Source organism: Amycolatopsis sp. NPDC051071 (genome assembly GCF_040682875.1).
GTDB lineage: Bacteria > Actinomycetota > Actinomycetes > Mycobacteriales > Pseudonocardiaceae > Amycolatopsis.
This window is the reverse complement of record NZ_JBFBBY010000006.1, coordinates 1-57,671: the sequence shown is the minus strand read 5'-3', so window position 1 is coordinate 57,671 and position 57,671 is coordinate 1. Positions and strand designations below refer to the sequence as shown.

The following is a 57,671-nucleotide window of genomic DNA, read 5'->3' as shown; positions in this document are numbered from 1 at the left end:
AGTCCGGCCCGAAATACACGCAGTTCGCCGACTTCCCCGGTCAGGCCCTCGTCTCCACGGAACCGGGCCTGGACCTGGCGATACAGGTCAAGGCTGTCGACGTCGTCTGGACGCCCGAACTGGCCGGCGTGTCGGCGAAGGCGGGAAAGCACTACGTCGCCGTGTATGTGGCTGCGACCGGAGAACTTGCCGATCGTGGCGTGCAGCGAGCCAAGATCAAGTATCTGCAGCTCCGTCACCGCAACACGGCCGGGAAAACGTGCGACCCGTATCAGCCGAAAGAAGTCCCTCAGTACTGCTTCACCGAGGCATATCCCGCCAGCGACCTCAAAACCAAAGTCGCGGACAAGACGTGGCGCGACGCCAGTTGGTCGGCAGACTCCCTGATGGGCAGGAACATCGACCGGGGTGAAACCGCGATCGGCGTGGTCGGTTTCAGCCTGGAGGACGGCGCGGACACCGAAGGCCTCCAGCTCTGCGGGCCGACCAAGGAGACGACGGTCGACACCGATCGTTTCCCGTGTGTCCCGATCCCGAAGCCGGAAAGCGTGTGAAGCCGACCAAGCCGAGGCGGCCAGAACGGACCACCTTTCCAGTATCGTGAGCACACTCGCAGGTCGTTTGCCATAGAACAGAATCCCCCCGCTCGGGGCGCTAGGGCCCGCGCAGCGGAAGGCGCCGAGCGCGAACGGTTGTGGTGGCTGATGGTCAGGTTGGCCTCGGCGATATAGTCCTTCAGCTGGCTGGACGAGTACCGATACGGCCACGTTCTTGGCTTCACCGATGCTGTGGCCGTCCAAAAGTCCGGGATTCGGTTCCTGCCAACAGAGGCGTAGAAGTGAGCGGTGGTGGGCGGCTGGCCGCGAGGCGTGGCGCGGCAGCCCGAGGGCGTGTTTACGGCCTTCCATGTCCACGCCGATGGCCAGGTAGGCGACCTTGGAGGTGACCACGCCCTTGTCCTGGATCCGCAGCCGCAGGCCGTCGACATAGAGAATCAGGTACATCTCGTCCAAAGGCCGGGATTGCCATAACGCGATCTCGTCGGTCACCACTTCGGTGACGTTGGAGATCAATTCCCGTGACACGTTCACGCCATATACTTCACGCAAATGAGATTCGATATCCCGGGTGGTCATGCCGCGCGAGTACAGTGACAGGGTCGCCTCGTCGATATTACCCAGCCTGCGTGCGCGTTTCGGCACGATCGCCGGCTCGAACGAGCCGTTCCGGTCGCGCGGCACCGCGAGTTCGACCGGACCGTTCGAGGTGGACACCGTTTTCGGGGGACTTGCCGTTCCGGGAGTTCCCGGAACCGTTCCCGGCGGGTCTCCTTTCTCATACCCGAGATGATGGATCATTTCGGCGTCCAGGGCCCGCTCGAGCACCGCCTTGGTCATCTGATTCAGTAATTCTTGCGCGCCCAGCGCCCGCCATTCGCATACGCGTCTTTTACCAGCGCGTCGAGCATGTCCGGCGGCAACGCACGAGCGAACGCTTCGCCGGCCGCGGAACCAGCATCCCGGTCAGGTATGTCCTCGGTCACAGATGGAGCCTTTCTGGGTCGCCGTCAGCGACCCGATCTTGGTCCATCCGCGGCTTACGCGGTTGTCATGACACGGCCCGGCAGCGGCGTGTGCGGCCCTGACGGGTGCGGCGGCGATCCATTCGTAGAACCCGGGTCGTCGCACACTTAGGACCCGGCACGGCAGCGCGACACCGGAGGTTGCGCGGTGTTCGGAAATGAACCGGTAGCTGCAGGTCAACGACGACCCATCTCCTTCGCGAAAGGCGGCCGCTTTCCGCAAAATCTCCTTCTTCACCTCCAGTTCCGTCACTCGCTTACGTAGCGTCCGCAACTCGTCCTGATCGGCATCGCCCGACGCGGCGGACGGCTGCCCGGACTGCTTCTCAGCGGTCTTGACCCAGTTACGCAAGGTCTCGTGGTTCACACCCAGCTCGCGGGCGACCTGACGCAACGGACAGTCAGAGGTGCGGATCAACTCCACCGCATCAGCGCGGAACTGCTCGGGAGACTTGGACGAACGTGACACCAGAACATCCTTCCCCAGAAAAAACTGTCTGGGCTCAAATGTCCGGCCCGAAGGGGAACCTCAGCGTTCGGCACGCACAGCTTCAGCCGAGGGGCTGTCCGTCCCATCGCGAGCGACTGAGCAAGCCACTCGCGATCTTGCGGAGCCTGCCGCTTCTTTCCGATTGTTGCGGTGTGTCTGGAACGCCCGGTAGTGCTGTTTGGTGACGCACAGGATGACGGCGTGCATGAACCTTTCGCGGTCTGGCACTTGCACCGCCCAGCGTTCGTCGGTGCGCGTGTTCCACAGCACGCCTGTCTGGTGGCCGCTCATGACGAGGTAGAGCGCCAGTTGGAGGAACATGGCACGGTCGAGTTCGGAGACGAACTTGAGTTCGAAGACCTGGCCGTCGTGCACGGCGTCGGCGACACCCACGAACGTGATCGGTGTCGCCGCCGGTGAGGCGACAGCCGTGCCTGAAAGGTCCATCGGCACCTGTGCCGCGCAGTCGCGGGGGAGCTGTGTCGCCAGTCGTCTGGTCAGTGCGTCGCGAACCTCGCCGCTGACTTTTCGGGTGACCTGTTCTGCGTAGCGCATCTGGTCTGTGTCGATGGCGGTCAGCAGCAGTGAGTCGTGCCAGGGGTCGTCGGTCAGCTTGTCGCGCAGCTGCTTCGCGATCGGTTTGGGGTTCAGTATCACCTCAAGGGTGGGGTTGTACCTGTCGAAGAACACTGCTTCCTGGTAGTGCCCCACGACTGGAGAGAGATCGATCAGCCCGTCGACGCGGTCGATGGTGATTTCCTCGCCCGTGCCGTCGTCGAGGCGTCGCCTGTCGAGCAGGTCGACACAGGCCTGGAGGTTCTCCGCGTAGGTGAAGTCGAAGCAGTCCGATGCCAGCATCGGTTTGTCATATTCGGGTTGTTCGTCGGCCGCTAGTTGCGTGAACCGCTGCACGGGGATGAAGCCGATGCTCTTGGGTTGCCGCTGAGCATGTTTTGACCGCACGAAGACGACCTCGTGCTTTCCGCGGGAGGCCGCGACCAGGAACACGTTGCGCATGACGGTGGTGTCCACGTTCGGAAAGCTGCAGCGCATGTCCCACATGTCCTCGTCGTAATCGAACACTACGCTCGCTGGTCGTTCCAGTCCCTTGCTGGAGTCGAACGTCGTGAACACCGCGGTGTCGTCGTTGTAGGTCACCGCGGTGTCGCTGTCGCGGATGGAGGCGTAGACGGTTTCCTTGTTGAAGACCTCACCATGATCGCGTTCCAGGTGATTCAACGCCTCGGCCATCTGGCCGTTGCGCCTACCCAGACACAGCAGGTCGCCGGGTTTCTTCGCTCTCATGAAGTCGAGTGCCTCGTTGTAGGAGACATACCGGATCGTCTGCGCGGGGTTGACGCCCACCACTGGCTTGTTCCATGCCTCGCTGAGCAGTGTGCCGAGTTCCCGGCCGGCCCGGAAGGACTGCGTGAACGGCATCAGCTCGGCTTGCCGGGTGATTTCTCTGGTGAACCGTTGGACGTCCAAGGTCGTGTTCGAGTGCACTTTCTGAGCCAAATCGCCGACCAGCACGGTCTGCATGGACGGGTTCAGTGACTTGATGTTGCGCAGCAACTGCGCGTATTCCTCGTTGATGTCCTGGTACTCGTCGACCACGAGCAGGTCAAACCTGGGGAACTGTGCCGAGAGGCTGGTGAACGCCGCGTTGAACCGTCGGATGGATTCATCAAGACCGCACTTGATTCCCGCCTTGAGCAGCGAGGGATACACGATGCCGTGGTAGTTCTGCACTTTCGCGTGTCTCACCCGGCGTTGCGCATCGGCTTTCAACAGTTTGCTGTAGGTCAGATACAGCACCTGCCGGTCTCGCCCCACTTCGGTGCACAGCGCCTGAATCGCCGTGGTCTTACCCGATCCCACCGTCGCATCGACGATCACGTCGTGCCCCGACCGCACCGCGTCGATCATCCGCCGCTGTTCGCCGCTCAACGACACAGGTGACACCGTGGCGTTGCGGACATGACTCCCGCGGCGGCCCGATGTTCGGCTCGGGCCCGTGGCGACGGCGAAATGCGGGTCGGCCGCCAGTTGCCGGCGCAACACCGCCTCGGCATCGGCGCGCAAGGTCGGGCGCAGTTGCGGCGGCAGCAGGACCTGACACCGTGCCTGCAGTGCACCGGGCGTGCGCTGCAATGTCCCCGCCAGTGCTTCCAGCCCCACACCGCGCCGGAGTCCGTCCAGCAGCGTTGCAGTGTCCTTCGCAGACCAAGCTGCGCCCGCACGGCGCGGTGCGGATCCCGCACCGTCGCTCCGGCTCTCAGTAGTCACGCCGTCACACTATCGACAACCAGTGACAAAATTTCCCGGTTCCGCGAACTGCGGGCCATGGGGCCGCGCGAAAAGCGGCAATGAGTCCTGCACGAAGCAGGTGGCCAGAGGAGGGCGAGTATGTCTGCGTCTTGGAACAGTGTTTCGTGCAGCATGCCCACTCGTGGTTCTCGTCGTGTTCTGACAGATCTGTGTAGTGTCCGGTGAGGCTGGCCCAGTCGTCGAGGTAGCTCGGTCGAGCTGGGCGGTCCTGCTGGCGGCAAAAAGGATGCTGCCGAATGGACGCATGCCGTCTCCGATTGGGCTCCGTTGCAGACGTAGAGCCCGATACGGGCCGACACACAGCGGTACTCGGCCCGGGCTCAAACTGGCGTTGACCTGTACAAACCGGCAGAATTTGGCATCCGGCGACACTGGCTGACATGCCGGAGCTGCGGTCTCATAGTCCCTTGGCCGTCGGTTCGAGCCCGACCCGGCCCACTACATCAACATTGCTGCTGACCTGAGGGGATGTTGGTCATTCGGCGGCAATTTCGCCTTGGCTTTGATCGTGGCTTGGCTCCGTTTCGTCTCCGTTTGCTCCGGTGTGTCGATAGTAGGAGAAATGCTCTGCGGAGCCGGTTGGTGGCGTAACGGCCTTTCTGCTTCCTCGTCACAACCGCTGCGGTCGGGACTTCAGCAGGTCTGGAGTTTTGCTTCCACAGCTGGGCAACTGGGTGTGGTCGCAGATCGGCTGGGCGTGATCCGTGATCTCGAGCAGAAGACCAGTGACGTCCACGGTTTCACCCTCGCGCTGCGCATCAACCGAGCCAGCGGGGCGACCCGGGACGTGGTGCGAACGGAGCCGAGGATGCCCACGCGGATCGACCGGTATCTTTCCGCCGTCATCGCACCGCCGTTTCACCGGAATGCGGCCCGTTACCGGTCTAGCCGTGCTTGTCACCGGTCTGCTGTATCACCGTGGTCAGGCCGAGAAGGGTTGGCTCCCGGCGCACGACGTTGGAGGAGTGCAGTATCAAGCGGTGTCTGCGGTTCCCTGGAACATAGTGAACCAGGGCGGAGCCTGCTTTGACGGTGACGCGGTCCAGGCGAACAACCGGCGTGCTGCCAATAGCGTCGATCACCGAAGGCGGGACGCCGCTCATTTTTAAGTCCTCCGCTGGTCTTCGATGACCGTCATGCCTGCTCGGCCGATACCTGTAGATGTTTCTCGAACCACCAAGCTATTCGGGAGCACATATCGATCTGGGCGCGCGGTTCCCGCACACCGTGTCCCTCCCGTGCGTAGATGACGATCTCGCTCTCTTTGGGCGTTCCGTGCTTCGTGATGGCGTTATGAAATTCGAGAGCTTGGCTCGATGGGCAACATCGATCTTCACCGCCGGCGATCTGCAGAACCGCCGCACGCACTGAGTGCGCGTAGGTAACCGGGCTTCGCGCAATGTGCTTTTCCGTTGTCTCGGTGAGGTCGCTTTGCAGGAAGAGCTGGTCGAAATCCGGGATATTCGAGGTGTGATGGAAGCTGATGAAGTCAGTGTGCGGGAACAGGGGGACCGCCGCGGCGAATCTGTCGGACTGCGTTACCAGCCAGGCGGACAGATTGCCTCCGTAGCTACCGCCCACCACGCCGATCCGGGCAGGGTCGGCGAGTCCCCTCTTGATCATCGCGTCGACGCCGGAGGTGATGTCAAGCGCGTCCTTTCCATTCATGTCACCGACTACCCGCCGCGCGTAATCCTGGCCACGACCGGAGGAGCCACGCGGGTTGGGATGCAGAACCGCGAAACCGCGGGACACGAGGAACGGAACAAACGGATTTCTCATCATCCACTGGTTGCGCCAAGAAGTGACGGGACCACCGTGCAGGTGCACGATCATCGGGGGTGGCTCGGAAGCCCGGTTACCCGGAGAGACCAGCAGTCCCGCTATTTTCAGTCCGTCCTGCGCGGTCCAGAATACTTCACTGATGGTTCCTGCTGCGAGGATTTCGTCGTGGTTCATCTTTTTCGCCGGCGCGTAGAGCGTATCAATCACGCCGTCCTGGTTCACGCGGATGATTTCGTAACATTTCGAATAGCCATCGCGGATTCCGATCAATGAACCATCGTCCGCCCGCGAGAACTCGGGAGCTCGTTTGCTGCCGGTTGACAGGTCGGTCGACCACAGGATTTTTACCACACCGCTGTTCGGATCGATTTCGCCGATCAGCGATTCGATACCACGCTGTCCGGTGAACAGTAGATGTTCGTCGTCGATCCACGTGGCTTCGGAGACGTCGATTCCGATTTCGCGCCGGACGGCCGAACCGCCGGATTCGATGATGACAATGTCGCCAAGGACCATGCCTCGATCGCTGCTGACGGCCTCAATGACGCTTCGCCGCCGGCCCGAGGGCGAGCAGGAAGGCACACCGATCTGATCTCCCGGTTCGTAGACGAGGGTCGCAGCCGGTTGTGGATCACCGGCGTCGGGATTGAACTCGATAAGATAGGCGGCCGCGTGGTACCACCCGCCCTCGTCCGCTCGCGGTGATGCGATCGCCAGCACGGCGGCGTCGCCGCACCAGGAGGCTTCCCAGATATTGAGGCCGGGCAGAAAGAGCGGAGTAACGGACATCGTGATGACATCGACGATTTTGAGGCCTCGGCGGCCGGCTTCAGGATCGTGCCGGACCACCATCGGATCGGGCTCCGGCTGCCTTGACCCGACCAGGCCGGAACCGGCGGAGCTGGCGGCGTCGGCGCTTGGGTCCGCGACGCCGATCAACAGTTTCGAGCCATCAGAAGACCAGCTCAGGTACTCCACGACACCCGTGCCGTCCACCGCCACAACCTGGGGGGAGGACGATTCGCGTTCACTTTCGATGGCGTCGATCGACGACAAACACAGTCGGCCACATCCGGGTTCAGCAGAATCTGAAATGAACGCGAGATGAGATCCGGTGGGCGACCACCGTGGTTGCTCATCGCGACTGCCGGTACTCACTGTAACAACGCGGGAGTCCGCCAGGCCCAAGACGCATACCTGGTGCCGGGGACGCTCCAACGGGTCGTCGGAAATGGCGCCAGTGAAGGTGATGTAGCGACCGTCCGGCGACTCGCGACAGTCGCTGACAGGTAGTGGAACTCCGGCTCGGCGCGAATCGAGTGCGCGAAACCACTCGTCGGCAGAGCGGCGGATCTCGGAAAGCGCTGGGTCTTCAAACTCGTCCATCAGCTGGCTTCGTCCCCTTCGCGTATCGCGTCGTCAGATCCGGTGAACGCAGTTACCCACGGTGACCGGATCGCACACCGGCACCGGCGGGCGATCCAGTCCGTCCCCACTGGGCAGCCTAGGTCGCGGACCGCCTGTCCTGTCACCTGCAAATCAGTGGAAGCCGACGGGGCTGCTCTTTACGACCGTCAAAACCCGCGCGTCGTGCCGACGTACTCTGGGGATGACCTCGGAACTCCATCAGCTGGTCGACAGCCTCGGCGGATGGCTGAACCGCTCGGTCACGATCGACGATCCAGATCTCCGTCTGCTGGTGCACACCGCTCATCCGGGTGAGGTGGACCCCGCTCGCGTCGAAGCGCTGCTGAGGCGTGCGTTCCCTCCAACGCTCGCAGATCACGTACACGGCCAGTACGTCGACGGCACCGATGACCCTCTTCGTCGTACCCTGCCGCCCCGAACTCGGTCTGACCATCTCGCGGATTGAAATGCCGATCCGACGGGCAGGCGAGCTGCTCGGATTCATCTGGCTCCTGGACTCCGAGGGGCCACTCACCAAGCCCGAGAGTCACGCGGTACGGCAAGCGGCTGACTCCGCTGCGGTAGCGCCCTGCTCACCCGAGGCCCGACCGCGGCACTGGTGGTCACGCTGACCCGGAACGAGGAGAAGAAGCCTGGCCCATTCCTCGTCGAGGTGGTCTCGCTTTATCAGGCTGGCAGGGCGATCACAGGACGAGCATGAGTTTGCCTCCGGGTCGGCGGGATTGGCTGAGGTTGGCCGCTTCCTGGATCTGGTCGAGGGTGTAGGTGCGGGCGACCGGTACGACCAGGGTGCCTTCGCCGGCGAGCCTGGCGAACTCATTCATCTGGTCGTAGCGGATCTCGGTGGTGATCCGGACGCCCAGTTCGGCCGCGGCGGCGAAGTCCGAGACGGTGACGACACGGTCGGGATCCCCGGTCAGCTCGATCAAGGTCGGTAGTGAGCCGCCGGCCGGACTGGGCTGGTCGGCGCGGTCGATCCGGCCCCCGGTCGGCGCCGTGTCCAGGGCGCGGTCCACGGGGCCTCCGGCCAGTGCGCTGACGCGTTCGGCCATCCCCTCGCCGTAGGCGGTTACCTGGGCGCCGATCTCTTCCAGGGCGGCGGCCCGGGTCTGCCCGGCGGTGGCGATCACCCGAATACCCCGGTGCAGCGCGAAGCGCACCGCAGCCTCGCCCACGGTGGTGCCCGCGCCATGGACGAGCAGCAGCTCACCTGGCTGGACGCCGAGGTCGTCGAGCGCGCGCCACGCCGTCTCGGCCGCCATCGGCAGCGCGGCGGCCTGCTCGGCGGTTACGCCCTCGGGAATGCGTGCCCAGGCCGGCATCAGCGCGTACTCGGCGGCGCCGGCCGTCGGGCCGTCGAAGGTGGCCGGGCCGAACACGCGTTCGCCGATCTGGACGCCGTCGACGCCCTCGCCGAGCGCGTCGACGGTGCCCGCGACCTCGAGGCCGAGCCCGCGCGGCAGCGGCGGCAGATGGTCGGCGAGGAGACCGTCGACGAGATGCCAGTCGGCCGGTGTCAGGCCGCACGCCCGCACGGCGATGCGGATCCGGCCGGGTCCCGGCTCCGGCTGTGGGACGTCGCGGAGCACGATCACGTCCGGGGAACCGAACCGGTCGAATTGCAGAGCCTTCATGACGATCTCCTGTCTGATAACAGCATCTGTTGTCATTGACCGTACCAGCTAATAACAGCTTCTGTTGTCGTACGCTGGTGGGTATGCCGAGATGGGAATCCGACGCACAGGGCCGGCTCGAACGCGCGGCGCTCGAGCTGTTCGAGACGCAGGGGTTCGAGCGCACCTCGGTCGCGCAGATCGCGGGCGCCGCCGGCCTGAAGGAGCGCTCCTTCTATCGCTACTTTCCCGACAAGCGGGAAGTTCTCTTCGCCGGCAACGAACTCGAGGCCCACCTCGTCGCCCAGGTCGAGGCGGCCGACCCGGGCCTCACCCCGATCGAGGCGCTGCTGACCGCGCTGGGAACCGCCGAGGAGATCTTTCGCCCACGCGAATTCCTGCTGCGCCGGGGAAGAGTGATCGCCGCCAACCCGGCACTGGCCGAGCGCGATCTGATCAAGCTCGCCGACATCGCCGACGCGCTGGCACCGGCGCTCGAGCGCCGCGGCGTCGAGCCCGGCAAAGCACGCTTCATCATCGACGTGGTGCTGGCGATCCACCGGCGCGCCATGCCCCGCTGGCTAGCCGAGCCGGACACCACCCTCGCTCAGCTCATGGCCCAGGCCGCCGCCGAGCTGCGTGAGGCGGTCACACTGCCAGCTCCGACAGTCCGCTGAGGCGACTGTTGCCCGCAGGGTTGGCTCGTCGCGCCCGTGTAAGGCTTCAGGTACCTACCGGATAATGGGCCATTATCCGGTAGGTCGACCGAATCGAGGGCGACGATGGCGGCGACCGTGACCCAGCTCGGCACTCGGCGGACCGCACCCGGTAAGACCGGCGGGCCGGCCGTCCGCGCCGCCATCGATGCCTTCCTCGACTCCCCGAAGATCAGGACGAACCCGAACACCCTGCGCGCCTACACGAACATGCTCGATTGGGCTGCCGAGACGCTCGGCCCGGGCCGAGCGCTCGCCGACGTCGCCGAGGAGATCGCCGTGGCGCTCACCGCGCTCTGGGGCACCGCGAAGCCGGCGACCTGGAACCGCAACCGCGCCGCCGTCGGCTCCTGGCTCACCTGGTGCGCTGCCCAGCAGCACTGGACCGCACCCATCCTGCCGGATTCGGCCGAGCGCCGCGTACACAGTGGACGCCGACGGCAGCGACGTGTTGGTCATGGTCGGCTCCCGGTGGTTCGGTCGAGGTAGGCGTGCAGCCGTGGCGGCAGGGCTGGGCGATACCGGCCCGACGTCGCCGCCCTGCGCGCGACCTTCCTCAAGCTGGGCTCGGTGTCGGCCATTACCGGGCCTCGGCCGCGCCCCGCATCGTCGAGGCACTCGCCGCCCAGACCTCAGCCACGATGGTGGAGGTCCCCGGTGACCACACCGGATACCTGTGGCGCCCACGAGAGTTCGCCGACACGCTCCGCACGGTCCTGGACTTGCCGTGGCCGATACGCGACGCATGTGTACAGCATAGACAAAGGCGTGTACGGTGTAGACATGGTGGAGATGGGGACCGCGGAGCGGATCGCGTCGGCGGCGTTGGCGATTCTTCTCGAGGAGGGCGCCCAGGCGGTAACCATGCGTCGGGTGGCGGCGGCTGCGGGCGTTACGGCGATGGCGACCTATCGGCACTATCCGAATCGTGAAGCCCTGTTGCACACGGTGGTTGATGCCGCTTATGCGGATCTGGCCAAGGACTGGGGAAAGCGTTGCGAGGTTCTCGATTTCGAGGGCGGGCTTGACGGTGCGATGGACGACTATCTGGATTTCGCACTGGGTAAGCCGAACCTGTACACGTTCTTGATCACCGAGCGGCGTCAGGATTCGCGACGGTTTCCAGAGGACTTTCGCGAGGGCGGCTCGCCCGCGTTCACGCCTGTGTTCAAGGTCGTCGAGCAGGGTATGCGGGAGGGAGTGCTGCGGTCCGACGACTGCCTGGAGGCCACACTCGCGATCACGATGCCGGTCATGGGCCTGGTGCAGCTGTATCTCGGCGACCGCATCAGCCTGTCCGAGCATGACTTTCGCGCGCTGTGCAAGCGAACGATCGAGAGAGTCCTCAATGGACTTCGATAGTGGACAGCCAGGACGAATACGTTCGCTTTCGGACAATGTTTCCCCATAGTGGGGGCTATCCGCGCTACGTCTTCGGCATGCCGGCCTTTCAGGTGCCGATCTTATCCACAACGTTCCGCCGGATCACAAATCAGACAAGAGGATTGTGCAATGCAAGCAAGGACAACTCGGCGGTTGGTCGCCGGTTCGCTGGCGCTGACACTTGGTACCGGCTGCCTCACCGCCGGAACGGCCACCGCGCAGCCACGCGACGGGCACAATCGCACCCAGGCGATCGTGGACGGCTTCACCGCGCACGGAGCGCCCGGCGCAATGGTCTTCGCCGAGGACGGCCACCGGAGTTGGACGGTCACCAGCGGAACCGGAGAACTGGGTGCCGACAAGCCGATACGTCCGTGGGAAAAGGTGCGGGTATACAGCAACACCAAGATGTTCGTCGCCGCGGTGGTGTTGCAGCTGGTCGGCGAGGGCAAGGTGCGGCTGGACGCGCCGATCGAGCAGTACCTGCCGGGTGTGGTGCAGGGCAACGGATATGACGGCAACAAGATCACCGTGCGGCAGTTGCTGCAGCACACCAGCGGGATGGCCGACTATATCCCGGACGTGCTGGCCGACCCGGACGTGAACAACCACCCGTGGCGGCCGGAGGAACTGGTGCGCATCGGGCTGAGCCACCCGCCGCTGTTCCCACCGGGTACCCGGTGGGCGTACTCCAACGCCGGGTACATCGTGCTCGGGATGCTGGTGGGAAGCGTGAGCGGTCACGATATCGGCACGGAGATCACCGATCGGCTCATCCGGCCGGAGCGCCTGTGGCGGACTAGCTATCCGAGGCCAGGTCAGAAGCAGATCCAGGGCCCGCATGCGCACGGCTACTACGCGTTCCCCGGTAAACCGGTCGCCGACGTGACCGAACTCGAGCCCACTGTCCCAGGAGCAGCGGCGGCGATGGTGTCCACCGGCCCGGACCTGACCCGCTTCGTGCGCGCGCTGCTGGCAGGCAAGGTGCTACGCCCGGACCTACTCGCGGAGATGCGGAAGACCGTGCCCGCGCAAGGACCTGACTACGGTCTCGGGATCCGGGAGATTCCCCTTCCCTGTGGTGGCGTGGCCTGGGGACACGCCGGCAACGGGCCCGGCTTCGACTCCTTCACCGCCGCCACCGAGGACGGGCGATCAGTGTTCAGCGTGGTCAACGGGCACCTCAAGGATGGCAGTGCGGCCGACGTACGCGGCGCGGCCGTGTCAGCGCTGTGCTGAACGGCGCACTCATTGACTGGCACCCAGTTCATCGGCTGTCTCGCGACAGGCGCAGCCAGCTCCAGCGATGCAACGATCCGTTCGAACGCGCTGCCGTGCGGCTGGTCGGAAGTCCATCGCGACGGGTGGGTAGGCCGCTGATCGGGAGCTATTCGTCCCGCTGTGGCTTGCTGTGTTCGGCGGTTCGTGCGGCGAGGTAGTCGGTCCAGTCTCGGCGGGCGTAGGTGACCCAGCGGACGGCGGTGTTGACATGGAGGCCGAGGAGGTCGGCGAGGATCGCGGCGGGCAGGTCGGCGGCGAGTGCTGCGAGTGCTCGGTTGCGGGCGGGCCGTGCGCTGATGCCGTGCCGGTTGAGCAGGTTGGTGAGGCTATGCCCGTCGATGGGTTGTCCGGGAACGCGGCCGGGGAACAGCCAGCGGGGCACGTTCGGTCCGTGAGGGATCATCAGCGGGGTCGGTGGCTGGGAGGCAAGGTCCTGCAGCAGGGCGCCGAGGCGTGGCGGCAGCAGCATCGGGTGACGGCCGGCGGCTAGGAGTGGTTCCCTGGGCATCGATCCAGGTCAGAAAGTCCAAGGCGACCAGTATCCGGCGGCGTAGGTCGCGACCGTCGGTGGTCGGATAGGCACGTGTGCTTGCGGGCTCGGCGAAGCAGCAACCAGTGGAGGAACGGGCGGACGAGGCGCGCGTGTTCCTGCGGTCAGCGGGCGCCCGGCTGCGCCGTGGGTCTGGATGATCGTGTTGAACATCGCCTGCACCTGAGCCGTTGGTCGGCTCCCAGCAAACGGTCGTCTAGGTACGGGATCAGATACCCGCGGATGTGCTGGCGGTAGCTGTGCAGCGTCGACGCGGCGAATCTGTCGCCTCCGCCCGTCCGGCCGCGGCGGCATCTCCACCCGGAAGTACCAGCTCCCGTGCCCCCGCACCGTCAACCCTCGACACCGGCTGCCCAGGAACCGCCCCGCACTGTCCCGGCAACCACACCGCTTGTACACGCCAGCGACCTTCATGGCACACCGCTCACTCCTTCCACGACGTGCTCAGCGTGCGCCGCGGCGTGCTGTCGAGGGACCCCGCGATAAGGGACGTTGCAAAGACGGCCCGACAACGGTGATCGAGCCGACGCGCTCGTTGGTCTCCGGGGTGTGCGTGCGCGCACTGGACGGCTGACGGGCATACGTCGCGACGCTAGACAGGCGAACGAACAGATGCGATCGCCTTGAGGCGCGACGGCGGCATCGATAACCGGGCAACAGATTCAACGTCAAGTCAGAAAAGTGCCAACCGGTTGTTTGTTGAACCTGGGCAATTGGCGTGTCTCGAGGGGCTGACACAGAATGACTGGTTCGCCCATGATCATTCACTCTGTTGGAGTCTTCCTTCACTCGATAGTGATCGTGGAGAGTCATGGTGACTTTGTGGGTCGCGTGGCGTCGGGGACGCGCGTTTGGCCGTCCTGAGGGGATCTTTTTCAATGGTGCGTCCGTCAGTGGCGCGTGGCTTCAGGCTGCGCACGTTACCCATGATCTTCCTGATATTGGCCGGTGTCGTCGTGGTGACGGCGAGTTCGCCGAAGAGTTCATTGCCTGCGGCGGTCGTCCCTGTGGCGGAGGCGCCGGATGCCGCTAGTGCCTTCGCTGCGGCGCGGTTGCAGGGCACTCCGGTCGGGGTGGCGAACCAGACCGCCGAAGCGAAGAAGGTGCTGGCCAATCCTGATGGGACGTTGACGGCGCAGCTGTCGCCGCAGCCTGTGCGGGTCCGCAAGGGCGAGGGGTGGGTGCCTGTCGATACGGCGCTGGCGTCCGTGCCGGATGGCACCGTGAGGCCGAAGGCCGCTGTGGCTGACGTGGCGTTTTCGGCTGGCGGAACAGAGGGGCCGCTGGTGCGGTTTTCGCGTGACGGTAAGCGTCTCGCGTTGCGCTGGCCAGGTGCTTTGCCGAAGCCTGAGCTTGACGGCAGCACGGCCAGGTACCGAGAGGTGCTGCCCGGGGTCGACTTGGAAATGCAGGCCGAGGCCGAAGGCTATAGCCAGCGTTTCGTGGTCAAGACGCCGGAAGCGGGACGTAACCCCGCGCTGGTGTCGATCAAGCTTGCACTCGAGACAGAGGGCGTCCGGCTCACGTCGGATGGACCCGGTCGCGTTCAGGCCGTCGACGGCGATGGGCAGAAAGTTTTCGTGGCCCCTGCGGCGGTCATGTGGGATGCCAGGGGGCGGGAGAGCACGAGCACGCCGGTCGAGGTCGCGATCGATCACTCCTCGATGACGTTGCGGCCGAACGCCGCGATGCTGGCGGATCCGGGCACGCGCTACCCCGTGGTGGTCGATCCGGACATGCGGTCGCCGGGGCAGAGTATGTGGGCGAAGGTGTTCCGCGGCTATCCCGACGGCTCCTACGTCAATGGCACGGGTGACGGGGACGCCTGGGCGAAGGTCGGTAAATGTACCTGGAGTGAATGCGGAAGCATCGACCTCGCTCGTACCTACTTCCAGTTCGACACGGCTTTCCTTGCCGGGAAGAACATCATGAAGGTCGATCTCAACACCGCTGTGGTGCACGGTCCGAACTGTGACCCGAAGGAACATGAGCTCTTCATCGCGAAAGACAACATCTGGTGGGGAACGACCTGGAACAACGCGCCCGGTGGGGATCTTGTTTCCACCGTCTGGGTTCCCAGTAACTGGAACTCCTGCTCGGGGAACAAACCGGTCGGATTCCCGGTCGGCCTCTACATCAACCCGAACGGTTCTTCGACCTACTTCCTGAAGGCGAAGTCCGAAACGGATTCCGACGCTTGGCGCAAGTACGACGTGCCCAGCACGATCCTGCAGATCACCTACAACACACGGCCGAATCCGCCGTACGACATGAAGACCGATCCGCCGTTGCCCGCGCCGTGTCGCTGGTGTGACGGTGTGCCGTATGTCGGGGACCCGTCCATCCGGCTGTTGAGCAGGTTGTCCGACCCGGACGCCAACGACCAGCTCCGCCCGGTCTGGGACATCTATGGCGGCGCTCCGGACCAGCGTGCTCCGGCGATCTACCAGGCATCGGGCGCCTATCACAGTACTGATGTCGATCTGACGAAGCGGAATGGGCAACGTGTCACGTGGACGGTGTGGGGGCACGATTCCGCTGATGGTGGTGATTGGCGGAATGGGCCAGGTCCGTTCATCGTCGATCAGACGGGTATCGGCAACAAGCCGACGGTGACAGCGTCGCTCTACAAGGCGGACAACGCTTGGCACGGTGGTGTCGGCGTGCCGGACGTGTTCGAGTTCGATGCGAGCGACGCGACCACCAAGGTCACTGACGTCGACCACTACCTGTACGGCTGGACGGATCCACCGACGACGCCGATCGACGCCATCGCGCTCGGCGGTAAGGCTTACGCGAAGCTGACCCCGCCTGGTGACGGGCCACGGGACCTGTATGTGCAGAGTGTCGACCGGGCCGGGCACCGCAGTCCGACGCAGACGCACCACTTCTACGTGCGAGCGGGTAACGGCCCGTTGGCGCAGTGGTCGTTGGAGGGCAACACGAAGGACACCGCCACGCTCGGGTTCCGCGACGCGACGTTGCACGGCGGGCCGGTCTACGTGCCGGGAAGTACCGGTTCTGGTCTAAGGCTGGACGGTGTCGACGACTATGTGACGGCTCCGATTTCGGCGAGTACCTATCCCAGTTTCACCTTCTCGGGCTGGGTCAATCTCGCGGAGAAGAAGCCGGGCTGGTCGACGCTGCTGAGTCAGAACGCGTCGACGACGGCGATGGTGAAGCTCGGCCACACCGGCACCGTGACCGATCGCTGGGCGTTGGAGTTCCGGCCAGGTAACGACCCGGCCTCGGCATCGACGACTGTGTCGTCGATCAACCCGGCGCAGACGAACGCCTGGACCCATCTCGCCGGCGTCTACGACTCCGGGGCGCAGCAGATCCGGCTCTATGTCAACGGTGATCTCCAAGGCAGCGCGCCGTGGACGACCCCGTGGCCGGCGACCCACGAGTTCGCTATCGGGCACGCGATCGTCAACAGCGTGGCGAAGGACTACCTGGCCGGTGCGGTCGACGAAATCCGTACCTACGATCGGGTGCTGACCGATGCCGAGGTCAAGTCCGCGGTCACGCGGGACAACGTCACCGCGGGCTACTGGAATCTCGACGACGCGGACGGAACAACGGCACGCAACGCCGCCTCAGGCGGCGAGATGGCAGTCCTGCAGCCGGGCGCCAGATTCGCTCCCCAGGGAGCGGTCAACGGAGCTGCCACCTTCGACGGCGTCAAGGGCTTCGCGGCCACGTCGGGGCCGGTGGTGCGTACCGATCAGAGTTTCGCGATCACCGCGTGGGTAAAGCCGGACAAGCTCGGGGACATGACCGCCGTGTCGCAGGACGGTACGGCGGTGAGTGGTTTCTATCTCAAGCAGAACAACGGTTCCTGGGTCTTCGGTATGAACCCCGGTGACGCCACCAGTGGCGCGGCAGTAGAGGCCAGGTCCGCGGCGAACACCGTACAGACCGTGCCGTGGACGCATCTGGCCGGTGTGTACAACGCGACCGCCAAAACCCTCACCCTTGTGGTTAACGGGAAGCAGGTCGCGAGCGTGCCTGCTCCGGCGTCACCGTGGCACGCCGTTGGTCCGTTCGCGATCGGGCGTGGGAAGTACGGGACTCCGCTCGGTTATTGGTCCGGTGGGATCGACGAGGTGCGGGCCTACAGCCGCACGCTCGACCTTGCGGAGATCCAGGGCATCGTCGCACAGAACAATGTCACCGCCGCCACCTGGAAGCTGGACGGTGATGCACAGGACACGTCGGGCATGGCGAAACACGGCACCGCGAAGAACGGCGCACAGTGGGGTGCGGGGCAGACCAGCTACCCCGACGCGACTGATCTCGCGGTGAACCTGGACGGCATCGACGATTACGTCAGCGCACCGGCACCGATCGACAGCGGCATGAGCTTTTCCGTCGCGGCCTGGGTCAAGATGACCAACAAAACCCCAGGCTGGGGCGCGGTGATGAGTCAGAGTGGGCAGAACGTGTCCGCGTTCAACATCGGCTACACCGGCGCGAGCGATGACCGGTGGGCGTTCGCGATGCACGGCCCCGACAGCACCGCACCGACCGCGGTCGTCCGTGCACGCTCGGCGCAACCGGTCCAGACCGGTGTCTGGACACATCTTGTCGCGAACTACGACAGCAATACCGGCGAGATGCAGCTGTATGTGAACGGCACCCTGTCCGGGACCGCGACGTTCACCGCGCGCTGGAACGCGACCACCGAGTTCGACATCGGCCGCGGCAAATGGGCCGGTAACTGGCTGGACGCTTTCGGCGGCGCGGTCGACGACGTCAAGGCCTACAGCCGCACCTTGTTCTCACCGACGAGATCCGCACCATGTCCGGGCAGGACCTCACCCTGGTGCACAACTGGCAGCTCGACGAATCCAGCGGCACCAAGGTCTCCGACTCCACCGGTGCCCGCACCGGAACACTCGAACCTGGCGCACAGTTCGCGCCCGGCCGGGTCGGGAACGCCGTCCAGTTTGACGGTAAGACCGGCGCCATCGGCACCACCGGCGTCGACCTGCGCACGGACGAGAGCTTCAGCGTGTCAGCGTGGGTCTACATGGACCGTAAATCCGATATCGTCTCCAAGCTCACGGCCCTGAGCATCGACGGCGAGCGGACCAGCAAGTTCCGGCTCGGGCACGTCGCCGATGAGATGAACGCGACCTGCTTCGACGGAGTCTTCGAGAATCCGAACGCCTGCGGCAAGTGGGTGTTCGAGATGGCGGAGTCGGACTCGGACGCGGCACCGATCACCAAGGCCGCGGTGTCCACTTTGCCGGCCGAAATCAACACGTGGGTGCATCTGGCTGGCGCCTATGACCGGCAGACCAAGAAGACTTGGCTCTACGTCAACGGAAAGCGCGTTGGGGACGGAACGTTGAACGCGCGCTGGCAGGCATCCGGAGCCGCTCAGGTCGGCCGTGGCCTGACTTCGGACAAGCCGAGCCAGTTCTGGACCGGCAGGGTCGACGATGCTCGCCTCTACACAACGGCGCTTGACAGGGACAGGATTGCTGGGCTGTTTAGGTCCTATCCTGCCGCTGATGGTGGTACTGCCACGTTGCCGGTCGCGGATGCGGGGCACTGGCGGTTCGATGAGAACGCCGGGCAGATGGCCTTGGACGCGAGTGGCCGTGGATCGACCGTGGCGTTGAAGAATGGTGCCGGGTGGGGCGGCGGGATGAACACGCCGGGGTTGCGGTTGGACGGTGCCACCGGCTACGCACAGACCACCGGTCCGGTGCTGGATACGGCGAAGAGCTTTTCGGCGGCGGCATGGGTGCAGCTGACGAAGACCGACAGCGGCTACTACTCGGTGTTCGGGCAGGACGGCGATCGGGTCAGCGCGTTCCTGGTCCAGTACGACGGGGGCGTGAAGAAGTGGCGTGTCGTCGTACCCAGCGAGGACAAGGACAACCCTTCGATTGTCGCGCTGTGGGCCGGTCAGGCTCCGCAGGCGTACCAGTGGACGCACTTGGCCGTAGTGTATGACGCTCAGTTCCGGCAACTGAAGCTGTATGTCGATGGGGTGCAAAGCGCGGTCCAGGTGGGAGTCACGACGATTCCGTCGGCCGGCGCTTTCTCGATCGGCAGAGCGCGGTGGAACGGCGGGAACGCCGGCTTCTTCCCGCAAGGAATCGACGACATGCGGGTCTTCTCGCAAGCGCTCACTGACGCCGAAGTGCGGAAGGTGCACGATGACATCCCCCGGGGTGACGGCGGCGCCTGGCGGTTCGACAACGGCACCGGCAAGGACTACAGCTGGCGCGGCAATGCCGTCGTCCCGGCCGGTGGGGCGACCTTTGTGCCCGGTGTGAGCGGTACCGCGCTCAAGCTGAACGGCACTGACGGGCAGGCCACCGCGCCGGAGCGGGGATTGGCCATGCAGGACAGCTTCACCGTGTCCGCGTGGGCCAACCTCTCCCGCACCGATCAGGTCGCGACCGTGCTGTCTCAGGACGGTGCGCGGATGAGTGGCTTCGCCCTGCAGTACCGGCCGGAAACCGGGCGGTGGACGTTCGGTGCGGCCGCGCAGGACGTCGACGCGTCACCGGTGTCCTACATTAGCTCCTTCGACCCGGCGATCGTGAACCGGTGGACACATCTCACCGGCATCTATGACCAGGCGGCGCACCAGCTTCGCCTGTATGTCGATGGGCAGTTCGCCGGCAAGAAGGACGGCGTCGTCCTCTGGCAGGCGAATGGGTCCTTCGCGATCGGCCGCGGCAAGAGCAACGGCAAAGCTGCCGAGTTCTTTCCCGGGATGATCGACGAGGTCTACGCCCACTACGGCATGGCCTCCGACGCGGCCATCCGAACCTACGGCAGCTTCCCCGCACCCGACGGCGGCCAGCTGGGCAGCTACGTCGACGGTGCGGGACGCAAGCGGACGGCGAGCACGAGCGTCGTTCCCGCGTCCGGTTACCGGTTCGAGGAAAGCCTGGGCATGCTCATCGACAGCGCACAACCCAACACCCGTGTGCTGTACTCCTGCCAATCCGGCACGGATTTCTTCACTTCGACCGACGCCGTCTGCGAGGGTAAGACCAAGATCGGTGAGGTCGGCTCCGTCTACACCCAGCAGCCGACCAACATTCCCACGATCCCGGTCTACCGGTGCACCTCGGCGGCCGGGCACTTCGACAGCCGCCAGGCCGGCTGCGGGGGAGCGACCCAGGAATCCCTCCTCGGGTACACCCTCGCCTACGCACCGCTCGTGCGGTACTACAACAACGCCGCCTACGACCACCTCAGCACCACGCAAGCGGTCCGACCTGGGTATTACGCCGAGTTCCGGCACGGCTATCTGTCGTTGCTCCCGGCCGCTGGGGCTCAGCCGCTGACCGCGTGCCTGAACGACGCGGACCAGTTCGTGTCACTCGACCCGGCCTGCGAGGGCAAGACCATCATCGGTTCCCTCGGGCAATTGTGGACACAACGGCCGGAAGGACCGAACGTGCAGGTCCTCTACCGGTGCGGCAGCGGAAGCATCGAATCGATGACCAACACCAGTGACAACTGCGGCGCCATGGGCAACGACCGCTTACTCGGCTACGTCATCACCAAACTTCCCCAGATCGAGCCCGTCTTCGCCGCATCGAGCAGCGGAACTACGGCAGGGCGCGAACCAACACCTCCGGCAGGGACCGGTGGCGGATAGACCGCCGCCGGAGTTCGCGACCCGATCGACCACAGCCACTTGAGGCATTCCCCAGACCGTGGGGCAGCGTCTCACCGCGTCCAGCCTGGAGAACCGATGCGACACAAGTCCTCCTCCGCACACCGCCGCGCCTCGAGAACCCTCACCGTGGCGCTGATCTGCTCGCTGGTCGTAACCGGCGTCAGCACTACGCAAGTCGCGAACGCGGCCAATGGCTGGAGCGTCGACTCACCGAACATCGACCCGGTTCCGGTTACACAACAGACAATGGCCGGTCGAGCCATCGACGACGCGAGTCGCGCCGCGCTCACCGGAGACCAGCCGGCCGGGTCCACGACTCCCGACGGCGTCGGCACCAGCAGGGCGACCTCCCTGTCGCCCACAGCGACCTGGGATGTCTCGGAGCAGACCGGGGACTTCGCTTGGTCGTACCCGTTGCGTGTGCCCCCGGTGCCGGGGAACCTGACACCCAGCCTGGCTCTGTCATACACGTCTTCGACGGTCGATGGACGTACCAGCGCCACCAACAACCAAGCGTCGTGGGTGGGTGACGGCTGGGATCTCCATCCGGGCTTCGTCGAACGCACCTACGGCGGATGCCAGGACGACAAGGAAGGCGGGACCACGCCGCCCAAGGTCGGCGATCTGTGCTGGAAGAGTGACAACGCCACCGCTGTCTACAACGGGATCGGCGGGATGCTGATCCACGACACAGACAAGAAGGTGTGGCGGCAGAAGAGCGACAACGGCGCCCGTATCGAGCATCTGACCGGTGCCGCCAACGGAGCCCGTGACGGCGAGTACTGGAAGATCACCACGGTCGACGGCACCCAGTACTTCTTCGGATCCGCGCCGGCGTCCAAGTCGACCTGGACCGTGCCCGTCTACGGCGACGACCCCGGTGAACCCTGCCATGCGGCGGACAACACGTTCGCCAACTCCGCCTGCACCCAGGCATACCGCTGGAACCTCGACAAGGTCGTCGACCGGCACGGCAACCTGATCGTCTACACCTACGACATCGAGACCAACAACTACGGGCAAAACCTCAAAGACACGGCCGTCTCGTACGTTCGCGGTGGCACGCTCAAAGAGATCCAGTACGGCCTCCGTGAAGGCGATCCCGCCCCAGCGGCGGGGAAGGTGAGGTTCACGACCGAGGAACGGTGCGTTCCCGGTAGCCTGTGCGTCTTCGAGAAGCCGGAGAACTTCCCCGACGTCGCCCTGTCGGACCGATGCGACGGTGCGACGTGCAAGGACCATTACACCCCCACGTTCTGGTCGACCAAACGCCTCGCGAAGATCACAACGCAGGTCCGCAAGGACAACGCCTACACCGACGTCGACAGCTGGACGCTCGAGCATCTGTTCCCCAACCCCGACGACGGCAACAAGGCCGCACTCTGGCTCAAATCCATCACCCACACGGGCCACGTGGGCGCACCCATCGCGCAACCCAAAGTCACGTTCGAAGGCAAGAAGCTGCCGAACCGGGTGGTGAAAGACGATGGTGTCGGACCTCTGAACCGCTACCGGCTCTCCGCCATCGTCTCCGAAGCCGGTGCCGTCACCACCGTCAACTACGCCCAGCCCGACTGCACCGCGACTTCTCTGCCGGACAAGCCGGAGAACAACACCAGACGCTGTTATCCGGTGACCTGGACCAAAAAAGACTTCTCTGAGCGGACCGACTACTTCCACAAGCACGTCGTCGACTCCGTCGTTCAGTCCGACCGCCTCGGCTCGAGTTCTGAACAGGTCACCAACTACGCCTACCCCGAAGGCGCGGCCTGGCACTTCACCACGTCCGAGTTCACCGCCGAGAAAGACAAGACCTGGAACGAGTTCCGCGGTTTCGGCAAGGTCGGCGTCCGCACCGGCAAGCCCGATGATCCCAGCGGGCCGATCAGCTACACCGAAAGCCGCTACTTCCGCGGTATGCACGGGGACAAGCTTCCCAACAACGGCACGCGCACAGCCGACGCCAAAGACAGCGAAGGCGGCGTCCACGTCGACGAAGATTGGCTCCAGGGACTGGAACTGGAAACCATCATCAAGAATGGCGAGGCCGGGGCGGTAGTCAGCAAAACGATCACCGAGCCCAGTTGGGAAGGACCCACGGCAACTCGGGGTGCTTTCAAGGCCTACATCGTCCACGCCGGTACCCAACGCGCGTTCACCGCGCTCACAGCCGGCGGCTGGCGAGTCACGAAAACCACCACTGACTACGACTCCAACGGCCTCCCGACGAAGGTCCACGACCTCGGCGACGCCAACGCGACGGGTGACGACCGCTGCACGACCACAACCTACGCGCAAAACACGGAACGATGGCTACTGAACTACCCGTCACGAGTCGAAACACGCGCAGGAACCTGCGGCTTCCTGCCGCAATACCCGCGCGACACGATCTCCGATATCCGAACGTCCTACGACGGTCTCGCGAACGGAACTCCGCCGACCGTCGGTGATGTCACACTGACTGAAGAGGTCGACGGCTATAACGGCTTCACGCCGGTCTACCGCACTGCTACCAAGTACAAGCGCGACGTCCATGGACGTGCACTCGAGACCACCGACGCGGATGGCAACACCTCCACAGCCGCCTACACACCCGCGACCGGTGGACCCGTCACCCAGCTGGTCGCGGCCAATGCTGCGGGACACAAGGCGACCACCGTCTTCGAGCCCGCATGGGGTGTACCGCGACTCATCACCGACGCCAACAACCGGATCGCGGAAATCACCTACGACGCGCTCGGACGGAAGACCGAGATCTGGCAACCCAACCGGCCGCGCTCAGAAAAACCTCAAGGCAACGCGCGTTTCGCCTATAACGTTCGCAATGACGCGCCCAGCTCTGTCACGACGACCCAGATCGGCCCCAACGGCAACTACGCCACCTCGACGACGATCCTCGACAGCTTCTACCGAACGCGGCAAGTCCAGGCGCCAGCGCCGGGCGGAGGCAGGCTCCTCACCGACACCCGGTACGACTCACAAGGCCGGGCCTACAAGACGACCCAGCCCTTCTACAACGACAAGCCGGTCGACACCTCACTCTGGGTCGCCAGCGAAACCGCAGTCCCCGGGCTGACACAGGCAGAGCACGACGGAGCCGGCCGCGTGATCGCCTCGACCTATCGCGGCGGGACCAAGGAATGGCGGACCAGCACGACCTACGGCGGGGACTCGGTCAGCGTCACGCCACCCGAAGGCGGTGTCGCGACCACCACGATCACCGACGCCCGCGGCCGCACCACCAGCCTTCGCCAGTACCACGGCGCGCAGCCGACCGGCGACAACTACGACGAAACCAAGTACAACTACACCCTGGCCAGCCAGCTCGCCACGCTCACCGACTCGAGCGGCAACCGCTGGTCCTACACCTATGACATCCACGGTTCGCTGATCCGCTCTGACGACCCCGACCGCGGGCCCACCACCTACACCTACAACAAGCTGAACCAACAGACCAGCAGCACCGACGCCCGCAACACCACCCTCGCCGTCCGCTACGACAAGCTCGGCCGCAAGACCGGCGTCTTCAAAGACAACCTGTCGGGAACCAAACTCAGCGAGTGGGTCTACGACACCGCGTACAAGGGCATCGGGAAGCTCGCGTCGTCAACGCGCTGGGTCGACGGCAACGCCTACGTCAAAAAGATCAACGTCTACGGACCGCTGTACCAGCCGACGACGCAAACGATCATCATCCCGCCGATCGAAGGACCGAAACTCGCCGGCACCTACCAGTCGTCACTCCAGTACAACCCCGACGACAGCCTCGGCGGTGTCAGCTTTCCCCAGGCCGGAGATCTACCGGTCGAAAGCATGCTCCTCATGTACGACGACCTCGGCAACCCGGTCAGTACCGAGGGCAGCTGGGGTGACGCCGAGTATCAGGACTACGTCTCGGCGACCGAGTACACCCGCTACGGCGAACCACAACGTCTCCACCTCGGCGGCAAGAGCAGCGCCAGCAGCAACGGTAAACGGGCCTGGACGTCCTACTACTACGACACCAACACCCGGCGTCTCGACCGCACCATCGTCGACGCCGAAGTACCGCAGCCGATGCAGACCGACACCCGCTACGGCTACAACCCCGCGGGCAACCTGACCTCGATCACCAACGCCCCGATCGGGCAACCTGCCGACAAACAGTGCTTCGGCTACGACTACCTGCAACGCCTCACCGAGGCCTGGACACCGAACGGAGACTGCGGGCAGACCCCAGCTACCACCAGCCTTACCGGGCCTGCCCCGTACTGGCAGTCCTTCACCTACGACAAATCAGGCAGTCGCACCGGAGACACCCACCACTCGCCCAGCGGGGACGTCACCCGCAAGTACACCTACGCCGCACCAGGCACGCCGAAGCCACACATCCTGAACTCGGTCACCTCAGAAGGACCAGCCGGGACCAAAACGGCTCAATACACCTATGACGAGATCGGCAACACCAAGACCCGCCCCGGCGTCACCGGACAGCAGAACCTCGACTGGAACGTCGAGAACAGACTGGAGAAGGTCACCGACGGCAGCGCGGCGACGAGCTTCCTCTACGACGCCGACGGCGAACGGCTCATCCGCCGCGACCCGACCGGGACCACGCTCTATCTCGGGCAGCAGGAGGTGCGGCTCGAAAAGGCGAGTGGCAACGCGATCACGACGCGGTATTACACTCATGGTGGCCTGGCTGTCGCGATGCGCACGGGTGGTGTCCTGAGCTGGCTCGCCGGCGACCACCAGGGGACTACGCAGGTCGCGATCAACGCGAACGACCTCACGGTCAAGCAACGGCGCCAAACACCGTTCGGGGCCCAGCGTGGTCCGGGTGTTGTGATGCCGGGCGAACGTGGTTTCGTCGGCGGCACCAACGACGCCTCAATCGGGCTGGTCCATCTCGGCGCTCGTGACTACGACGCGGACCTGGGCCGGTTCGTCTCTTTGGACCCGATCATGCGGCCGACCGACCCGCAGCAGATCAACGGCTACAACTACGCCAACAACTCGCCGATCAGTCTGAGTGACCCGAGCGGCACGGAGCCGTGCCGTGCGAACTGTGACTGCATGTACAGCGGGAAATGCGGTGGGGGCAGCGGAGCGTGGACACCACCGGTGGCCCCGCCGCCGTCGCCCAAGGACACGAGGCATGCCTACCCGACGTCGATGGGTAAAGATACGCCGAAGATGTCGTCGAAGCAGCGACGGGCCACCTGGCAGACCCAGTACGCCACCTGGAAAAACCTACCTGTCGCACAGCGGCCAGTGGACTTCGCCCAGTTCGAGTTCGCTTTCTGTTCTGAGTTCCCGGACGTCCGCAGCTGCGACCCCAGCCCGCCCGGCTGGGAAGAGACACTTCAAGTCGCCTTGTTCTTCCTCCCGTGGGGAAGGGCCGGTAAGGCGGCCTGGGAACTCGGCGCGTGGGCAACCGCGTCCAAAGCCGCGACAGTCGAGGCTGGTGGCGCAGTAGCGGGCGCGGCAGGCGCCGGAGCAAGTGCTGCGACAGCTGCTGCCGCCGGACGAGGTTCGGGTGCTACTGATGATGTCGCCCGAAGCAGTGACGGGTTTCGATTGCCGAACTCGTCCTTCCCGCCAAACGGGCAAGTCGTGAATGCAATGAAGGAGCAGCCCATAAATGTATGTGGATTTGATTGTTCGGAAATTGCAACAAACTTGCACAGGGCTGCTGGCGGTGAAGGAAAAGTCGTCTCGTTTAAGGGGGCAGGTGACGATCTGCTGGTTCGAGAAGGGAATGCGGTAAGTAGCTATTCATATCACCACGTGTATACTGACGGGCGGTACGCGTACGATCCTCGCATGAGTGCCGAGGCTATCCCGTGGGGAGATTATATGCGAACGATGAAGTCTCTGAATCCAGGCTTGCAATGGGGAAAACCTGGATTTGCCGGGATGTTCTCATGATTCAGGCGAGAGAAGTGGTCGAGGCTCTCTCTGTTCATGGGGTCGTTGGCTGGTATCGGATTGCTGTAGGGCGAGGTGTTCTTGGCGGCCTCGTCACTCCGCCGATGATCGCGTGGCGCTATCTGGAGCCGTCCGAGAGTGCTCGCAGAGTTATTTCCGAATGCGTAGACAATTTTTCCGGATCGCTGACATGGGTTTTTAATTTCGAGCGTCGAAACTGGACGTTGATGCCGGCTGAGGTTAGCGACGCGTTTGCGAAGGCAGATCCGACGTATGTTAATGTTTTGTCGGACCTAGCTGAAAGTGATCAAGATACCTGGGTGGCGGCTAATGAAGACTTGGCTTCTTTGTTGGGCTTGATAAAAGAAAATCAGTCTTAGTGTCAAGATTCGATGGTTGATCGAGCATTGCATGTCCCGTCCCGAAGTATGCAGATCAGTGATGGGTCGGCTTGAAGGGGGAATTTAGGTGGGGTCAGAGGAGGGCCGCAGACTGATCACCGCGAGCGGCGTCGAGATGATGCGGATCTCGGTCAACCGGGGGTGCTGGCCTCCAAGCTGCGACTGTGGAGGCCGGCGGCGCAGTATCGGTCGTTGCAGGCGTCGGTGCAAGTGTCGCTATCGCCGCTGGCGCGATGGTATTTTGGCGGAGCAGCCAAAGCGGAGGACAAATTGTGACCGACCTCAGTCCTGCGCATCAGGCTTTTGAGATGGGCGATCTTCCGCTGCTTCGTGAACTACTTGATGGCGGCGCTGACATCAATGAAGAGCATTATGGGCTTACGTTGTTGCACCATGCCATTGATGTTGAGATCGACAGCCACACGCAGACAGGCGAGCCGCTACACGTGGACGTCACAGCGTATTTGCTCGCGCGAGGAGCGGACCCAAAGCGCCGCTCGGATGGCGGTAGTGGTGTTACTGCTGAACATGTGGCCTGGGAGAGTCGCCATTGGCTGGCGTCGGCTCTCTTTGCGGGAAGGGAGACCTGTCGGCACGGGGAGGGTAGTTAACGGCCTCCGATGAGCTCTTGTCAGCTCTTAGGGGTGCAACAGAATGAGTGGGCTTTGAGTCAGCAGATGATGTCGCAGCGAGGGTGAGGAAGGCTTTGTGGATGTCGTCGCGGATTTCCCAGCAGATGCGCATGCGGCGGAACCGGTGCAGGCGAAGGAGACTTCGACGACCCAGCTGTGAGACCGCCTGCAGTTGTGATCGTGGTCTCGAAGATGGCAGCTGCATCCCATGAATCAGGTGTTTCACGCGAGGTGGTCCAACAGCGCCGAATGGCGGGCGTGCTGTCTCCGATTGGGCTCCGTTGCTGACGTAGAGCCCGACACGGGCCGGCACAGGATGGCACTCTTCCCCGGCGAAGGCTGGCGTTGACTTGCACAAACCGGCAGAATCTAGCATTCAATGACATGGGCTGACATGGTAAAGTCGCTAACTTTTAATCCGAGGGAATCTGCAGCTCGTCGGTGTGGCGGGGACCGCACGCTGCGTCGCGCAGACAGACCGGTCGCAGGTCAATGCGTTGTGAGACTAGCCCCTTGGCCTTTACGTTGACGTCGGCGGTGGCGTTGAACCGCGCGGTGGCGGTCGCCGAGGTTGACTGCCCCGGCGTCGCGTTGGCTGCTGGTAGACAAGCTGGACCTGACGCGCACCCCGCTGTCCCATGCGATCCGCGCGGATCTTCTGGACGGCTGGGTCGCCACGACGAGGCTATTGCGGCGACGCCGCCGAGCGAGCCCTTTGCAACGGAAACGAGTCTCAGCGGGCGCCGGGTGAGAGCACGTAGGAGAACCGGCGGACCCGCGGCACCCATGTCTGGAAAACACGGACGTCGGGCAGTGTCACCGCGGTGGTGAGCTCGGCCAGGCTGGCGTGGAGTTGCTGCCACTGTGCCGCCTCTTCCACAGGAACCCGGCCCACGGCCTCGCTCACCCAGCGATCGTCGCGTTCCACCGGTTGCAGTCGTCCGACGAAGTCGCCCCATGGCGTCTCCGGCGCCGTCCGCAGCAGCGCGTCGGCGAAGCGGCCGAGCAGGCGGCCGTGCGCGGTGCACGTTCCCAGCAGCACGACTACGGCTTCGTACTCGCCGTCGAGGAACGTCGAGGCGTCGGACAAATCGCGCGTGGCCCGGAGCATGCGGTACAGGTTGATCAGACGCTTCGCGTCCCGGGGCGTGTCGACCAGCCGGTCCAGCTTCGACAGCAGGGCGATCTCCGGATCGGTCAGCGGCCGCGGGATCTCTGCCTGCCGACTCGGGTCTAGTTGCACGGCCATCTGCGAGCCGGGTTCGACCGGGATGTCCTGCGCCGCAACACTCGACGGGGTCACGACGCCGATCTCCTCGTCGTGCGCCAGCGCGGTCGGCCGTCGCTCACCGGTATCGGCGACAGCCGGGATTTCGGCCATCGACCCTAGCAGCCGCTGCAGGCTGCCTACCGGCATCCGCGGCAGCACCAGCGGAATGTTGAGGATCTTCTCCAGGTAGTCCTCGGGCGTCACCTGCCAGCCGTCCGCGCGCACGACGGCGTCGGCTTCGATCAGCCTGTCGTAGTGCGTGCTCAGCGACCGCAGCAGCCACCGCGGGTCGACTCCGACAACCACCACGAACAGATCGAACGCGAGCAGCAGGTGCACCGCCTGCAGGACGTCGACGACCTGTTGCGGGCTGCACCGGTCAAGGTCGTCGATGTAGAGCACGATCCGGTCCAGCGGACGGGTTCCCTCCTCGCCGTCGGCTACTGGCGTGCTCATCAGCGCCACGAGCTTCTCGAAGTCCTTGCGGATGGTGGAGATCAGGCCGAGGTTGCCCCGGTAGTCCTCGCCCCGGGACCGCTCGGCGAGGAAGGCGTAGAGCCGCCGTCCTGGGGTCAGCTCGGTGAGCTGACGGCCCAGCTCCCCGATCCGGGTGACGACTTCCGCCAGCTGCTGTTCGGCGATCTGCTGGTCGGCTTCGGCCTTGCGCAGCGCGAGAAGCTCCTGCTGGGCGCCTTCGTCCAGGCCGCCGCGCAGGTCCTCGGCGAGCACCCGCAGCCGGCGCAGCCCGGCGCGGGCGGCACCCACCAGCATCAGCCCGGTCGTGGCCAGACCGGCGAATACGACGCCGACCCCGGTCAGCCACGCCTTCACGTCCGGCACGAAGGCCGTGATCGCCGCGCCGGCCAGCAACACGACCGCAGCGGTGACTAGTGCGGCCCGGCCGTGGCGGTAGCGCGCGATCCGGCCCAGTGCCTCGGCCTCGCCGTGCGCGCCGCGCATCTCGTCGGCCAGCAGCCTGCCCTGATCGGGCAGGTCGCCGACGCCCAGCTCGCGCCACAGCCTGTCGTACTGCTTGTGGAAGGCGCGCGACTTCCGCAGCGCGCGCAGCAGGTCGCCGGCCCGCACCTTGCGGTCGCGTTCGGCTTCGCCGATCCGGCGTTTCAGCGTGACGGCCTCGGCTTGGGCACGTTCGGTCACTGCGGTCAGCTGCTTGCGCTGTTCCAGTTCGGCGGCCAGTTGCTCTCGCAACCGGGCACCTTCCCGCAGCCGGGCGTGGTGCTCGGCGTCCGGCTCGCCGGGGCGCCGGGCAGGCTCGGCGAGCTGGCGGAAGATCTCGTCGCCGAGGCTGGCCCAGAGGTTCGCGTCGGCGTAGTGCCAGGCGTTGAACCCGACCTGGGCGATCTTCCCGCAGTGGCCCGGCTTGCTTTCCAGAGCTTTGACCTGGCCGCGGAGCATGCCCATGAAGAAGCTCTTGCCCGAGCCCCACTCGCCGAAGACGCCAATCGACAGCGGCAGAGGTGTGTCCTTGGCGGCGATGACCGTGGCCAGCATGGAGACGTATGGGGTTACACCGAGGTGGTCATCGGCCAGCGGGATGCTCTCGTTCGGATCGACCAGGTCCCGGGCGACGCCGCCGGCGAGCTCGTCGTCGGAGAACACCGGCACCCGGGGGGCAGGGGACGGCTCGGGCGCGGTGGTCCCCGGTGCGGGGACGCCCGCGGCCCACTGCTTCCTGATGGTGTCGATGTGGTTGCCGGAGTCGGAGAAGAAGACGACTTTGCGGACCGGGGTCTTCGCGGCCAGTGCGCCGCTGATGAGCGCGCGGGCGGCGATCACGGGGGCGAACCCGAGCCGTCCGGTGGCGAACAGCGGCAGGGCGACGGCGGTCGCGCCCGCGCTCGCCGCGGTGGTGATGGCGGCGGTCGTCGCGGTCGCGATCGCCTCCGGTGTCGGGTCGTTGCGCCTCCCCTTGTCGTGGGGAGTGGCGAGGACGGCCAGCCGCAGCCGCCGTCCTCCGGTGTGCTTGCCCAGGTCCAGCAGAGCGGGCTCGGCGGGAGTGACCGAGCCGAGGTCGGCCCGGCGCCAGCCGGCGCGGGGGAACTCCTCCTGCATCGCGTCGCCGACGCCGCCGTAGGTGGCGCCCACGGAGATCGCCAGTGCGTCGACCGGGAGTTCCCACGGTTGTCTGGTCAACGCGACGGCGTAGGACACGCCGTCGACGGTCTGGAGCGGAACCAACTCGCCGCCGAACTCCGGTGCGTTCATCGGTTCCTGACTCGTCGAGAACGGGTCTTCTGTTACACCAGATCCGGCTTTCGCCCGATCGGAGGCCGCCAGGACAGGTTTGGAACTCTCGAAGCTGACCCGAGCCGCATAGCGGGGCACCGCCGGACAGATACCCGTTCAGGAGCAAGGCGATCTCGCCGCCCGGGCGGCGAGCGCCTTGACGTTTCGGGCGTCGGTGTCCTTTGACGTACAGGATGTGGGGGAAGGTGAGGAAGTCCGCCGGCGGCTGAACTCGTCCGGCGCGGCAGACGATGCCTTGTCATCGCATCCGCTAGGAAGGCCCTATGACCACAACTCCAGGGGACAGAACCCGACGGCAGGGATTCGTTGTCTTGAACGACGCACCGGTTGGCGACGGTGCGTCGGATGATCTGCTGGAGGTCACCGATGTGGCGAACAGCCTGGCGGGGCTGATCACCGCCTCACGGGCCACCGCGCCGTTCACCGTGGCGGTGGACGCGGCATGGGGGATGGGCAAGAGCAGCCTCATGCATCAGCTGGAGGCGAGGTTGTCTGCCGAGCCGGATACCGCCGTGGTGTGGTTCAACGCCTGGACGTCGGGGCCGACGAGTGCGTTGGAAGGTCTTATCAAGTCGGTTTTGTTGCGGTTCGACCGCAATCTCATCCGGCGTGCGGTGCGATCGATGTCTCGACGTGCGCACCTGTTCGGTGTGCTGCGGAGTATGGGGCTTGTGGTGGCGAGCTTCTTCGGGCTGGGCGGGGTGGTGGATCAGATCTGGCAGCGGCTGTCACTGGATGCGCGGGCTCGCAACGAGATCAAGGGTGTGCTGCGGGACGCGATCGGTGGCTGGATGGAGAAAGGGGGAACTCCTGACCGCCGGCGTTTGGTAGTGGTCTTCGTCGATGACCTGGATCGGTGCGCCAGCGCGCGTGTCATCGAGGTCTGCGAGGCGATCAAGCTATACCTTGACGTGCCTGGCATGGTCTTCGTTCTGGCCTGCCACCAGAGTGCGTTGCAGCAGGCCGTGCGCGAGTCGGGTGGTGTCGGTGCTCAGGTGTCCGCGGGCGAGTATCTGGAGAAGATCGTTCAGATAAGCTATCGGATTCCAGTTCCGTCCAAGGACCAGACGATGCGCCTGGTAAACGGATATCTTGAGCTCTCGAATACCAGCGGGCTTCTCGACGAGTCGATGAAGAGCATGGTTATTGATCGCACAAGCCGAAATCCGCGGCGTATCAAAAGACTGATCAACAGTTTCGTGCTGGAGTATCATCTCAGCCGGTCCTGGGACGAGTTCGGTGTGGAAAACCTGGTAAAGGTGATCATGCTCCAGCACTTCTACCCGGATTTCTACCGCTTGATCGCCAGCCCGAAATACCGCGATCCGATCCGCGATTTCCTGATATACCACGAGTTCCGTGCGGCGGTGAAGCAGGGCAGCGAGGAGACTCTCGACCGATGGGAGGAGCTGTTCGAAACGACGGAAGTGCGCCTGTCACAAACCACGGAGGCTTTGACAGGGTTAGAGAGTGAGCTGCCCTCCGAGTTTCGCGAGCTCGCTGCCGACCGGGACTTCGTGGCCTTGCTCGGCGGTATCGACGTGCCGAGTGAGGGTCTGGTGGAACACCTTCGGCGCCGACCGCTGAGCACGGTCGACACATCCGCCGTGGCGCTGACCGACCCGGCCGCGCTCGAGCGGCTGCTCGCACTGCCATCGGTGCATGTGGTGGTGGACGGCCACCACATGACTGAGGCCAGCTCTCCGGCGCTTCCTCTTGCCGAGCAACGCGAACGAGTGATCCACCAGCTCGCCGCGTTGGCCGCACAAACGTCAGCGGAGGTGACCGTGGTACTCGACAGTGCGGGCCTGATCACCCTCCCCCGCACGCCGCGCGGCGTGCGGGTGCTGCTCCCTGAGCCTGGTAAGCCTGTCGACGAGGTGATCGAGGCATTGGTCGTCGCTGAGCCGGACGGACGTCCGGTGGTCGTGGTGACGTCAGCCCGGGCGGTGATCGACTCGGTACGCCGACACGGGGTTCATCCGATCCCGCCCGCGGTACTGCTCTCCTTTGTCGAGCGGCTCTAGCATCAGGCTCGACTTCATTGCCCAGTCGAATCGGTTACGTGCTCCCACTCCGGTCTCGACCTGACCTTCGGCTGACTTCGGCTGTGGTGATCCCGCCATCGGTCCAGGCACGGATCACGCACGCGAACTCTGGTGCGGGCACCTGCCCGGCGCCGCCCTCGTCGGTCGCCTCGAACATCGCCTTCGCGGTGGCCACGGCCCGAACCGGGGCGTCACGGCTCAGCGACGACACAGCGCACGTCGTGACGGGAGACCGGCTGTCATGGGAGAGCTTGCCGACGATGCCTCTCGTCGTCCTCCTGCTTGCACCCGATCAGGTTTTTATCAGTGCGATCACCAAGGCCGTGATGGCCGCGAGCAGAGGCGCGCCGATCGCAATCGCAGTGGTTATGTAGTAACGCTTTCTGGCGACCTCCTCCTTTCGGTACTCTTCCAAGGTCATGGGCACCACCAGGGTGAAATCGTCAACCCTTGCCGGCTCCGTGAACCACCGATAGAAAAGCCACGTAAGGACGATCAGAAAGAGCAGGCCGACCCCCGCGGAGATGTAACTCGCTACCGTGCGCCCAGTAAGTGGGGCAACGAACAATGAAATCGCCTGGTAAAGCGCTAAAAGAACCAGCGCAACCGGCCACTTCCAAGCGTACTTCTTCCGGCGCCCCAGCACCTTGCGCGGCGGGAGACCGACGAATTGCCGAGTTCTGGCCCAGTCTTCGACCACGAGCACGAGCGGAAGGACGCCGACCGCCGCTGCCTCGTTGGCGCGCAAAAGGACTACGAGATCGTCGTTTGTCAATTCCGATGACGTCCGCCCGGCCCATCGCGTGCTCGACGGATCGTTCAACACCGTGATGGAAAGGTTTCGCAAGTCAGTGTCGGAGACCATTCGCAGGTCGTCCGGGGAGTCGATCGCCCTCCCGGCGTGAAGTACGATGTACTCCGGCTTGTACATCTTGCGCAACTTAGCCAGCAGGACATCAAGATCACTGATGGTCACTCGCAGTCTGCCCAGGGCGGAATAGACCTCCCCAACGGGGGCGCCGTCCGAGGACTGCCTCGTCTTCTTCTGCACGGAACTCATCCAACAGCGTCCCGGACCTGAGGGCCAGTCGGTCCGCAGGTCGATCAGCGGCAAAGCGCCAATTTTGCAGGCGAATGCGGGTCGGATTGTTTTAGTGGAGCATCGCTTGTTCGTTCCAGTTGACGCGGGATCGGTACCGAGACAATGGAGTCCGGGTACGGCGATGCGCAGGAGCTTTCTTGGTCACTGGGCACGGTGGCGTGGTGAGCGGCTCTTCTGTCTGGTGCGACCTGGTCGCTTGCGGCGGGGTGTTCCACCCTCGTGACCGTTGGGTCTTCAGTTCTGAAAGTCGCACTGTCACCGGGTCTCCTTGCGGTGATGGGGGATGCCGTGGTTGTGCTTAGGCGAGTGATCGGGCCGGCACGGTGACGGGTGCGCCGGTGGCGGCGATGACGTCGTCGGGACTGACGCCGGGTGCCGTTTCGACCAGGTGAAGTCCGTGGCTGATGTCGAGAACGCACAAATCGGTGATAATGCGGTCGATGCATCGGCGGCCGGTGAGCGGCAGGGTGCACGCGTCGAGGATCTTGGGGCTGTTGTCGCGTGCGGTGTGTTCGGTGAGGGCGATGACGCGGCGAGCGCCGTGGACGAGGTCCATGGCACCACCCATGCCTTTGATCATTTTGCCGGGGATCGTCCAGTTGGCGATGTCACCGAGGGCGGATACCTGCATGGCACCGAGGATCGCGGTGTCGATGTGGCCGCCGCGGATCATGCCGAAGGATTGTGCGGAGTCGAAGAAGCTCGCTCCGGGCAGGATGGTGACGGTTTCCTTGCCGGCGTTGATCAGATCCGGGTCGACGTCTTCGTCGTGGGGGTAGGGACCGGTGCCGAGGATGCCGTTTTCGGAGTGCAGGACGACGTGTATCCCGGCGGGGAGATGATTGGGCACGAGTGTGGGGAGTCCGATGCCAAGGTTGACGTAGTCGCCGTCGATGAGTTCGGCGGCGGCGCGGGCGGCCATCTGGTCGCGGGTCCACGGCATCAGCTGACGGTCCTTTCGCGGGTGGTGCGGCGTTCGATGGGTTTGTCGGCGGCCTGCTGGGAGTTGAGCGCGACGACGCGCTGGACGTAGACGCCTGGCAGGTGCACCTGGTCGGGGTCGATGTCGCCGGGTTCGACGAGTTGCTCGACTTCGGCGATGGTGACGCGCCCGGCCGTAGCGGCCAGGGGGTTGAAGTTGGCCGCGGAATGGTGGAAGACCAGGTTGCCGTGCCGGTCGCCGAGTGCGGCGTGGACGAGCGCGAAATCGCAGTTGATGGCGTGTTCGAGGACGAACTCGCGGCCGTCGAACACGCGGGTCTCCCGCGGTGGTGACGCGACGGCGACGGTCCCGTCGGTGGCGTAGCGCCAGGGCAGGCCGCCGTCGGCGATCTGGGTGCCGACTCCGGCGGGGGTGTAGAAGGCGGGGATACCGGCACCGCCGGCGCGCAGTCGTTCGGAGAGGGTGCCCTGCGGAATCAGTTCGACCTCGAGTTCGCCTGCCAGGTACTGGCGCGCGAATTCCTTGTTCTCGCCCACATAGGAGGCGGTGACCCGGGTGGCCTTGCCGGCTTCCAGCAGGACCCCGAGGCCCTGTCCGTCGGTGCCGCAATTGTTCGACACCAGGCTGAGTGCGGAGACCCCGGTGTCGTGGACAGCCTGAATGAGGGTCCGGGGTATGCCGCACAGTCCGAAGCCGCCGACGGCGAGCGACGCGCCGTCGGGGATGTCGGCCACGGCTTGCGCGGCGGAGGCGATCACTTTGTCCATGGGGAGGCCACTCCTGGCTGCCGGACCGCGGCCCGAGGCGTACGCGCCCCGGGCCGCGGTGTTCAGGCGTTGTCGTTACGGGCAGGTGGTGTCGATGACGTAGTAGTCGGAGTCGGTTTGGCGCAGCTTGGTCGTGCCGTAGACGACGTTGAGTCCCATGTTGTCGTTGGAGCCGTTGGCAAGGGCGTAGCCGTAGTTGTTGTGTGCGCGCCCGGCTTGGACGTGTGCGTAGTTCGACGACGAGAAGCAGGCCCCGGCCGGCGGTGTGGTGGTGGGCGGGGTCGTCCCGGAGGTGGGGGTGCCGGTTGTCGGGGTGGGTGTGCCGGTCGGCGGGTTCTCGTGGGCGATGATGAACGCGCGCATCGCGGCCAGCGCGGTGGCTTCCTTGATGATTCCGAAGTGGTCCGGCGCCCCCGGGCCCGACCTCAGGTAGTTCTCGTCCGCGCCGGCGAGTTTCGCGGTGTCATACGGGGTCGCGTTGATGTCGGCGGTCGAGCGGAGGGTCATGTACGCGACTCCCGGGTGGCCCGGCACCTCGGTGCCCGAGTTGAGCGCCCGCAGGAACGCGGAGTTCGCGCTGCCGAACTGCTGGCAGGAAACATAGACCTGGCAGCCGTTGTTGTTGGTGCCGTGCTGGGGACCGGCGTACCCGATGTACTGGGAGACCTTGTCCGCGCCGTTGAGGTTCTTGATGTAGTAACGCGCTGCCAGGGTGGACGCCGACCACGTCGCGAGCACGACCTTCGCCGCGCCGGTCTGCGCACGCACCTGATCGACCTTGGTACCCAGCTCACGCGCGGCGACCGCGAGGTCCTGCGTCATCCTGCTGCTGTCGGTCCAGGTGAACAGCCGGTTCGCGGCCCAGCCGTTGGCCTGCAGATTAGACTTCATCGGGTCCATGTTGATGGTCGTGCCGGTCATGCCGGGGATCATGATCACCGGGTCGTGCGTGGCGGCGGCGGTGGGAGCGGCGGTGGCCGCCCCCGAGGTCAGGGCCACCGCGGTGACGGCCACCGCGGCCAGTGCCGCGGAAGCGGCGGCCAAGAGCCGCGTGCGCCGGCCCTGCCGAGTGCCTGTGGTGGGGGACAGCCGGGAATTCGCAGGCATCGTTGCCTCCTTGGGTTACCGCACTGCGCGAAGCCGGGAAATGGACCTCGCACCCTCGGTGCGGGAAAGGGGTGGTGATCCGAAGTGTGAGTACTGTAAGGACAGAACACCCCTTTTTGCCTATGTGTCGAGATCCCACTGTTTATGTGCGGACCCTGTGCGGTCGGCGTCTCTCATCCATAGGAAGCCGCAGCCCTGGATCGACTTTTCCGCTGATCGTCCGGGAAGTGACATGCGGACATATGCGTCGCCATAGCTGTGTGATTCGTTTACATTGCCGTCAGTAGTCGCCGTCCCTACGTTGAGGCTTTGCCGGCAGTTCTCCGGAGACGACCGGCGCCTGGCGACGAACGCCCTATTACTCTGTCTTGGAAGGAAGTTGTTCAGTGACCCGTTTCGGCATCATCGGCGGCGGCCTCATGGGCCATGGAATCGCTGTCGCCCTCGCCCAGGCGGGTTACCGGGTCGGTGTCTTCGACGCCGACCCCGCCGCGCTCGCCGGCCTCGGGGAGCGCGTCGGCCAAGCGCTGTCCCGGAGCGCCACCCCGCCGGAGCGGGCCGGTGCGGTGGCTGACCGGATCTTCACCGTGGATTCCCTGGCCGTCCTGGCGGGACAGTCCGACATCGTGGTGGAGGCGGTGTCGGAACGCCTGGCCGTCAAACACGAGGTTCTGGCGGCCCTCGAACCGGATATCGCGGTCGATACTCCGGTGTGGACGAACACTTCGGTGCTGTCGATCAGTGAGGTGGCTCAGCCGATGCTGCACCCTCGGCGGCTGGTCGGGGTGCACTGGTGGAATCCGCCGTACTTGATTCCGCTGGTGGAGATCGCCCCCGGAGCCGACACCGAACCCGGCTTCGTGAAGCAGGCGCATGAGCTGATCACCGCGCTCGGCAAGACGTCGGTGCTGCTGCACCGGGACGTGCCGGGGTTCATCGGCAACCGTCTGCAGTTCGCCCTGGTCAGGGAGGCGCTGCACTTGCTCGACGAGGGCGTCTGCGAGCCGGAGACCATCGACACGGTCGTTCGGGCCAGCCTGGGGCTGCGGTGGTCCACGGTCGGGCCGATGGAGAACGCCGACTACATCGGACTGGACTTGACCAGGGCGATCCTGACCAGCCTCGCCCCCTCCCTGTCCGGCCGGACCTCTGCGTTCCCTACCCTCGATCGGCTACTGGCACACGATCAGGCGGGCCGCGCCGCCGGACGAGGATTGCTCGACTGGCCCGCTGGACAAGGGGACGAGGTGGCCGCACGCCTGGAGGACGGCATCCGCCACAATCTGCGCGTCCGGTGACGCCGGCAAGCCGATCGTCGGAGGTCACCCGACCCTGGGAAAACGCGCTGAACAACGCGGCTGACGATTACGGTGCCTCTATGAGGAGAGACTGTGCAGGCTGAACGCCCGTCGATACTGCAACTGGTGCTGGAGGGGGCGGACTTCGACGCCGCCGTGGCCCAGGCGCGGTCGGCGGGCTTGTCCGCGAAAGAGCTGGCGGAGCTGGAGCGTGAGCGGACGGTCGCGTTGCAGCTGCGCGAGACACTCATCCGGCACCGTCGCAACGAGGCCGAACTGCAGTTGCTCAACGACACCGCCAACGACCTGGCGTCGATGCGTGACCTCGACTCGATCCTGCAGGCCATCGCCGACCGGGCCCGCCGGTTGCTGGAATGCGACCTGGCCTACATCAGCCTCAGCGACCACGATCGCGGCGACTGCTTCATCAAGGCGGCCGCCGGGAACATCTCCGGACTGCTGGTCGGGCTGAGGCTGGCCGCCGGCACCGGACTCGGCGGAATGGTCGCTCGCACCGGAGAACCCTCCAGCGTGAGGAACTATCACAACGACCCCTCCTTCCTCCACACGGATCCGATCGACCGGACCGTCGCCGCCGAAGGCATCGAGTCCCTGCTGGCCGTGCCGGTGAAACTCAAGCAGGAAGTCATCGGCGTACTGCTTGCCGCCCACCGGGCGGTACGCTCATTCAGCAGCCGCGACACCAACGCGCTCATCATGCTCGCCAACCACGCCGCGGTGGCGATCGAGAACTCCCGGTTGCTGACCGCGGCGCAGACCGCCGTCGAAGACCTGCGCGTCGCCAACGCCACCATCGGCTCACATGTCGACGATCTGGAACGCACCGTCGACGTGCACGAGCGGTTGACCAAGCTGGTCATCCAGGGCAAGAGCGTCGACGAGGTCGTCCACGCCACCGCGGCCGCGGTCCCCGGCCAGGTCCTGATCGTCGACGAGCACGGTGCCGTCGTCACCTCCTCTGACCAGGACGAGGAGCCGCCTTTCGAGCTGGCCGAAATCGGCGTCGAAGCGCGGCGCTCCGGCCACACCCTCGTCCGCGACCACATCTGCGTGGTTCCGATGATCACCGAATCCGAGCCGCTGGGCACCCTCGTCCACCTCGGCACGACGACGATCAACGACACCGATCGCCGTATCCTCGAACGTGCGGCCCTGGTCGCCACCCTCGTGCTCGTCACCCGACGGCGGATGGCCGAAGCCGAAGCGCAAGTGCGCGGTGAATTACTCGGTGAACTGCTCACCCAGAAAATCCACGACTACGATCAGCTGCGGCATCGCGCGTCGATCCTCGGCGTCGACCTCGACACCTGCCGCGTCTTGGTGGTCGCGCATCTGGACAGACCGGCGCGCGAACGGATCTACCCGGCGCTCGCCGCACTGGCCCGCCGATTCCGCGGCCTCGCCACCCACCACCATGGCGCGGTCGTCCTCCTCGCTCCCGGCGACGACCCTCGTGCGGTGGCACACGCCGCCTCCCGCGAGCTGTCCCGCACCTCGCGCCACCGGGTCACCGCCGGGGCCGCGCTCGTGCCGCACCCCACCGCCGTCCTCGCCGCCCACGATGAGGCCGCGAAGTGCGTGCGCGCCCTGCTCGCGCTCGGCCGGCACGGTGAGACGGCCGAAGCCGGAGACCTCGGCTTCGTCGGCGTCCTGTTCAACGGCCACCCCGACGTCTCCGGCTTCGTCCAAGCCACCCTCGGGCCGGTGCTGGACTACGACCGGACACACCGGGCCGATCTCGTGCGCACTATCGAAGCCTTCTGCGCCACCAACCAAAACGCCCGCAACACCGCCCAAACCCTGCACCTGCACCACAACACCGTCTCCCAGCGGCTCAACCGGGTCCGCCTCCTGCTCGGCGACCAGTGGCGCGACGCCGACCGGCTCCTCGAAATACAGATCGCTTTACGGCTACACAAAATCAGTGGCACCTGACCCGTAGCCCCTGGAGGATTCTCGCCCGTGGCGTAGGTCATCGACGGTGCCGGGCAAGACCGGAGTTGGTTGCGCACGATGCCGCACTCGATGGTGCGGTCCTGGCGAAGCGTCGTCATGGAATGTCAACGACCCACACTTTCCGGCAGTACAGCGGGAGATCGTGCCGCAGGTGTGCGCTTGTCCATGTCGCGACGCCATTCAGTGTGACCTCGGCACATCGCGGAGAGGGCGTCGTGCTGCCTAACCTGATGCCCCGCACCGAGGCGGAAACAAGGGAGATCCCATGAGAAAGGTGTTCCGGGCAGCCGTTCTGGTCATCCCGCTGCTCACCGCGATCGCCGTTCCGGCCGCCGCGCAGGACCGCTCCGCAGCCGAGCGATGCAACGGCCTCAACGGCCTCCCGATTCCCGCGACCGTGCTCGGCCTGCCCACTTCCGGCGGCCAGGTCACCGCCACCCAGGTCGTCGACGCCACCGCGACCACCGGGCAGTACTGCCGGGCCGACGCCACCATCGGGCCGGTGGACCCGGCCGCGCCGTCGATCAAGCTGCGCGTCGCGTTGCCGACCCAGTGGAACCGCCACGCGTTGATGTTCGGCGGAGGCGGTTATGACGGCACCATCCCGAACATCGCGGCGAACGTCCCCTTCGGCCCCAGTGACCAGCCCGCGCCGCTGGCCCGCGGCTACGTCACCTTCGCCAGTGATTCCGGGCATCAGGCCACGCCGGGATTCCCGCCGAGCACGACCCTCGATGGCTCCTTCGGACTTAACGACGAAGCCGTGCGTAACTTCGCCGGTGACGCGCTGAAGAAGACCCGTGACGCGGCCATGTACCTCGTTGGCAAGCGCTACTCGGGCGCGAAGCCGTCCCACAGTTTCTTCGCCGGAGGGTCCAGCGGTGGGAGGGAGGCGCTCGCCGTCGCCCAACGCTGGCCCGCGGATTTCGACGGGGTGATCTCGGCCTATCCCGCGTGGAACGCGGCCAGCCTCGACTTGTTCTTCGGCTACGAGGCCCGGCTTCTCGCTGAGCCCGGCGCGTTCCCCGGCCCGGCGAAACAGGCTCTGCTGTATCGCGGCGTCATCGCCGCATGCGACCGCGACGACGGGCTTGGCGACGGTGTCGTGTCCAATCCGGACGGCTGCCACTTCACCCCATGGACGCTACGATGCGCCGGGGGACTCGACTCCGGGGATTCCTGCTTGTCGGACAAGCAGATCCGAGCTGTCGAACGGATCTCTTCGCCGCTGTACTGGAATTACCGCCTGCGCAGCGGTGAGCGCGGCTACCCGGGATTCCCGTTCCTGTCCGGCGCCACCATGACCACCGCGTTGCTCGGGATGGGAACCCAGGCCCCGGCCGTCCCGATGCCGACGACGAGCGGCTACGGCCCGCAGTTCTGGGACCAGTGGGTGCGCTACTTCATCACCCGCGATCCGGCCTACAACTCCCTGACCGTCGACCCCCGGCACCCCGGTAGATGGACGCGGCGCATCGCGGAACTGTCGGCGCTGCAGGACGTCAACGACCCCGATCTGCGGCCGTTCGCCAGAGCCGGCGGGAAACTGCTGCTCCTGCACGGAGCCGCCGACGAACTCGTCAGCTCCCGATCCACCGCCGAGTACTTCCAGCGTGTCCAGCAGGTCGTCGGCCGCCACGACACCGACCGGTTCGCCCGCTTCTACGTCGTGCCCGGCGCCAACCACGTCAACGTCGGCGCCGCCTTCGCCGCCGGCTGGGACTCGCTCACCGCGCTGGAGCGCTGGGTGGAGCACGGCGCGGCACCGGTCCGGCCGGTGGTCACCGATGTGAACCCCGCGGCCGCGCAGCGCACCCGGCCGTTGTGCCAGTACCCCTCATGGCCCCGCTACCTCGGCGGCGACCCGCACACGGCCGCCAGCTTCACCTGCCAGAAATAGCCTCACGGCGCTTCAGCCGTGCCGACACCTTCATGGGAGCTTTGATGACAGAAACCAACGAACGCACCGCCTCCCCGCCCCGGACCGGGATGGGCCGCGTCGTCGTCGCCAGTCTCGTCGGCACCGCGGTCGAGTGGTACGACTTCTTCCTCTACGGCGCCGCGGCCGCGTTGGTGTTCAACAAGCTGTTCTTCCCGAGCAGCGATCCCTTGGTGGGGGTGATGCTCGCGTTCCTGACCTATGCCCTCGGCTTCGTCGCCCGCCCCATCGGCGGGCTGGTGTTCGGGCACTTCGGTGACCGCCTCGGCCGCAAGAAGCTGCTCATGGTCAGCCTGGTGCTCATGGGCGTGTCCACCGCGGCCATCGGCCTGCTCCCCACCTACGGCAGCATCGGCGTGTGGGCCGCGGTCATCCTGACCACCCTGCGCCTGGTGCAGGGCTTCGCCGTCGGAGGTGAATGGGGTGGCGCCGTGCTGCTGATCAGCGAGCACGGCTCGGCCGAGCGCCGCGGGTTCTGGGCCAGCTGGCCACAGGCCGGTGTCCCTGTCGGCAACCTGATGGCCACCGGCGTCCTGGCGATCCTGGCCGCCACCATGGACGACGCGGCGTTCTTGAGCTGGGGCTGGCGCATTCCCTTCCTGTTGTCCGGTGTGCTCGTCATCCTCGGCTTCTGGATCCGCTCCGCAGTCGAAGACGCCCCGACGTTCATCAAGGCCAAAGCCCTGGCGGACGCCGGTGAGGCGCCTCGTCGCGCTCCCGCGCTGGAAGCGTTGCGCCGACACCCCAAGCAGATCCTCATCTGCATGGCCGCCCGGGTCGGGGAGAACATCTCCTACTATGTGATCACCGCGTTCGTGCTCACCTACGTCACCACCCACCTCAAGCTGTCCAGCGGTGTCGTCCTCACCGCCCTTCTCGTCGCCAACGTCGTTCACCTGGTGGCGATCCCGGTGTTCGGGGCGTTGTCCGACCGGGTCGGCAGGCGCCCGGTCTATCTGGCCGGTGCCCTCGGCACAGCCGCGTGGGCGCCGGTCTTCTTCCATCTCCTCGACACGCGACAGCCCGGCCTCATCATCGTGGCCGTGACGGGAGGTCTGCTCATGCACGCCGCCATGTACGGTCCGCAGGCGGCGTTCTTCGCCGAGCAGTTCGACATCGACGTCCGATACAGCGCCACCTCCATCGGCTACCAGGTCACCTCCATCGTTGCCGGCTCCCTGGCACCGCTCATCGCGGTCGCGCTGCTCCAGAGCTACGGCACCGCCACCCCGATCGCCATCTACGTCGCCATCGGCGCCGCCGTCTCGGTCCTCGGCATTTTGGCGGCCAAGGAAACCCGCCAGCGCGGCCTTGCCAAACCCGCTGGCCATTGACCCCAGCTGTGGGGCGAGACCCAATAGGAACGGATCCGGCGAGCCCCGATGGTCCGAGCAGCCTCGACTCGTGTATGTGGAGTCCGCACATATGAGGCAACCCATGAAACTATTAGCGTGAAGAAATCAACTTGTCGACGTATATCGAAGATATTCCTGATTCGCGAGGAGATAGACGTCATGACGGACGTGGTGATCGTCGACGCGGTACGGACACCCATCGGCAAGGGCAAGCCGAACGGCACACTGGCCGGGATACATGCGGTCGATCTGCATGCCCATGCCCTGAGCTCAACCTGACCCGGATCGAGCGGGCCGAGTTGCTGCGTCTGCGCGGGCAGGTGTGCGACGGCACTCCGCGATCGGGATGCCCACTCCCGACAACTTGCGCCGCTCGTGTTCGAATGTCGGTTGCCCGTCGCCGTCGCCCGGAAGCAAACCGCGCTTCCAGTAGTCGCGGAAGCTGCGGCGTTGAAGCATGCCTCGGGCGGTGAACGGGAGGGCGTCAGGCAGTGCTTGCAATGGGGTCAGGCTGACGAGTGGATCGGCTGCGAAACGACAGGTGGCTGCACTGATCCTCTTTGGACGGTCTACCGTGCGCCGCCACATAGATTTTCACACAAGCATGGTGTCCGGCCACCTGGTTGACCCAGCCTGCCCGGTCTTACCATCGCTGCTTCCTCTCAACGTCGACAAGGAAGCCACCATGCACAAATCTATTGTCGCCGGGTTCGCCGTGGTGGTTGCCGCCGCGCTCACCGGCATGGGAGTGTCCAGAGCTGAATCGTCTGCGGCCTCCCTGGTCCAGGTCCCGTCGTTCGGCGCCAACCCCGGGGCCCTCTCGATGTACACCTACACACCGGCTGGTCTGGAGACAGACCGCCCGATCGTTGTCGCTTTGCACGGCTGCACGCAGAGCGCGGCCGACTATCATGCTCACTCCGGCTGGCCGGAATTGGCCGACAAGTGGCGGTTCGCGGTGGTTTTCCCGCAGCAATCAACAGCGAACAACGCCCAGAAATGCTTCAACTGGTTCTCCACCGCCGACGACACCCGCGGTTCAGGGGAAGCGGCGTCGATGAAATCCATGGTGGACACGGCGATCGCCACCCATAGATCGAACCGCTCCCGGGTATTCGTCACCGGGCTGTCGGCAGGCGGTGCCATGGCGGCGAACCTGCTCGCCGCCTATCCCGACGTCTTCGCCGCCGGCGGCATCAACTCCGGACTGCCGGCGCAGTGCGCCACGAGCATCGTGCAAGCAACGAACTGTCAGCGCAACAACCAGAACTTGACGCCGGTGCAATGGGCATCACGGGTAAAAGCGCAGTATCCCGGCTACAGCGGGCCGATGCCGCGCGTCGCGATCTGGCAGGGCACCGCCGACTACACCGTCTATCCCGTCAACGGCACAGAGCTGCGGGACCAGTGGACCGCAGTGCACGGATTGTCCCAGAACCCCACGAGCACACAATCTCTGCCCGGCGGCACGACGCTGACCAGCTACGCCGACAGCGGTGGCGCGACTCGCGTGCAACTGTATTCGGTCGCGGGGATGGGCCACGGCACGGCGGTGGATCCGGGCACGGGCCCGACGCGATGCGGTAGCACCGGGGCGTACTTCCTGGCGGCGATCTGCTCGAGCTACTACACGGGCACGTTCTTCGGCTTAGACGGCGGCTCGCCAGACCCGCGTCCCACCACCACGACAACGATGCCCACAATCAGTACTTCCACGACCGCGCCGCCGACCGGGCCATGCGTGACGGCGAGCAACTACGCCCATACGCAGGCCGGTCGTGCATGGCAAAACGGCGGCTGGACGTACGCCAATGGCTCTGACCAGAGCATGGGCCTGTGGAACGCCTACACGACCCACGCCCTGCGGGCGACGTCACCTGACTACTGGGTACTCGCCGACGGGCAGTGTTAACGGCTGCAAGCGGTTGTCGCGCAGTATTTCGCCTGTCCAGTGGACGCCGACCGCCTGCGGCGGGGTTGCCGTCTGTCTGGTCGAAGCGCGAAAAACAAGACGATCGCCGTCTATGCTAGAGGCTTAAATGCACCCGGTCGGCGGTATTCCGGTTTGGCCGCCTCATGTAATCGGGGTCTGCCTGTCGCGGCCTGCGGACCTGATCACATCGCATCAATTCTTGACGTTGTATCGACAGTGAGCGCACCACTCTTGTTATATGTTCACGCGATACATTCAAGAGCCGTTAATACTGTTACTCACGCCCACTGCTTTTTATCCGGTTCGCTTATAGGCTGATTTCACCGCCGCCAAATAGTCCAGTTGTCTTCAATGACGAAGGGAACATTATGCGCAGTGTAATCAAGCGGGTTGTGTCGATCGGTGCGGGCCTCGCGTTGACGTCGGGGGTGATGCTGGGCGCGACCGCGGCATCGGCCGGGGAGTTGCCCGCGAATGGCGCGCAGCAGCTGATGGCGAAGCTCGCCACGAAAGCCTCCCAAAGTGAACCGAACTGCGACGTGCAGATTCGCAGGCTCATAGCGTTCGCGAGCTGCACGTCCGCCAAATTCGACGCGTTCTACTTGGTCGCCGGGGACGAGGCTGGCAATGTGCAGGAGAGCTCGCCGATCTTCTACCAGGGCTCCGCCGGTACCACGTTGGTCTTCGAGAAGCAGGTGATCTTCGCGCAGATCCGCGCAGTGCAGCCGGACCTCGAGGCGGGCAAGGTCCGCGTCCAGCAGGGCTGACACCACGCGGTGACCGCACGGCGCGCATCGGCGGACGCCGTGCGTCTGTCGCCATGATGTATCGCGGCGCGTTGGGAAAGGCCGGGAAATGTCAGGTCGTGGGTGGCTGCGCGGGCACCGATCCTGGCCGTTGGGCGACAGTGAACGCACCGCCTTGTTATATGTTCACACGGTACATTCACGAGCCGTTAATACTGTTTATCACGCCCACTGCTTTTATCCGGCTCGCTTATGGGCTGATTTTTCCGCCGCCGGATAGTTTAGTTGACTTCAATGATGAAGGGAACATTATGCGCAGTGTAATGAAGCGTGTTGTGTCGATCGGTGCGGGCCTCGCGCTGACGTCGGGGGTGATGCTGGGCGCGACCGCGGCATCGGCCGGGGAGTTGCCCGTCAATGGCCCGCAGCAGTTGATGGCGAAGCTCGCCACGAAGGCTTCTCAGGGCGAATCGAGGTGCGAAGTGGTCATCAACAAGGTCAGGGTGATCGCGGGCTGCACGTCCGCCGAGTTCGACTCCTTCTACGTCGTCGCCCAGGACGTGGACGGCAACCTGCAGAAAAGCTCACCGATCATTTACCAAGGCTCTGCCGGGACGGTATTGACCTTCAAGAGGCCAGTGGCCTACGCGCAGATCCTCGACGTGCAGCCGGACTATCAGCCGGGCAAGATCCGCACCCGGCAGGGCTGACACCGGGTGACCGCACGGCGCGCAACGGCGGTCGCCGTGCGGTCACCTCGTCGGCCAGTGGAAGCCCGCCGGTCGACGAGGAGCGGAACGCCATCGGCACGCGGACCGCTGCCCGCAGGCCCTCGATGATGACCGTGCAGTCACCGGCCTGCTGCTGCACCCTCACCGCGTGCTCCCCGCTCAAAGCTCCCGGACACGAGGAACTCGTGTGGCCCGGCACCACCGCGGAGGTCCTCGCCGGTCTGAAGCCCGCTTTCCGTACCGCCGCTGGGGAAACGGCCGTTCCCGCAGCTTGGCTGGCAAGCGTCCGCCGGTAACTCGTCGCCAATCAGCGACGGCGCCGCTGCGGCGCCGATCACCAGCGACGAGACCGCGAAGGCACTTGGGTTGCGTCCACGAGCCCAGATCGAGACTTCGGACCACGCCCGGCACTGTCCGGTGAGGCGATGCCCGCGCTGCCGAACGCGACGCCCTCGGCTGTCGTGACCTGCGCTGAGCTGCGGATCGACGACCCCGTCGCCTGGGCAGACGCGTTACGGTCGCCAGCGGGCGCTGACCTCCGACTTTCGCTGGAAGACGTAACCGAGTTCCTCTCGGTGGCGTGGAAGGCAGCGACCGAAATCTTGCCGACACTGATTACACCGGACCTGTACGGCGGGCGGTGGGCTGGCCCGATAAGACCGGGCATCGGCCGGGAATCGGGTTCACGGCCCAAAAGCGCGGGTGTACCAGTCCTCGACGGCGTCGAAGGATCCGAAGAACGGGACGTCTGCGACATGATGATGATCCGCGTGTCGCGCTCGTGTTCACCCCGCCTGGTCCTCGACCTCTGACGAGTGGGCCGGCCGGAGGACGAGGCAGACGAATCCGAAGGTTTCCCGATAGACGCGCAGCCATTCCTCACGATGGGTGGCGGCCGCGGCGAGTGCGTGGGCGCTGTCCGGATCATGGGGGTGATCGAGTGCCCACGAGGCCAAGGTCCCCGTCCAGTCCCATTCGTAGGCGTCGAGTTCACGGCGGGTGCTGACGTGCCCGTAGACGGGAATCCATCCGTCGGCGACGACACGGTCGACGGTGGTGGCCAGGTCGGTGAAGTCGCCGAGCATCTCCACCGCTTCCGGTGACGGATCGCGCTCCCAGAAGCCGTCACCGACCAGGACTCGCCCGCCGGGAGCAAGGTGTTCGCGGGCGGCGGCGAGAGTGGGTAGAAGGCCACCGAAAGCATGCGCGGCTCCGACACTGAGGACCAGGTCGAATCGTTCTGTGGAGGTGAAGTCCGCGGCCTTGGCGTGGTGGAGGTCGAGCCGGTCCGCGACGCCGAGGGTCTCCGCCGTATCGCGAGCACGCGTCAACGCGCTCTCGGAGAGGTCGACCCCCACGGCCCGCGATCCCGGATTGGCGACCAAAGCCCGCAGCAGCCACTCGCCTCCACCGCAACCGAGATCGAGAACACGCCCGTCACCGTCCCCTGTCCCGCGCTCCAACAGTTGTCGTACCGACTCGTCGTCCAGCGGGGAGGCCACTGGATGACGCGCGTGAGCGAGCAGGGAGATCCGTTCACGATGCATGCGGAGACCATGGCACCGGGGCCTACCGCGGGCAATCACTTTATTCGATCATGGAGTGGTGAGGTGGCAGGTGAAGAAGTCGGCGACCTTGTCGATCGAGGGACCGCCGCGCTCGACGACGAGACCGAAGTGTTCGCAATCGCTCATCCTTTGAGTCCTTGGCGGTCTTCGGATGGCACGATCGCACTATCGGAGCACAGGTCGACACACCCGACGGCCCCCGCTGGCTGAGGGTCATCAGCGAACACGAGCGCTGGGTGCCCGACGCCGCGATCGCCGACGACATGGTTTTCCGCGGCCCGGTCGATCTGCCCCCAGTGTGGTGGGCCTCCTCGCACCGCGGGCTGAACGCGGTCGGGGAGGTACGTGACGCGAAACGGGTGGTCATCGGCGACGAGGTGCTCCGCTATCGGCTGCACGCGGCGTTCGACGCCGACATCGAGGTGGACAGGCTCGACTGGTCGTGTGCCCACGGCGACATGCACCGCGCGGCTACGACGCCGCGGTCCTGTATCGCGCGAGCATCCTGCTGCCAGATCTCGCCCGTCAGGTAGGAATGGAAACCACCCGTTCAGGCACCTCGAACACAGTTGGGGATCAGCCTCGTCGGAGGACCGCTTTGGCTTTGCCGATCACCGGATCGATCAGGTTTCGCGGATGGAATCGTTTTTGTTTCGGTATGGCGGGTTCCGCGGGTATCGGAGGTTCGTGGTCCTGATCATCTGACACTTGCGCGGGGTCCGGGTCCATCGTCAGCTCCCCGGCGATCGCTCCCGTTTCCGCGGGCCGTTGCCGCGGCACCACGGCGTCGGTTCGAGGTTCAGGGTTGTCCGTCGACGGTGACGTGACAGGAGCGGCTTCGTGGATCGGGGCGGCGTGCGCAGTGGGGACCGGGCTCGCGATCGGTGGACGCGCGTGCGCGGCAACCGGCCCGGGTCGCGTAAGTGCTTGCGGTTCGGCAGCAGGCCGCGCTGGCCTGGGTGGCCGATCTTGGTCCGGGAGAGGAGTTTGCAACGGTGCCTGGTCGGCGAGTGCAGCCGGGGTGATCGCCGGGGTCATCAGCGGGGTGTGCGCGGCGTCGGCATTCGGCAACGCCGGTCCGCGGGCAAGAGGATAGCGCGCGAACACGTCCTCGACCGGTTCGTCACGTCGAGCGTCGTTCCGCTGGTGGAAACGGACGAGACCGTAAACGCCGAGTAGACCGAGCAGTCCGGCCAAGCCCCACCACGCCGTCATCGTCATCCTCACCTTCTTCGGTCACCTGTTCTGTCCAGGTTGCCCCCGTACGGATCCGTGAACCCGAAATGCCCCGAGTAGGTGACTCCAGTAACGCTCTCTGCAGGTCGGGGAGTGACTGCTCCACGTCGAGCACTGCCGCGAAGGGGTCGCCGCGCTCGGCCAGGCGGCCGGGCACGCACGTCGCTGATCGTCCCTCGGTCCAACCGACGGCCAATGGATGTGCTGGCGCCTTACCGGGCGGATATCCGCTCATGCCGCGATGAGCACATTCGGCCGGTGCGCTGTCGTGCGGATGAGCGGAGGGCTCGCAACGCTCATCGGCAGATCAGGGGCGGAGAACCACTTTGCCGAGGTTGGCGCGGGTCTCGATGATCTCGTGTGCTGACGCGGCGCTGGACAAGGGGATTTCGGCGTGTACGACGGCTCGTAGCTGTCCGGTCTGGTGGAGTTGCCATAGTTGCTCGTGGTGACGGTCGTAGAGTTCGCGCTGGGTGTTGGCGAACCGGGCCATGGTGAGGCCGGTGATGGTCTTGGAGCCGGCGAGCAGATCGAAAGCGGGCACTGTGCCGCCACCGGAGTTGAAGAAGATCAGCCGTCCGCCGGGTCGCAGCGCGGCGACAGCGCGGGTGAGCAACTCACCACCGACGCCGTCGAGTACCACGTCGACGGGATCGCCCCAGCTGTCACTGTCGTAGATGACGACTTCGTCGGCTCCGAGGCCGTGCAGGAAGTCCGCCTTGCCGGGTGAGCTGACGGCTGCCACGACCCGCTTGACCCCTTGGATTTTCGCCAGTTGGACCGCGAGGTGCCCCACACCGCTGGCCGCGCCGGTGATGAGTATGGATTCGGCTGCAGTGACACTGGCGGTCGACAGCGCACCGAGCGCGACGTGTCCGCTGCGTACCAGTGCGACAGCCTGTACGCAGCTGGCGTCGTCGGGGATGCGGCTCGCCATGAGGGTGGGAGCGAGGACCACATCGGCGTAGGCGCCGGTGAAGGTCAGCGATGTGACCCGATCCCCGACCGTGAAGCCGGTCACCCGCGGGCCGACAGCGATAATTTGCCCGGCGATCTCCCCACCGAGCACGCCCGGTAGCGGCGCGCGGTCGCCTTCGCCGCGGACTTTGCGCACCGACGGCAATGTCACGCCGATGGCTTCGGTCTGCACCAAAAGCTCACCAGGCCCCGGTTCGGGTGCCGGGGCTTGTTCGAGGCGGAGCACCTCCGGACCGCCGTATTCGTAGAAGCGGACTCGGCGCATGACTACCTCCAGGTTGTTGGGTAGTCCCAACGATAACGGAATCTGTTGGGTATTCCCAATGGTTTCGGTAGCCTGACGGTATGGTCGACGGCTCGTACGCCCCTGCCCGTATCCGGGCTCTCCCGAGTTGGCTCCTCGGCCGCGCCGCGGCCCGCGGTCATCGGTTGGTGGCAGAGGCGCTGGCTCGCGAGGGCCTGCGAATGATGCATCATGCGGTGCTGGCCGCCGTCGCCGAGCTGGGGCCGGTGTCTCAGGCGGATCTTGGCCGAAGCCTGCGCGTCGATCCCAAAGATATGGTCGCGATTGTCAACGATCTGCATCGAGAGGGGTTGATTGCCCGCACCTCCGATCCAGCCGACCGACGCAAGAACGCCATATCCATCTCGACCGCCGGGAGTCGACGCCTACGTCGTACCGAAAAGCTGGGTGACGAAGCCAATGACGAACTGACCGCCGCGCTCACGCCGGCAGAGCGTGAGCAACTCGTCGACCTGCTGGTTCGCATCGTCTCCCCGGTAGAACCGTCGTCATAGCGCTCGACTCGTCAAACAGTGAGTCTCAAGCGGTCGGCGAACGTCCTGTCAGGCCCTCCCTCAAATCAAGGTCATCCGACTACGTGTCGGCCCGTTGCAACCTCTCAGGTCAGTACACCTGGTTCGTGAACAGTAAGTGGTTGACCGGCAGCGTTCTTTGGGCATGAGGGCATGCGTGCTGACTCCCCGGCCGCCGCAACCCCCGCCTTCCTGCGGTTCGTCGTGGTCGCCGCACTGCCGGTCCGCGCCGTGGCCGCGGCAGCTGACGCCGAGCCGTCACATGTGGCGTACCAAGCCTGATTCCCAGGCCCACACGGCGATCTCGGTGCGGTTGCGGGCGGCGATCTTGCGCTGGATCGACGCGAGGTGGGTCTTGACCGTCGAGAGGGAGATGGTCAGCTCGCCGGCGATCTCAGCGTTCGTCCGGCCTCGCGCGATGGCCTGGGTGACGTCGAGTTCGCGCTGGCTCAGGGCAGGGTCGGCGCGGCGGGCGCGCCGCCGAATCGGGGATGAGGTGAAGTGGGCCAGCAGCCGGGTGGTTATCGAGGGTGAGACCAGGGCTTCGCCGTTCGCGGCCGCGTGGACTGCTTCCACGAGCAGGCCGGGGCCGGCGTCCTTGAGGAGAAATCCGCACGCACCGGCGCACAAGGCCTCGTGCACCAGCTCGTCGAGGTCGAAGGTGGTGACGACGAGAACGCGCAGCGGATCCTCGACGTCGGGTCCGGCGAGGCGCCGGGTGGCGGTGAGGCCGTCGACCAGCGGCATCCTGATGTCCATCAGCGTGACGTCGGGGCGCAAGTCTCGCGCCAGCGCCACCGCACGCTCACCGTTGTCCGCCTCGCCCACGACGGCGATGCCGGGCACACGTTCCAGGATGAGCCGGAATCCCGTGCGCACCATGGCCTGGTCGTCGGCCAGCAGGACTCGCAGGGTCACCGGGCCGAGTCCCCTTCCCGTTGCCGGGTCGTCGCCACTCCGCCTGGCAGGGGCAGTTCGGCGAGGACCCGCCAGCCGTGGTCGCCGTGCTCTCCGGCGGCCAGTCTGCCGTCGAGCGCGGCGATCCGCTCGCCCATCCCGATCAGCCCATACCCGCCCGCCGAGCGGCGCGTGCGGCTCGACCGCGGTCCGTCGTCGACGATTTCGACTCGCAGGTACCGGCGGTCGCCGGTGGGTTCGACGGTGACGGTGACCGTGCGGAAGTCGGCCGCGTGCTTGCGCACGTTCGTCAGCGATTCGAGTACCACGCGGTGGACGGTCGTCACCGTTTCCGGCGCGACCGCGAGGTCCGCCAGTCCGGGGGCCAGGCGCAGCGTGGCTCTTTCGTGCTCGCCTGCCGCGGCTTTGACGGTCTTGACCAGGTCGCTCGTGACGACGGGCGGAGTGTGGCCGTCCTCGCGCAGCATCATGACCAGCCGCCGCACCGCGCCGAGGGCTTCCGCGCCCGCGTGTTCGATTTCCTTGATCAGGTCGTGTTCGGGGCCGTCGGCCAGGATCACGCCCGCGGCCTGTGTGCGCACGACGACCCCGGTGATGTGGTGGGCGACCAGATCGTGCAGCTCCCGGGCCAGTTCCAGCCGCTCCCGTTCGCGGGCGGCCGCCAAAGCCGCTTCACGGCGGGAATCGCCGTCACGCAGGATCAGTCCGATCATGACGCTGCCGCCCCACAGCAAGGCCCACAGCACGGCGATGGTCAAGGTCGCGGAGGAGACGCCGAACCGCAGGATTGGGGCGGCGGCCATCGCCGGACCGCTGAGCACCGCGAGCCCGACGGCGAGGACGCGGGGCAACCGGTGACACGCCGCCCCGGTCAGCAGCATCAACGCCGTGATTTCGGAATCACCACCGATCTCCGCGGTGGGCTTCGCGAGGAATCCCGCCGCGCTGCAAGCCAGCGAGAGACCGATTCCCGCCGCGGCGAGCGCCGCGGTCCGCTCTGGGAAACGGCGCCGCGCCAGCGCGAGCACGGCGATCGAAACGCCCGCGGCGAAGTAGAGGATCTCGCCCGAGGGCGCCTGGTCCGGCAAGACCAGGCGCCGCGTGAGCTGTTCGAGGTTCAGGCCCGCCAGGACCACGACCTCGGCGATCGCCAGGCCGCGGGCCGGCCGTGTGGTGGGGTTCGGGAGCACGGAGCCGTCCTTCCTGCGTCACGGGCCGTTGTCCAGGTGATCATCCTGCGGTCAGTGGGGTTCCGCAGCGCAGGCGAGGTCGTGGTCCGGGCGCTGACCAGTGGTCAGGAATGCGGTCGCCGCGGTGTCGGCGCAACGGTTTCCGACGTAGGGGTACACGCCGTGCCCGCCCGCGTCGACGGTGATCATGCGGGCACGGTCGCCGAACGCCGTGCGCAGCTGCTCGGCGCCGGCCAGCGGTGTCGCCGGGTCGCGCAGGTTCTGGAGCATGAGCACGTTCGACGGGCCGCCGCGGTCGCCGACGCGCACGGGCGGTTCGGCAGGCGACGGCCAGAACGCGCAGGGCTGCACGTTGGCGCCGGCGGCGCCGAACATCGGGTGGCGGAGCCGGTCGAGAGCGACGGTGGCCTGGTAGGTGGCCACCGACCGCGGCCAACGCGAATCGGCGCAGATCATGTGGTAGCGCCCGGAAATCAGATTGTCCGCAGTGGATGGATTGCCGCCGGGGCCGAGCGGGGGGAGTGGCTGATCGGTGTCGATCGCTTGCCAGATCTTGGCGACCAGTGGCATTCCCGCGTTGCTGAAGAGGAAGCCGTAGGTGAGCATTCGGAAGGTGGGGCCGTCGATGTCCCGCACGGGTTTCTTGTCGAGCTTCCCGGCGAGGTCGAAGTATTTCGCGGTGATTTGTGGGGGAGTGGAGCCCAAGTGGTAGGTGCTGTCCTGGGCGGCGGCGAACTTCGCGAAGTCCGGGAAGCGGTCGTCGAAGCCTTGGGCGTACAGCCTGTCGTTGGCGTAGTCCCAGCCGGTGGGGTGCACGTTGCTGTCGAGGATGATCCGGTCGCCGCGCTGCGGGAACAGCGTCGCGTAGACAGCGCCCAGGTGAGTGCCCCACGAGTAGCCGGCGAAGGAGATCTTCTCCTCCCCGAGCGCGGCACGGATGCTGTCCATGTCCCGCGCCGTGTCGGCCGTGCTGATGTGCGGCAGCATCCAAGAGGTCTTCGACGTCGCGCATTGCCGCGCGATCGCCTTCGACTGCTCGGCCCGCTTCGTCACGTCGGCGGCGTTACGCGCGTAGGGCGGGACGTTGCCGACGGCTTGCTGTTCCGGCGTCAGGTCACAGGTCACCGGGGTGCTGTGCCCGAGTCCTCGCGGGTCGAAGCCGATCACGTCATAGCTGTCCAGAACGCTGTGCGGCAGCTTGGCCGCGGCCAACTCGGCCGGGAACTTGAGGCCGGGCGCGGGCCCGCCAGGGTTGGTCAACAGGACACCCCGCCGTTTCCCGGGGTTGTTGCTGGCCAGCCGGGAGATGGCGACGTCGATCTGCCTCCCCTCGGGGGCCCGGTGGTCCAAGGGGACCTTGATCGTCGAGCACTCCAGGCCAGGGGCGGTGGCGTCGGCCGGACACGCCCCCCACCGCACCCCGCCCGGTGCCGCTCCCGCCGGTACCCCCGCGAGCATCCCGGTGCCGAGAACGCCGATCGCGAGCGCGATTGACCCTGTCTTCCTCATCCGATACCCCTCCGCCGAACGACACGGACGCGCCGGGATATCCCCGGCCGCGTGGTCTGTGAGTGAATCCCATTCTGTCGATCGGCGGGTGAGGCCGCATCGAGCGCGAGAATGGTTCGCGGCCGTTGTCGTATCGGTCAAAAGAACTAGGCGCGCAACGCCGCCGATAGTCGTCCTGATCGGAGTGAATCCACCCGCGGTGCGCGGACAGTCGCCGATGAACGGTCGGATCGGTGTCGGGGCGAAGGACGCGAAGGGTGCGCAAGGGCTCTCGCGGGTCCACAACTCGAATCCCACGCGTCGTCACACGGCACCATCATCACCCGGCGAAGTCGAGCAGGCCGCGACCGCGCTCGGCCGCGCCGTCGATCTCGCGGCCGGGGTCACCTCGGTACGGCCCGCGCGCCGGATCGAAACGGTGGCACGTCGTCTGACTCGCTACCGCCGAATTTGGCAGTCTCCGACCTGCTGACCCGGCTCGAGGTCTAGCTGGGCCGGGTGGACTCCTCGGCCCATGCGAGATAGTCGGCCGAGCCGCGGGCCAGCTCGACGGCCGTCACCTCGGGCTTGTTCCACGGGTGGTTTTCGATGATGTGCGCTTCCAGTTCGGCGTACCGTGTGTCGGTCGTCTTGAACGTAACGTTGAACTCCTCGCCACGGCCGGAGTCGCCGAGGTGCCAGAAGAACGATGTGACCGGACCGATGACCTGCGCGGTACCCGCCAGGCGCGCGGCGACCGCCGAACCTGCGAGCTTCTCGCCGGATTCTCGATCAGGGGTCGTGGTCGTCACGACAAGATGAACAGTCATGACCACAGGGTAGGGGTCGAGACGAACGCGGCCACGGCGACGACAACGGCGGCTACCGGCAAGGCAATGACATGCCGACTCATGGGTTTCTCCAGCGCCGTCGGTTCGAGCCCGGCCCGGCCCACTGGGAAACCATCCATTGTGGACGTGCTCGCTCAGAAGCGGGGAAGATCCAGCAGGTTGTTCTTCCAGATGCCGTCCGCCTTGGTGCGGAGGAATTTAGGGCCGAAGGTCGGTTTGATGATCTCCACGGCCACCCGGCGGATTCCCTCGTCCACGTAGGCCTTGCCGTCGTCGTCCTCGATCCAGGCCACGATCGCGGACACGAAACTCTCGCCGGTTTCGCCGCTGCCGGGGTTGCTCCAGCGCAGTTTCGTGATGTTCTCGTGGAATTTCCCACCTTCGAGCCGCGATGCGATGATCTTGATGGCCATGGTGCTACCTCTTCGGCTGGGTGCCCCCGAAGTGAACAGGGGTAATGCTGTACTCGCCGGTCGCCCACGCCCCGTTACGCCGTCCGGGCCTCGTGCCGCGAACGTTACGAGTTCGGGCGCGGCGCGTCCGTTCTGAGTCAGATGACGCAGACCGCGCGCGGCCTGCCATGTCAAAGTCCTCCCGCCGGCAGGGAAACACCAGCCGGACGAGAGGGGAAACAGACATGTGCGCCGTCCGAAAGACACCGGCCGGGCTCCTGGGTAGCGCGGGAATCGCCCTGGCCGTCATGGTTCTGTCCAGCTGTACGCCGGATCCGGCTCCGCAGGCCGCACCGGCCGCGCCCACGGCACCTTCGCCATCCGTCGCCGATCCGGCCGCGACGGTCACCTGGATGAACGGGTTCTGCGGCGCGGTCAGGGATTTCATCGACGGCAACAACAAGATGCCGACGTCCAGCGGTGAAACCGTCGAGGCCATCAAGAAAAGCACCAGCGAACAGCTGGGGCACTACGCGACCATTCTGGCCAAGACGGTCGACGGGCTCACCGCGCTACCCGCCGCACCGGTCCCGGCCGGTGACACGGCGAAGCAGGACTTTCTCGGGAAATACACCTCGGCACGCGACAAGACCGTGAAAGCGAAAGCCGATCTGGACGCGTCGGGAAAGAACGACACCGCGGCTCAAGGCCGTGCGGTCGAGGGGCTCATCTCCGCCCAGAAGGATACGCACAGTGCACTCGACCCGGTGAAGGCCATTATCGATTCCCCGGAATTGACCAAGGCCGCCGCTACGGCGGACCGCTGCCGCCCCTGAGGGGGGCGCCGGGAAGCAGGGGTCGGGTCTCGTGAGTGTTTTGGGTCGTTAGAACAACTTGGGTTCACGGGGTCGTTGCAACACCGATTGTGGTCGGAGGTTGTGGTGGCGGGTCGTGTGCCGTTGGGGCGGGATGTGCGGGTGCGGTTCTG

45 protein-coding genes (1 of these 45 running past the window's edge) are annotated in these 57,671 nt (G+C 65.6%); 23 read left to right on the top strand and 22 right to left on the bottom strand.

Annotation, left to right across the window (positions count from 1 at the left end; genetic code table 11):
• From AB0M65_RS03555 to AB0M65_RS03530, 6 genes are all read right to left on the bottom strand, one after another.
• A protein-coding gene (locus AB0M65_RS03555; protein ID WP_364020752.1) for a transposase crosses the window boundary here: on the bottom strand, positions 1 to 1,397 show its 5' portion. It extends 160 nt beyond the left edge of the window; the window shows 1,397 of its 1,557 coding nt (coding positions 1-1,397); its start codon is at positions 1,395 to 1,397; the stop codon falls past the left edge of the window.
• A 5-nt stretch (positions 1,398 to 1,402) separates the two neighbouring features.
• Positions 1,403 to 1,543: a hypothetical protein gene (locus AB0M65_RS03550; protein WP_364020749.1), complete on the bottom strand. Its 141-nt coding sequence runs from the start codon at positions 1,541 to 1,543 to the stop codon at positions 1,403 to 1,405.
• A complete protein-coding gene (locus tag AB0M65_RS03545; RefSeq protein WP_364020747.1) occupies positions 1,524 to 2,051 on the bottom strand; it encodes a transposase in 528 nt (175 codons plus the stop codon). Before AB0M65_RS03545 ends, AB0M65_RS03550 begins: the two co-directional genes overlap by 20 nt.
• A 60-nt stretch (positions 2,052 to 2,111) precedes the next feature.
• Positions 2,112 to 4,361 (bottom strand): DEAD/DEAH box helicase family protein, encoded by a 2,250-nt coding sequence (locus tag AB0M65_RS03540; RefSeq protein WP_364020745.1) that lies wholly within the window; start codon positions 4,359 to 4,361, stop codon positions 2,112 to 2,114.
• 926 nt (positions 4,362 to 5,287) lie between these two features.
• Positions 5,288 to 5,506 (bottom strand): hypothetical protein, encoded by a 219-nt coding sequence (locus tag AB0M65_RS03535; protein ID WP_364020742.1) that lies wholly within the window; start codon positions 5,504 to 5,506, stop codon positions 5,288 to 5,290.
• A gap of 31 nt (positions 5,507 to 5,537) precedes the next feature.
• Positions 5,538 to 7,574, bottom strand: a complete 2,037-nt coding sequence (locus AB0M65_RS03530) for a prolyl oligopeptidase family serine peptidase (protein ID WP_364020740.1) — start codon at positions 7,572 to 7,574, stop codon at positions 5,538 to 5,540.
• 223 nt (positions 7,575 to 7,797) lie between these two features.
• Here AB0M65_RS03530 and AB0M65_RS03525 point away from each other — a divergent pair, with 223 nt between their 5' ends.
• A complete protein-coding gene (locus AB0M65_RS03525; RefSeq protein WP_364020738.1) occupies positions 7,798 to 8,061 on the top strand; it encodes a hypothetical protein in 264 nt (87 codons plus the stop codon).
• 238 nt (positions 8,062 to 8,299) lie between these two features.
• Here the strand turns inward: AB0M65_RS03525 and AB0M65_RS03520 are convergent, their stop codons facing one another.
• Positions 8,300 to 9,250, bottom strand: coding sequence for an NADP-dependent oxidoreductase (locus tag AB0M65_RS03520; RefSeq protein ID WP_364020736.1), 951 nt, complete (start codon positions 9,248 to 9,250; stop codon positions 8,300 to 8,302).
• 83 nt (positions 9,251 to 9,333) lie between these two features.
• Between AB0M65_RS03520 and AB0M65_RS03515 the strand changes: the two genes are divergently transcribed.
• From AB0M65_RS03515 to AB0M65_RS03500, 4 genes are all read left to right on the top strand, one after another.
• A complete protein-coding gene (locus AB0M65_RS03515) occupies positions 9,334 to 9,906 on the top strand; it encodes a helix-turn-helix domain-containing protein (protein ID WP_326795926.1) in 573 nt (190 codons plus the stop codon).
• Positions 9,907 to 10,011: 105 nt separating this feature from the next.
• Entirely contained in the window at positions 10,012 to 10,434 is a 423-nt protein-coding gene (locus tag AB0M65_RS03510; RefSeq protein WP_364020733.1) for a hypothetical protein, read from the top strand.
• A 294-nt stretch (positions 10,435 to 10,728) separates the two neighbouring features.
• Positions 10,729 to 11,307, top strand: a complete 579-nt coding sequence (locus AB0M65_RS03505; RefSeq protein ID WP_364020730.1) for a TetR/AcrR family transcriptional regulator — start codon at positions 10,729 to 10,731, stop codon at positions 11,305 to 11,307.
• Between the two features lie 150 nt (positions 11,308 to 11,457).
• On the top strand, positions 11,458 to 12,567 hold the full coding sequence (locus tag AB0M65_RS03500; protein ID WP_364020728.1) for a serine hydrolase domain-containing protein: 1,110 nt from the start codon (positions 11,458 to 11,460) through the stop codon (positions 12,565 to 12,567).
• A gap of 148 nt (positions 12,568 to 12,715) precedes the next feature.
• On the opposite strand, the gene AB0M65_RS03495 is transcribed toward AB0M65_RS03500, so the two are convergent.
• On the bottom strand, positions 12,716 to 13,117 hold the full coding sequence (locus AB0M65_RS03495; protein ID WP_364020725.1) for a hypothetical protein: 402 nt from the start codon (positions 13,115 to 13,117) through the stop codon (positions 12,716 to 12,718).
• A gap of 968 nt (positions 13,118 to 14,085) precedes the next feature.
• Between AB0M65_RS03495 and AB0M65_RS03490 the strand changes: the two genes are divergently transcribed.
• Together AB0M65_RS03490 and AB0M65_RS03485 are read left to right on the top strand one after the other, a co-directional pair.
• Complete coding sequence (locus tag AB0M65_RS03490) at positions 14,086 to 18,237, top strand: LamG-like jellyroll fold domain-containing protein (protein ID WP_364020722.1); 4,152 nt, start codon at positions 14,086 to 14,088, stop codon at positions 18,235 to 18,237.
• A complete protein-coding gene (locus tag AB0M65_RS03485) occupies positions 18,132 to 20,798 on the top strand; it encodes a LamG domain-containing protein (protein ID WP_364020897.1) in 2,667 nt (888 codons plus the stop codon). Before AB0M65_RS03490 ends, AB0M65_RS03485 begins: the two co-directional genes overlap by 106 nt.
• A gap of 71 nt (positions 20,799 to 20,869) precedes the next feature.
• Here AB0M65_RS03485 and AB0M65_RS03480 read toward each other — a convergent pair whose 3' ends face one another.
• On the bottom strand, positions 20,870 to 21,325 hold the full coding sequence (locus tag AB0M65_RS03480) for a hypothetical protein (protein ID WP_364020904.1): 456 nt from the start codon (positions 21,323 to 21,325) through the stop codon (positions 20,870 to 20,872).
• Between AB0M65_RS03480 and AB0M65_RS03475 the strand changes: the two genes are divergently transcribed.
• From AB0M65_RS03475 to AB0M65_RS03465, 3 genes are all read left to right on the top strand, one after another.
• Positions 21,240 to 26,729, top strand: a complete 5,490-nt coding sequence (locus AB0M65_RS03475; protein ID WP_364020894.1) for an RHS repeat-associated core domain-containing protein — start codon at positions 21,240 to 21,242, stop codon at positions 26,727 to 26,729. The genes AB0M65_RS03480 and AB0M65_RS03475 overlap by 86 nt on opposite strands.
• On the top strand, positions 26,726 to 27,109 hold the full coding sequence (locus AB0M65_RS03470; protein ID WP_364020719.1) for a hypothetical protein: 384 nt from the start codon (positions 26,726 to 26,728) through the stop codon (positions 27,107 to 27,109). Before AB0M65_RS03475 ends, AB0M65_RS03470 begins: the two co-directional genes overlap by 4 nt.
• A gap of 293 nt (positions 27,110 to 27,402) precedes the next feature.
• Positions 27,403 to 27,741, top strand: coding sequence for an ankyrin repeat domain-containing protein (locus AB0M65_RS03465; protein ID WP_364020716.1), 339 nt, complete (start codon positions 27,403 to 27,405; stop codon positions 27,739 to 27,741).
• 754 nt (positions 27,742 to 28,495) lie between these two features.
• Here AB0M65_RS03465 and AB0M65_RS03460 read toward each other — a convergent pair.
• Positions 28,496 to 31,258: a P-loop NTPase fold protein gene (locus AB0M65_RS03460; protein WP_364020713.1), complete on the bottom strand. Its 2,763-nt coding sequence runs from the start codon at positions 31,256 to 31,258 to the stop codon at positions 28,496 to 28,498.
• A 353-nt stretch (positions 31,259 to 31,611) separates the two neighbouring features.
• Here AB0M65_RS03460 and AB0M65_RS03455 point away from each other — a divergent pair, with 353 nt between their 5' ends.
• A complete protein-coding gene (locus AB0M65_RS03455) occupies positions 31,612 to 33,327 on the top strand; it encodes an NYN domain-containing protein (RefSeq protein WP_364020710.1) in 1,716 nt (571 codons plus the stop codon).
• Positions 33,328 to 33,640: 313 nt separating this feature from the next.
• Here the strand turns inward: AB0M65_RS03455 and AB0M65_RS03450 are convergent, their stop codons facing one another.
• From AB0M65_RS03450 to AB0M65_RS03435, 4 genes are all read right to left on the bottom strand, one after another.
• Positions 33,641 to 34,324 carry a hypothetical protein gene (locus tag AB0M65_RS03450; protein WP_364020707.1) on the bottom strand — a complete coding sequence of 228 codons (684 nt, stop codon included), beginning with the start codon at positions 34,322 to 34,324 and terminating at the stop codon, positions 33,641 to 33,643.
• Positions 34,325 to 34,748: 424 nt separating this feature from the next.
• Positions 34,749 to 35,393: a 3-oxoacid CoA-transferase subunit B gene (locus AB0M65_RS03445; protein ID WP_364020705.1), complete on the bottom strand. Its 645-nt coding sequence runs from the start codon at positions 35,391 to 35,393 to the stop codon at positions 34,749 to 34,751.
• On the bottom strand, positions 35,393 to 36,160 hold the full coding sequence (locus AB0M65_RS03440; RefSeq protein WP_364020702.1) for a CoA transferase subunit A: 768 nt from the start codon (positions 36,158 to 36,160) through the stop codon (positions 35,393 to 35,395). The genes AB0M65_RS03445 and AB0M65_RS03440 overlap by 1 nt, the downstream gene beginning before the upstream one ends.
• Positions 36,161 to 36,235: 75 nt before the next feature.
• The gene (locus AB0M65_RS03435) at positions 36,236 to 37,267 is read right to left on the bottom strand and encodes a hypothetical protein (RefSeq protein WP_364020700.1); all 1,032 of its coding nucleotides are present in this window, start codon (positions 37,265 to 37,267) and stop codon (positions 36,236 to 36,238) included.
• A gap of 386 nt (positions 37,268 to 37,653) precedes the next feature.
• Here AB0M65_RS03435 and AB0M65_RS03430 point away from each other — a divergent pair, with 386 nt between their 5' ends.
• The 7 genes from AB0M65_RS03430 to AB0M65_RS03400 all read left to right on the top strand — a co-directional run bounded on the left by AB0M65_RS03430 (position 37,654) and on the right by AB0M65_RS03400 (position 47,225).
• Positions 37,654 to 38,565: a 3-hydroxyacyl-CoA dehydrogenase family protein gene (locus AB0M65_RS03430; RefSeq protein ID WP_364020698.1), complete on the top strand. Its 912-nt coding sequence runs from the start codon at positions 37,654 to 37,656 to the stop codon at positions 38,563 to 38,565.
• A gap of 93 nt (positions 38,566 to 38,658) precedes the next feature.
• Positions 38,659 to 40,521 carry a GAF domain-containing protein gene (locus tag AB0M65_RS03425; RefSeq protein ID WP_364020696.1) on the top strand — a complete coding sequence of 621 codons (1,863 nt, stop codon included), beginning with the start codon at positions 38,659 to 38,661 and terminating at the stop codon, positions 40,519 to 40,521.
• 286 nt (positions 40,522 to 40,807) lie between these two features.
• Positions 40,808 to 42,442: a tannase/feruloyl esterase family alpha/beta hydrolase gene (locus tag AB0M65_RS03420; RefSeq protein WP_364020695.1), complete on the top strand. Its 1,635-nt coding sequence runs from the start codon at positions 40,808 to 40,810 to the stop codon at positions 42,440 to 42,442.
• Between the two features lie 44 nt (positions 42,443 to 42,486).
• Positions 42,487 to 43,815 (top strand): MFS transporter, encoded by a 1,329-nt coding sequence (locus AB0M65_RS03415; RefSeq protein ID WP_364020694.1) that lies wholly within the window; start codon positions 42,487 to 42,489, stop codon positions 43,813 to 43,815.
• 562 nt (positions 43,816 to 44,377) lie between these two features.
• The gene (locus tag AB0M65_RS03410) at positions 44,378 to 45,748 is read left to right on the top strand and encodes a PHB depolymerase family esterase (protein WP_364020692.1); all 1,371 of its coding nucleotides are present in this window, start codon (positions 44,378 to 44,380) and stop codon (positions 45,746 to 45,748) included.
• Between the two features lie 389 nt (positions 45,749 to 46,137).
• On the top strand, positions 46,138 to 46,536 hold the full coding sequence (locus tag AB0M65_RS03405) for a hypothetical protein (protein WP_364020689.1): 399 nt from the start codon (positions 46,138 to 46,140) through the stop codon (positions 46,534 to 46,536).
• A 161-nt stretch (positions 46,537 to 46,697) separates the two neighbouring features.
• The gene (locus AB0M65_RS03400; protein ID WP_364020686.1) at positions 46,698 to 47,225 is read left to right on the top strand and encodes a hypothetical protein; all 528 of its coding nucleotides are present in this window, start codon (positions 46,698 to 46,700) and stop codon (positions 47,223 to 47,225) included.
• 806 nt (positions 47,226 to 48,031) lie between these two features.
• On the opposite strand, the gene AB0M65_RS03395 is transcribed toward AB0M65_RS03400, so the two are convergent.
• Positions 48,032 to 48,793 carry a class I SAM-dependent methyltransferase gene (locus AB0M65_RS03395; protein WP_364020685.1) on the bottom strand — a complete coding sequence of 254 codons (762 nt, stop codon included), beginning with the start codon at positions 48,791 to 48,793 and terminating at the stop codon, positions 48,032 to 48,034.
• A 158-nt stretch (positions 48,794 to 48,951) separates the two neighbouring features.
• On the opposite strand from AB0M65_RS03395, the gene AB0M65_RS03390 reads away from it, so the two are divergent.
• Positions 48,952 to 49,347, top strand: coding sequence for a hypothetical protein (locus AB0M65_RS03390; RefSeq protein WP_364020683.1), 396 nt, complete (start codon positions 48,952 to 48,954; stop codon positions 49,345 to 49,347).
• Positions 49,348 to 49,390: 43 nt separating this feature from the next.
• Here the strand turns inward: AB0M65_RS03390 and AB0M65_RS03385 are convergent, their stop codons facing one another.
• Entirely contained in the window at positions 49,391 to 50,011 is a 621-nt protein-coding gene (locus AB0M65_RS03385) for a hypothetical protein (protein WP_364020680.1), read from the bottom strand.
• A gap of 346 nt (positions 50,012 to 50,357) precedes the next feature.
• Positions 50,358 to 51,293 carry a zinc-binding dehydrogenase gene (locus tag AB0M65_RS03380; protein WP_364020678.1) on the bottom strand — a complete coding sequence of 312 codons (936 nt, stop codon included), beginning with the start codon at positions 51,291 to 51,293 and terminating at the stop codon, positions 50,358 to 50,360.
• An 80-nt stretch (positions 51,294 to 51,373) separates the two neighbouring features.
• Here AB0M65_RS03380 and AB0M65_RS03375 point away from each other — a divergent pair, with 80 nt between their 5' ends.
• Positions 51,374 to 51,826, top strand: coding sequence for a MarR family winged helix-turn-helix transcriptional regulator (locus tag AB0M65_RS03375; protein WP_364020676.1), 453 nt, complete (start codon positions 51,374 to 51,376; stop codon positions 51,824 to 51,826).
• 171 nt (positions 51,827 to 51,997) lie between these two features.
• The gene (locus tag AB0M65_RS03370) at positions 51,998 to 52,126 is read left to right on the top strand and encodes a hypothetical protein (RefSeq protein WP_364020673.1); all 129 of its coding nucleotides are present in this window, start codon (positions 51,998 to 52,000) and stop codon (positions 52,124 to 52,126) included.
• On the opposite strand, the gene AB0M65_RS03365 is transcribed toward AB0M65_RS03370, so the two are convergent.
• Genes AB0M65_RS03365 through AB0M65_RS03355 form a run of 3 tightly spaced genes read right to left on the bottom strand, consistent with a single transcriptional unit; the run spans position 52,103 to position 55,461 of the window.
• Positions 52,103 to 52,762 (bottom strand): response regulator transcription factor, encoded by a 660-nt coding sequence (locus tag AB0M65_RS03365; protein ID WP_364020672.1) that lies wholly within the window; start codon positions 52,760 to 52,762, stop codon positions 52,103 to 52,105. The genes AB0M65_RS03370 and AB0M65_RS03365 overlap by 24 nt on opposite strands.
• Entirely contained in the window at positions 52,759 to 53,952 is a 1,194-nt protein-coding gene (locus AB0M65_RS03360) for a histidine kinase (RefSeq protein WP_364020670.1), read from the bottom strand. The genes AB0M65_RS03365 and AB0M65_RS03360 overlap by 4 nt, the downstream gene beginning before the upstream one ends.
• Positions 53,953 to 54,003: 51 nt before the next feature.
• Positions 54,004 to 55,461, bottom strand: coding sequence for an alpha/beta hydrolase (locus tag AB0M65_RS03355; protein ID WP_364020667.1), 1,458 nt, complete (start codon positions 55,459 to 55,461; stop codon positions 54,004 to 54,006).
• A gap of 217 nt (positions 55,462 to 55,678) precedes the next feature.
• On the opposite strand from AB0M65_RS03355, the gene AB0M65_RS03350 reads away from it, so the two are divergent.
• Positions 55,679 to 55,933: a hypothetical protein gene (locus AB0M65_RS03350; protein ID WP_364020666.1), complete on the top strand. Its 255-nt coding sequence runs from the start codon at positions 55,679 to 55,681 to the stop codon at positions 55,931 to 55,933.
• Between the two features lie 13 nt (positions 55,934 to 55,946).
• Here AB0M65_RS03350 and cutA read toward each other — a convergent pair whose 3' ends face one another.
• Both cutA and AB0M65_RS03340 read right to left on the bottom strand, forming a co-directional pair.
• Positions 55,947 to 56,270: a divalent-cation tolerance protein CutA gene (gene cutA, locus AB0M65_RS03345; RefSeq protein WP_364020663.1), complete on the bottom strand. Its 324-nt coding sequence runs from the start codon at positions 56,268 to 56,270 to the stop codon at positions 55,947 to 55,949.
• 155 nt (positions 56,271 to 56,425) lie between these two features.
• On the bottom strand, positions 56,426 to 56,704 hold the full coding sequence (locus AB0M65_RS03340; RefSeq protein WP_364020661.1) for a DUF3892 domain-containing protein: 279 nt from the start codon (positions 56,702 to 56,704) through the stop codon (positions 56,426 to 56,428).
• A gap of 224 nt (positions 56,705 to 56,928) precedes the next feature.
• Here AB0M65_RS03340 and AB0M65_RS03335 point away from each other — a divergent pair, with 224 nt between their 5' ends.
• On the top strand, positions 56,929 to 57,519 hold the full coding sequence (locus tag AB0M65_RS03335; protein ID WP_364020659.1) for a hypothetical protein: 591 nt from the start codon (positions 56,929 to 56,931) through the stop codon (positions 57,517 to 57,519).
• The last annotated feature ends 152 nt before the right edge of the window (positions 57,520 to 57,671 follow it).

Coding starts and splice junctions, on each gene's coding strand:
- AB0M65_RS03515 (WP_326795926.1), top strand. CDS start 9,334: ATGCCGAGATGGGAATCCGACGCACAGGGCCGGCTCGAACGCGCGGCG.
- AB0M65_RS03510 (WP_364020733.1), top strand. CDS start 10,012: ATGGCGGCGACCGTGACCCAGCTCGGCACTCGGCGGACCGCACCCGGT.
- AB0M65_RS03495 (WP_364020725.1), bottom strand. CDS start 13,117: ATGCCCAGGGAACCACTCCTAGCCGCCGGCCGTCACCCGATGCTGCTG.
- AB0M65_RS03335 (WP_364020659.1), top strand. CDS start 56,929: ATGTGCGCCGTCCGAAAGACACCGGCCGGGCTCCTGGGTAGCGCGGGA.
- AB0M65_RS03405 (WP_364020689.1), top strand. CDS start 46,138: ATGCGCAGTGTAATCAAGCGGGTTGTGTCGATCGGTGCGGGCCTCGCG.
- AB0M65_RS03445 (WP_364020705.1), bottom strand. CDS start 35,393: ATGCCGTGGACCCGCGACCAGATGGCCGCCCGCGCCGCCGCCGAACTC.
- AB0M65_RS03520 (WP_364020736.1), bottom strand. CDS start 9,250: ATGAAGGCTCTGCAATTCGACCGGTTCGGTTCCCCGGACGTGATCGTG.
- AB0M65_RS03530 (WP_364020740.1), bottom strand. CDS start 7,574: ATGGACGAGTTTGAAGACCCAGCGCTTTCCGAGATCCGCCGCTCTGCC.
- AB0M65_RS03355 (WP_364020667.1), bottom strand. CDS start 55,461: ATGAGGAAGACAGGGTCAATCGCGCTCGCGATCGGCGTTCTCGGCACC.
- AB0M65_RS03380 (WP_364020678.1), bottom strand. CDS start 51,293: ATGCGCCGAGTCCGCTTCTACGAATACGGCGGTCCGGAGGTGCTCCGC.
- AB0M65_RS03535 (WP_364020742.1), bottom strand. CDS start 5,506: ATGAGCGGCGTCCCGCCTTCGGTGATCGACGCTATTGGCAGCACGCCG.
- AB0M65_RS03500 (WP_364020728.1), top strand. CDS start 11,458: ATGCAAGCAAGGACAACTCGGCGGTTGGTCGCCGGTTCGCTGGCGCTG.
- AB0M65_RS03420 (WP_364020695.1), top strand. CDS start 40,808: ATGAGAAAGGTGTTCCGGGCAGCCGTTCTGGTCATCCCGCTGCTCACC.
- AB0M65_RS03400 (WP_364020686.1), top strand. CDS start 46,698: ATGTTCACACGGTACATTCACGAGCCGTTAATACTGTTTATCACGCCC.
- AB0M65_RS03505 (WP_364020730.1), top strand. CDS start 10,729: ATGGTGGAGATGGGGACCGCGGAGCGGATCGCGTCGGCGGCGTTGGCG.
- AB0M65_RS03350 (WP_364020666.1), top strand. CDS start 55,679: ATGAACGGTCGGATCGGTGTCGGGGCGAAGGACGCGAAGGGTGCGCAA.
- AB0M65_RS03375 (WP_364020676.1), top strand. CDS start 51,374: ATGGTCGACGGCTCGTACGCCCCTGCCCGTATCCGGGCTCTCCCGAGT.
- AB0M65_RS03440 (WP_364020702.1), bottom strand. CDS start 36,160: ATGGACAAAGTGATCGCCTCCGCCGCGCAAGCCGTGGCCGACATCCCC.
- AB0M65_RS03525 (WP_364020738.1), top strand. CDS start 7,798: ATGACCTCGGAACTCCATCAGCTGGTCGACAGCCTCGGCGGATGGCTG.
- AB0M65_RS03460 (WP_364020713.1), bottom strand. CDS start 31,258: ATGAACGCACCGGAGTTCGGCGGCGAGTTGGTTCCGCTCCAGACCGTC.
- AB0M65_RS03435 (WP_364020700.1), bottom strand. CDS start 37,267: ATGCCTGCGAATTCCCGGCTGTCCCCCACCACAGGCACTCGGCAGGGC.
- AB0M65_RS03415 (WP_364020694.1), top strand. CDS start 42,487: ATGACAGAAACCAACGAACGCACCGCCTCCCCGCCCCGGACCGGGATG.
- AB0M65_RS03370 (WP_364020673.1), top strand. CDS start 51,998: ATGCGTGCTGACTCCCCGGCCGCCGCAACCCCCGCCTTCCTGCGGTTC.
- AB0M65_RS03470 (WP_364020719.1), top strand. CDS start 26,726: ATGATTCAGGCGAGAGAAGTGGTCGAGGCTCTCTCTGTTCATGGGGTC.
- AB0M65_RS03490 (WP_364020722.1), top strand. CDS start 14,086: ATGATCTTCCTGATATTGGCCGGTGTCGTCGTGGTGACGGCGAGTTCG.
- cutA (WP_364020663.1), bottom strand. CDS start 56,270: ATGACTGTTCATCTTGTCGTGACGACCACGACCCCTGATCGAGAATCC.
- AB0M65_RS03395 (WP_364020685.1), bottom strand. CDS start 48,793: ATGCATCGTGAACGGATCTCCCTGCTCGCTCACGCGCGTCATCCAGTG.
- AB0M65_RS03340 (WP_364020661.1), bottom strand. CDS start 56,704: ATGGCCATCAAGATCATCGCATCGCGGCTCGAAGGTGGGAAATTCCAC.